The organism is Mesorhizobium sp. M4B.F.Ca.ET.058.02.1.1 (genome assembly GCF_003952505.1).
Lineage (GTDB): Bacteria > Pseudomonadota > Alphaproteobacteria > Rhizobiales > Rhizobiaceae > Mesorhizobium.
On the sequence record NZ_CP034450.1, the window covers coordinates 3,086,206 to 3,143,876 of the forward strand.

The following is a 57,671-nucleotide window of genomic DNA, read 5'->3' on the forward strand; positions in this document are numbered from 1 at the left end:
CGGCAGCAACCGCACAGGGGTTCCCCTTCCCTTCCATCGCCGGCCACGGCTATACTTCACCATCTGCAACGCAATCTGGTGATTGATGCCGCCTGAAAAAAAGGAAGTCCGTCCGTCTAGCCGCGGAGGGCGTACCCGCACGCCTGCCTTCTTGAAGAACCAACGCGGCGTGAAGAGCTGGAAGGAGGCCAGCGCCTGGCTGGAATGGCGCGGCATCGAGGACATCGAATGCATCACGCCTGACCAGGCCGGCGTTGCCCGCGGCAAGATGATGCCGTCGAAGAAATTCACCTCCAACACCTCGCTGGCGCTGCCCTCGGCGGTGTTCATGACAACGATTTCCGGCGGTTATCCCGAGGACGGCAACGGTTTCCACTATCCGGAGGATGACGGCGATCTCAAGTTGATGCCGGACCTTTCGACGCTGACCGTGGTGCCGTGGGAAGAGGACCCGACGGCGGCGGTGATCTGCGACCTCGTCCATCAGGATGGCCGCTCGGTCGAGTTCACGCCGCGCAACGTGTTGAAGCGCGTGCTCGCGGCTTACGCCGATCGCGGGCTGAGGCCAGTTGTGGCGCCCGAGATCGAATTCTACCTGGTGCGCAAGAATCCCGACCCGGACTATCCGCTGACGCCGCCGGTCGGGCGCTCGGGACGGCCGATCGGCGGCGGCGCCGGCTATTCGATCGCCGGCGTCAACGAGTTCGACGAGCTGATCGACGACATCTACCATTTTTCCGAAGGGCAAGGCCTGGAGATCGACACGCTGATCCACGAGGAGGGCGCCGGCCAGCTCGAGATCAATTTGCGCCACGGCGATCCGATCGAGCTCGCCGACCAGGTGTTCATGTTCAAGCGCACCATCCGCGAGGCGGCGCTGAAGCACGAGATTTACGCCACCTTCATGGCCAAGCCCATCCAGGGCCAGCCCGGATCGGCCATGCACATCCACCAATCGATCGTCGACAGGAAGACCGGGAGGAACGTGTTCTCGGCCGAGGACGGCTCGGAGACGGAGGATTTCTTCCACTTCATTGGCGGCATGCAGAAGCATGTGCCGAACGCGCTGGTGATGTTCGCGCCCTATGTCAATTCCTACCGGCGGCTGACGCAGGCGGCATCGGCACCGGTCAACAACAAATGGGGCTACGATAACCGCACCACGGCCTTCCGCGTGCCGCGTTCGGATCCGGCGGCGCGGCGTGTCGAAAACCGCATTCCGTCCTCGGACGCAAACCCCTACCTGGCGCTGGCGGCATCGCTCGCCTGCGGCCTGGTCGGCATGATCAACAAGGTCAAGGCCGAGCCTCCGGTGCTGACCACCGCCAACGCCGATGAGATCGACCTGCCGCGCAGCCTGCTCGAAGCCGTCGACCTGTTCGAAGGCGACGAGGAACTCTGCGCGATCCTCGGCAAGTCGTTCACCGCCACCTATGCGGCGATCAAGCGGGCTGAGTTCGAGACCTTCATGGAAGTGATCAGCCCGTGGGAGCGGGAGTATTTGTTGCTGAATGTTTAGGGGAGTAGGGGTGTAGGGGTGTAGGGGAAATGACCGAGAAAACAGGCTCCTACAAGGAGCTGATCGTCTGGCAGCAAGCGATGGATCTTGCGGTGGCGGTTATGGGGCGACGAAATCCCGGCCCAAGGAGGAGCTCTATGGATTAACCAGCCAAGTGCGCCGAGCCGCCGCCTCGATACCAGCCAACATCGCGGAAGGCCATGGTAGAGAAATCCGGGGGTCCTATCAGCAATTTTTGCGTATCGCTCAAGGCTCACTGAAGGAATTGGAGACACAGATCCTGATAGCCGAGCGTACCGGCATCGCGCCGAAAGTGACGGCGATTTCATTGCTGGAGGGGACCGAAAGTGTGGGGAAGCTTCTCCGCCTTCTGATCCGCAAACTCTCGGCCGACTAGCTTACCTATTCCCCTATTCCCCTATTCCCCTATTCCCCTATCCCCTTATTCCCCTACTCAATCATGCCTTACCAATCACCGATCTCTCCTGGCCGCTCCTGGTACGAAGACACCGCGGGACCTAGACCCGAACACCCAGCCCTTGACGGCGACCGCCAATGCGATGTCGTCATCGTCGGCGGCGGCTTCACCGGCCTGTCGGCGGCGGCGCATCTGGCAAAGGCCGGCAGCAATGTCGTGCTCGCCGAGGCGCATCGGTTTGGCGACGGCGCTTCCGGGCGTAATGGCGGTCAGCTCGGCACCGGTCAGCGCGCCTGGGCCGAGGAGCTGGAGGCGGAATACGGCCTTTCCCGCGCCAAGGCGCTGTTCGACCTCGCCGAGGAGGCCAAGGCGCACCTGCTCGAATTCGCGGCCGTCAACAGGATCGAGATCGACTACATGCCGGGCCAGCTGTCGGTGGCGCACAAGCAGCGCTATGTCGACGACTACAAGGCGCATGCCGAGATCATGGCAAGCCGCTTCGGTTACCCGCACATTTCCTTCATGGACGAGAAGGAGGCGGCCGAGCGGCTGGGCTCGACGCGCTATTTCGGCGGCACGCGCGACACCGGCACTGGCCATATCCACCCGTTGAAGCTGGTGATCGGCACGGCGAAAGCAGCGGCCGAGGCCGGCGCGCAGCTGTTCGAGCGGACACCTGCGACCGGCATCGTCTCCAGCGGCGGCAAGGTGAGGGTCACGACGCCGAAAGGCACGATCACCGCCGACAAATGCCTAATTGGCGTCAATGCCTATGGCGGCACGCCCGAGCCGGTGAGCGCCGCGCACATCATGCCGATCGGCTCCTTCATCGGCGCGACAGTGCCGCTCGGATCGGAAACCACGGTGTTGCCGGGCGGCGAGTCGGTCGACGATTCCCGCTTCGTCGTGCGCTACTTCCGCAAGTCGAAAGACGGCCGGCTTTTGTTCGGCGGGCGCGAGGTCTATGCGGTCAACGATCCGAAGGACATCCACATCCATATCCGCCGGCAGATCGCGGAACTCTATCCGGAGTTGAAGGATGTCGAGATCACGCATGGCTGGGGCGGCTATGTCGGCATCACAGTGCCGCGCAAGCCATTCGTGCGCGAAGTGATGCCCAATGTCATCTCGGTCGGCGGCTATTCCGGCCACGGCGTCATGCTGTCGAACTTCTTCGGCAAGCTCTATGCCGAGACCGTGCTCGGCAACCGCGACCGGCTGAAGCTGATCGAGGATCTAAAGATCCCGCCCTTCCCCGGCGGCCGGCGTTTTCGTGCGCCCTTGCTGTTCCTGGCGCTCAGTTGGTTCGCCCTGCGCGACAGGATCTGACGCTGGGGAAGCACGGCCTGGAACGGAACTTCCGGCCTATCCGCCTGATTCCATTCGGCTGTTCGTGCCGCTGCGACATGTTGCAGAATCCTTAACAAGGGTGCAGAATTCGTTCCAAGGGCGCACTGATGCCACAATCACCGGCAAAAGATGCGGGTTCTGGGCTGTAAGACGGGGACTTTCGCGGGCCCGCCCGCTTGTGTTTTTGGGACCGATGCCGATCACCGCCGGACCTCCGGCACCGATCGAAAGAACGTCGGCCCACCTATTGGAGGTGGTTAGAGTGAACGAGCCCTTCAGTTTCGGCGCGCCGGAACGACGGCGCTTTGCAATGCAGTTTGGCTATGACATGCGGCCGTCGTTCTGGCAGGGCGTGCGGTCGAACTCGCATCTGGTGATTGCCGCCGTCGGCACCGCCGCGCTGCTTGGCGTGGCGGGGATTGCGCTGTGGCTGGCGCTGCCGGGCAGCGACCGGCAAGCGATCGCAAGCCCGGCGCAAAGCGTCCCGACAATCCCGGTCAGGACAACCAAGATCGCGCCCGCCAGCGCGAACGCGACGACGATGGCCACCGCGCCGCAGGCGGCGCGCAAGGCCGACGCGGTGTCGCCCGTGGTGGCCGCCAAGGAAGCCAAGATACCGGCGCTGGCGTCCAACGACCCGCGCTGGACCGCAACAGACACCAAGACCGCGTCCAGCGACCCCGCGCCTGCTCCATCCGATCAGACGGCAAGCCGACAGGCCGAAGAGACCGCCCAGTCATCCGACACGGCATTCGCCGAGCCGGCGGCTCAATCCGACGCAGCCGCATCGCTGTCCAAGGTGGCGGCGCCCGACGCGGCGCCGGCAAAGGACGATCCCGATGGCGCCAAGACCGCCGCCATTCCCGCGCCGGACCCGCAGACGCCGGAAGCGCAGGCATCCGCAGGCGACGATGGCAAGGCAAAGACCCAGCAGGTCAGTGCGGCCAGCACCGGACGTATTCTACGGGCCGTCACCATGCGGGCCGGCCCGAAACAGAAAGCGGCCGCGATGATCACCGTGCCCGCCAAGACCTCGGTGCAAGTCATAAGCTGCAAGAAGTGGTGCCAGATCGTCTATAATGGCAAGCGCGGCTGGATCTACAAGACCTACATCAAGACCGGCGCCTGAGAGCTTCATCGCCGCCGGTCAGCCACAGCAGCCGCCGAAGCCACTGCCATAGTCGGGCTCGCCTGCGTTTTCTGACATGGGCGCGATGTTCCTCGAACGGCACTTCGAACAGGCCGCATCCCTGGCATCAGACCTTTTTCCGCAAACCGGGACCCAGCATTTGACGTCGTGGGTCCAGGCGAGCGCGATCCTCTCCAGGTGAAGGTTGGACGAGCTCTTTAGCAGGATCAATTCGCCCGGTACTGCCGTTCGCTTGATGTGGTCGGAGACTTGCTTGAGCGTTCGCAATTCGACGAACCGGCCGCCGTCGCGGTCGGCCTGGTCGGCGCCCGAGCGATGCGCATTGTCGCCGACATAGATAATCTGGCCAACGACCTCGCGCGCGGCGTTGTAGGCGTCACGGTACTTTCTGGTCGAACCCGCATAATCCGAAATCTGGCCGAGAACGATGCGTTTTCCAGCAACCTTGGCCTTGGCCACCATGTCGATGGCGAGGTTGATCGAATGCCAGGGAGCCTTGGCGGTGTCGACCAGGAAGTGCGGACCGCCATCGGTGACGAGCACCTGGCAGCGATTGATCAAGGGCTGGAACGTCGCCACGCGCGCCGCGACTTTTTCCGGCGGCACCCCAAGCTCCAGCGCGGTGGCGACAGCCGCCGCCGTCGGCAGCCATAGGTACTCGGCCGGAAACAGCGTCTGCAGGTCGAGCGCGCCGCCACGCCAGCGGATCCTGAGGCTCAGGGTTTCGGGATAAGCGGCCTGCGTGTCGGTGACACGATAGTCCGCATCTTCCGCCCGGCCGAAAGTGACGACGCGATGCCTGGTGCCCGAAGCCATGCCGAGCACATGCGGATCGTCGGCGTTGAGCACGGCAAGACCGCCGGGCGGCAGCGCGTCGACCAGGGCGCGCTTTTCCAGGGCGACGTTCTCCAGAGTCCTGAAACTGGCGAAATGTTCGAGGCGGACCATGGTGACGACCGCGACATGCGGCTGGAGCAGTTCCGCCATCGGCCTGATGGTGTCGACGCCATAGGCGCCTGCTTCGAACACGACATAGTCGACCTCGCCCGCTTTCCACATGCGCTTGTAGAGCGTGCTGGCCAGCGCATCGATGGCGTTGGCGAGAACCTGCGTGTAGACCGGGCGATGGCTGGCCAATATATGCCCGAGCAACGCCGCCGCGGTCGACTTGCCGGAACTGCCGGTGACGCCGATGAAGGTCGCCGCGCTTTTCGAACGGGCGCGCCATGCCCTGTAGATCTTGTGGCGGTGCCACAGGCTCTTGCGAATTTTGCGCAATCGGGCTTTCATCGCATGGCCACCCTGCCCCCTCGACAAGCCTTATGCCGTTCCCGGGCGGCTCGTCAAATCCTGGCCGCGCCTACCGCAGGCGTTCAGATGCAGCGGCCGCCATCGACCTCCAGCGCCACGCCGGTGATGAAGGCGGCCTCGTCGGAGGCGAGCCAAAGTGCGGCATTGGCGATGTCAAGCGGCGTCGACAGGCGGCCGAGCGGGATTGAGGCGCGGAACCTCTCGCGGATCTCCGGCGTGTCGGCGCCCATGAATTTCTCCAGCATGCCGGTCTCGCCGGCGACCGGGCAGAGGCAGTTGACGCGGATGTTTTTCGGCGCCAGTTCGACCGCCATCGACTTGGTGGCGGTGATCGCCCAGCCTTTCGAGGCATTGTACCAGGTGAGGCCGGGCCTTGGCCTCAGCCCGGCGGTAGAGGCGGTGGTCAGGATGACGCCGCCGCCCTGGCGCTCCATGATCGGCACCACCGCGCGCGCCGCGTGGTAGATTGCCTTCATGTTGACGGCGGTGATCAGATCGAAGGTCGCTTCGTCGACGTCAAGCAAGTCGCCATTGCGGTGCGTATAGCCGGCATTGTTGACCATGATGTCGATGCGGCCGAAGGCGCTTTTGGCGGCGTAGATCATCTCATCGAATTCGGAGCGCTGCGAGACGTCGGTCTGCGTCCAGATCGCGTTGTCGCCGATCTCGCCGGCCACGCGTTCGGCGCCCCGGGCGTTGAGGTCGGCGACGACGACCCTGGCGCCCTCCTCGGCAAAGCGCCTGGCCATGCCCTCGCCGAAGCCGGACGCGGCGCCGGTGATGATGGCGACCTTGTTTTCCAGACGCATGGTTTTCCCGCCCATTGAGGTCTTCCCGGATTTTCGGAGGCCGCCGCTCGGCTGCCCTGCGAGGACTCCCGCAGCGGCATGCCGCGACGGATTTCTTCCTTAGCTTTCGTCACATTCGCGTTCTATGTTGCAGCCGCGAACGCTGCCGGAAGCCTCGCTTGCCGACAAGCCCCCGGGTAGCGTCAGTGTCAAGGCCACACATGAGACCCAATCGACATCCAGCGATTTGTCCTTACCTGTGACACCATGGCACTGGTAAATTTAAATCGATTAGAATATATCAGCCCCGCACCTGAGCGCGGCGTCTAAAGCGGACAGACCATGACCAGCCAGATCATCCCCGTCGATCCTTTCGACTTCATCATTTTCGGCGGCACCGGCGACCTGTCGGAACGCAAGCTTCTGCCCTCGCTCTATCATCGCCAGCGCGACCATCAGTTTTCCGAACCGACCAGGATCATCGGCACGTCGCGCTCCAAGATGACCGACGCCGAGTTCCAGGCCTTCGCCAAGCAGGCGATCTCGGACCATGTGAAGCCCGCCGACATCGATCCGAAGGAGCTGGAGACGTTCCTCGCCCGGCTCTCCTATGTCCCGGCCGACGCCACCACCGGCGCCGGCTTCGACAAGCTGAAGAAGGCGATCGGCGACAGCGACCGTATCCGCGCCTTCTACCTGGCCGTGGCGCCGGCACTGTTCGGCGACATCTCGCACAAGCTCAAGGAACACAATCTGATCACGCCGAACTCGCGTATCGTGCTGGAGAAGCCGATCGGCCGCGACCTCGCCTCGGCGCGCACGCTCAACGACCTGGTGGGCGACGACTTCCACGAAAGCCAGATCTTCCGTATCGACCACTATCTCGGCAAGGAGACGGTGCAGAACCTGATGGCGTTGCGCTTCGCCAACGCGCTCTACGAGCCGCTGTGGAACTCGGCCAATGTCGACCATGTGCAGATCACGGTCGCGGAAACCGTCGGCCTCGAGGATCGCGTCACTTACTACGACAAGGCCGGCGCGCTGCGCGACATGGTGCAGAACCACATGCTGCAGCTTCTGTGCCTCGTCGCCATGGAGGCGCCGTCGTCGATGGACGCGGATGCCGTGCGCGACGAAAAGCTGAAGGTGCTGCGGGCGCTGAAGCGCATCAACGGCAACGAGGCGCCGAAGCACACGGTGCGCGGCCAGTATCGCGCCGGAGCTTCCGCCGGCGGGCCGGTGAAGGGGTATGTCGAGGAGCTCGGCAAGGACAGCAATACCGAGACCTTCGTCGCCATCAAGGCCGAGATCGCCAACTGGCGCTGGGCCGGCGTCCCGTTCTACCTCAGGACCGGCAAAAGGCTGGCGACCCGCGTCTCGGAAATCGTCATCGAGTTCAAGCCGATCCCGCACTCGATCTTCGGCGACAGCGCCGGGCCGATCTTCGCCAACCAGTTGGTGATCCGGCTGCAGCCGGACGAGGGCGTCAAGCAGTTCATCATGATCAAGGATCCGGGCCCGGGCGGCATGCGGCTGCGCCAGATCCCGCTCGACATGAGTTTCGCGCAATCCTTCGACGGACGCGCGCCCGACGCCTATGAGCGGCTGATCATGGATGTGGTGCGCGGCAACCAGACGCTGTTCATGCGCCGCGACGAAGTCGAGGCGGCGTGGAAATGGATCGACCCGATCCAGAACGCCTGGGAAAACGCCAGACAAGAGGCGCAGGGCTATACGGCCGGCACGTGGGGGCCATCGGCCTCGATCGCGCTGATCGAACGCGATGGGCGGACATGGCACGAGAGCAATTGAGCGGCGCCTATCACTGGAACAGCTTCGCCGATCGCCAGGAACTGGCGGCGGCGCTCGCCGGCCATGTCGCGGCACGGCTGACCAAGGCGGTCACCGAGCGCGGCACGGCCCTGCTTGCCGTCTCGGGCGGCACGACGCCGGCGAAGTTCTTCGCCGCGCTGTCGCGGATCCCTATTGCCTGGGACAAGGTCACGGTGACGCTGGTCGACGAGCGTTTCGTACCGGCCTCCTCGCCGCGCTCGAATGCCAGGCTGGTGGCCGCCAACCTGTTGCAGAACGCCGCGACTGCGGCGCGCTTCGTGCCGCTCTACCATGAAGCGGCAAGCATCGAGGATGCGGCGCTGTCCGACAATGAGGCGCTCAGGTCGCTGCCCTGGCCGCTCGACGCGGTCGTGCTCGGCATGGGCGGCGACGGCCATACCGCCTCGTTCTTTCCCGACGCCGACGATCTTGCGCGATTGCTTGATCCGTCCTCGCAACGGATCGTGCTGCCGGTGCATGCGGCAAGCGCCGGCGAGCCGCGGCTGACGCTGTCGATGGCAAGGATCATCGGCGCCGGCTTCATCGCGCTGCATATCGAGGGCGCGGAAAAGCGCAGCGCCTTCGATAGCGCCATGGGATCAGGCGCGAGAAAGCCCATTCGCGCCGTGATCGAGGCGGCGCCCAGAGCCGTCGAGGTTTTCTGGGCGCCCTGATTTTGACCATACCGAGGGTCCCGGCTGCCGGAAAGTTCAGGGACCCCGCCTGAAAGGACCGTTGCCATGACCGCCAGACGCGACATCGAAGCCATCACCGAGCGCATCCGCCAGCGTTCGAAAGCCGGCCGCGAGGCCTATCTCGGCCGCATCGCCGAGGCCTCGGGCCGCAGCGCCAACCGTGCGGTGCTGTCCTGTGGCAACCTCGCGCACGGTTTTGCCGTGTGCAGCCCGTCCGAGAAGGTCGCGCTCGGCGGCGACCGGGTGCCCAATCTCGGCATCATCACCTCCTACAACGACATGCTGTCGGCGCATCAGCCATTCGAGACCTATCCGGCGCTGATCAAGGAAGCGGCGCGCGAGGCCGGCGGCATCGCGCAGGTGGCCGGCGGCGTGCCGGCGATGTGCGACGGCGTCACGCAAGGCCAGCCCGGCATGGAACTGTCGCTGTTTTCGCGCGACGTGATCGCCATGGCGGCGGCGATCGGGCTGTCGCACAACATGTTCGACGCCGCCGTCTTCCTCGGCGTCTGTGACAAGATCGTGCCGGGGCTGGTGATCGCCGCACTCACCTTCGGCCATTTGCCGGCGGTGTTCGTGCCAGCCGGGCCGATGACATCGGGCCTGCCGAACGACGAGAAGGCCAAGGTCCGCCAGCTCTATGCCGAAGGGAAGGCAGGGCGGGCCGAACTGCTCGAGGCCGAATCCAAGTCCTATCACGGGCCGGGCACCTGCACCTTCTACGGCACCGCCAACTCCAACCAGATGCTGATGGAGATCATGGGCCTGCACACGCCAGGCGCCTCCTTCGTCAATCCCGGCACGCCGCTGCGCGACGCGCTGACCAGGGAAGCGGCGCGGCGCGCGCTGTCGATCACCGCGCTCGGCAATGACTATACGCCGGTCGGCCGCATGATTGACGAGCGCTCGATCGTCAACGGCGTCGTCGGCCTGCATGCGACCGGCGGCTCGACCAACCACACGATCCACCTGATCGCCATGGCCGCCGCCGCCGGCATCGCGCTGACCTGGCAGGACATCTCGGACCTGTCGGAAGCGGTGCCGCTGCTAGCCCGCGTCTATCCGAACGGGCTTGCCGACGTGAACCATTTCCACGCCGCGGGCGGGCTCGGCTTCCTGATCCGCGAACTGCTCGACGAAGGCATTCTGCACGAGGATGTGCAGACGGTGTGGGGCGAAGGCCTACGTCCCTACGCGGTCGAGGCCAGGCTCGGCGCCGATGGCGGCGTGGTGCGCGAGGCCTCGCCGTTGGAAAGCGGCGACGAAAAGGTGCTGGCACCTTTCAAGAAGGCGTTTCAGCCGACCGGCGGCCTGAAGGTGCTTGGCGGCAATCTCGGCCACGCGGTCATCAAGACGTCCGCCGTGAAGCCGGAAAGGCGCGTCATCGAGGCGCCTGCAAAAGTGTTCGACAGCCAGCAAGGGCTGAACGACGCCTTCAAGGCCGGCACGCTCACGGGCGACTTCATCGCCGTCATCCGCTTCCAGGGGCCGAAAGCCAACGGCATGCCGGAGCTGCACAAGCTGACCACCGTGCTCGGCATCCTGCAGGATCGCGGCCAGCGCGTCGCGCTGGTGACCGACGGGCGCATGTCGGGCGCTTCCGGCAAGGTGCCGGCGGCGATTCATGTGACGCCGGAAGCGGTCGAGGACGGCCCGATCGCCAGGATCCATGACGGTGACATAATCCGGCTCGACGCCGATGCCGGCACGCTGGAAGTGCTGGTGCCCGGCGCGGAATTCGCGCTGCGGCGCACGGCGGATGCCGACCTCATCGGCAACGAGTTCGGCTTCGGCCGCGAGTTGTTCGCCGGGTTCCGGCAGCTCGTCGGCCGCGCCGACCACGGCGCCGCCGCGTTCGGCAACGCTTGAGTCGACAATTCCATCCAAGAAAAAGGGGCGGCTCAGCGGCCGCCCCTTTTTCTCCAGGAGACGGAAGCGCTGCCTATTGAACGGTGATCTCGGCGCGTTCGCCGGCCTTCACCGTCACCGGCGTCTCCTTGTCCTGGCCCTGATCGGACGCGTGGCGCACGACGACATAGTCGCCTGCCGGAATGGTCTGCTGCCAGCTGTCGCCATAGCTCAGGCCGAGCGACTTGCGCTTGCCCTCGATGTCCTTCTTCGACGACAACACCTCGATCGAGTAGGCGCCGGGCGCCGACATGGCGAGCACGCCGGCGTCCAGCGTCACCTTGATGTCCTGATTGTCGCCGGCCTTGATGCTGAAGGGCTGCTCGACCACGGCGATATCGAACGTGGTGATCGCGACATAGTCGTCCGGCGGCAGCCAGAACTTGCTGTCCGGCCCGTAAGAGTGCTCGACGCTTTCGCGCGTGCCGTCGATCTTCTTCTTGGCCTTGACGATCTCGAAGCCGATGCCCGAATTGTCGGCCTTGTCGCCGCCCGCCGTATAATAGGCGTTGAGCACGGCATGACCGACGCCGACGACGACATCCTTTTCGACGGTCTGCCCGGCGGCCAGTTGGACGGTCTCGGTCACCGTGCCGGCGCCGATCTGCACCGTCACCTTCTGCTCGCCCGCGGGCACGGTGGCCCTGGCGTCGCCATAATGGGTGGTGCTGCCGCCCGGATAGGCGAAATCGACGCGGGCCTCGCCGCTGATCTCGGCGCCCTGGCTGGCGTGCGGATGGATGACCAGCGTGCCGGCATTCAGCGTGAACAGCGGCTTGTAGACCTGGCCGGCCTCGACCTTGAGCTTCTGCTCGACCTTGGCCTCGTCGGCGCGACCGACGACGATGTAGTCGCCCGGCTCGAGATGGGTCTTGAGCTCGCCGTACTCGGTCATTACCTGATCGCCGCGCGTGCCGTCGGCGTTGGCCTTGTAGATCTCCCAGGCATTGCTGTTGTCGCTGATGTCCGGACCGCCTTCGGCCAGGATGACGCTCGGCATGAAGTTGAATTCCGGCTTGGCCGGTTCCGGAGCCGGCGCTGGGGCCGGAGCAGGTTCGGGGGCGGGTGCCGGGGCCGGCGCCGCCACGGTCTCGACCAGCGCTTCCTGCAGCGCCTTTTCGTCCGAGGCCTGGATGTACTTGCCGCTGGTGTTCTCGGCGAGGCAGGCGATCTGCTTGCCTTCGTCGGCGGTCAGGCCGAAGCCGACGACGTCAGCGGTGAAGTCGACGCCGGAAGCCTCCAGTTCCTTGCCGAGCGCGCAAGGGTCGCCGCCGCAGGTCTCGAGCCCGTCGGTGATGAGGACGACGGTTGCCTTGTCTTCGGTGTATTTCAGCGCCTCGGCCGCCTGCTTGACGGCTGCTGTCAGCGGCGTCTTGCCGACGAACTTCATGCTGTCGGCGGCGGCCGAAATGGCGCTCGCCGAACCCGCCTGCGGCGGCACGATCAGCTCGATGTCCTCGCAACTGCCCTTCTGGCGATGGCCGTAGGCCATGAAGCCTATCTCGTCGTCGGCCGGCACCGACTGCAGCACGGTACGCAGCGATTCGCGGGCGATCTCGAGCTTCGGCCTGCCGTCGATCTGCGCCCACATCGAGCCCGAGGCATCAAGAATGATGATGACCTTGTTGGCGGCAAGGCCAAGCGTGGTCGTCGACAAAAGGAGGATCGCCGTGGCGACGCTCCGTGCCAATCGCATCATGAAACTCTCCTAGGAAACCCCTCTGGTCCGCGGCGGGAAAGGTATTTGACCCGGCCTTGGGACACAAGTCCGCACACGGCCTTGCGCACAGGCACCAGGGACGGCGGCTCATGCTCAGTAGGTGGTGCGGCGCTCTTCCGACGGCGGTCGGCCGAACTGCAGCCGATAGCTCTGCGCGAAATAGGAGTGCGAGGTGAAGCCGGTGGCGATCGCCACGTCGAGGATCGGCATGTTGGTCTGGCGCAGCAGTTCGCGCGCCCGCTCGAGCCTGAGCCTCATGTAGTAACGCCCCGGGGTGACGCTCAAATGGCGCAGGAACAGGCGCTCGACCTGGCGCACCGACAGGCCCGCCGACTTGGCAAGCTGCACCGCCGACAGCGGCTCGTCGAGGTGATCGGCCATCAGCTCGACGATGCGCCTGAGCTTCTCCGACTTGCCGGTGAGGTCGCGTTCCGGGCCGACGCGCTGGCGGTCGCCGGCCGAGCGGATACGCTCGTGCTGGAACTGGTTGGCGACGCCGTTGGCGAGGTTGGAGCCGAAATCCGTGCGCACGATCTCCAGCATCAGGTCGATCGAGGTGGTGCCGCCGGCGCAGGTGTAACGCTTGCGGTCGATCTCGAAGACATTGCCGGTGCAGTTGATGTCCGGGAAACGCTCCATGAAGCCGGCGCGGTTCTCCCAATGGATGGTGCAGCGATAGCCGTCGAGCTGGCCGGCCTCGGCAAGCAGATAGGAGCCGACCGACAGCGCGCCGAGCGCATTGCCCCGCCTGCCCCAGCTGCGCAGCGCCGCCAGCACCTTGCTCTTGCCCGGGAATTCGATGGAGAGGCCGACCGACACGAACAGGATGTCGACCGGCGGCATATCAGCGACGGAATAATCGATCTTCAGCGGGAGGCCGTTCGAGGCCATGACGGCGTCGCCATCCGCCGATATGGTCGTCCAGCCATAGACATCGCGGCCAAGCAAGCGGTTGGCCGAGCGAAAGCAGTCGATCGCCGCGGCCAGCGAGAACATCGAAAACTTGTCGACCAGCAGGAACCCGAACTGACGACCACCCTGAACGGAATCGTTCGCGACCGGCCGTTCGATGGGAATTGAATGGTTCGGCAAGTAGACTGCTTCCCGGTCAGAAGGACGGCCGCTTCAACCCGGCCGCAAGGTAGGCGGAAGCTACAGTGTTCGCCATCAGCATGGCAATGGTCATCGGCCCGACGCCGCCAGGCACCGGCGTGATGGCGCCGGCCGCCTTGGCGGCTTCGGCATAGGCGACGTCGCCGACGAGGCGGCTCTTGCCCTCGCCCTTCTCCGGCGCGGCGATGCGGTTGATGCCGACATCGATGACGGTGGCGCCGGGCTTGACCCAGTCGCCCTTGACCATTTCCGGACGACCGACGGCGGCGACCAGGATGTCGGCGGTGCGGGCAAGCGCCGGCAGGTCCTTGGTGCGGCTGTGGGCGATGGTGACGGTGCAATTGGCGGCAAGCAAAAGGTTGGCCATCGGCTTGCCGACGATGTTGGAGCGGCCGACGACGACGGCGTTGAGGCCGGAGAGGTCCTTGCCGCGCACGCGCTCGATCAGGAGCATCGAGCCGGCCGGCGTGCAGGGCACGAAGGCCGTCTCCAGCTCGCCGGTGCCGAGCTTGCCGACATTGATGAAGTGGAAGCCGTCGACATCCTTCTCCGGCGCGATGGTCTGGATGACCTTGCCGGAATCGATGTGGCCGGGCAGCGGCAACTGCACCAGGATGCCGTGGATCGACGGGTCTGCGTTCAGATCCCCGATGATCTTGAGCAATTCGGCCTCCGAGGTCTCGGCCGGCAGCGTGTGCTGCAGCGAGTGGAAGCCGCATTCCTTGGCGGTGCGAGACTTAGAGGCGACATAGACCTGGCTCGCCGGATCCTCGCCGACGATCACCACGGCGAGGCCGGGCTTCGTCGCGCCCTTGCCCGCCAGTTCCGCGGTCAGCGCCTTGACCTTGCCAACCACGTCTTCGGCGACGCTCTTTCCGTCAATCACTTCGGCCATGAACCACCTTCAACTCTTCCATCAGCGCACGTCGCATCCCTTGGGATTCATGCGACCGCCTTGTCCCATTGTTTCACAGACCCGAAACCCGCGCGGTTCGGGCGATATGCCGAGCGGCATTTTCACGAAAATTCCGACGGGCAATCCCGTCAAAACGCCGTCGCATGCCGTAAACTCGAAACCGGCCGCTTTTATCGGATGGGGCGGGATTTAGAAATAGCGGCGGTTCGAACGGCTTTCGGTGAGCTCGCGCACCGCTTCGCGGAATTCGCGCAGGCTTTCGCGGATTTCGTCGATCTGGCCCTGCTGGTCCTCGGTGTCTTGCACCTGCGGCGACAATTGATCCCGGTACGCCCCCTGCCCGCCGGGCTGCGCCGCTGGCGACGGATTGGCATAGCCAGCCGGCGCTGTCTGTTCGGGCCGTGCCGGCCGAAAACCGGGCTCATCGTCGTAGGCCCGCGCCCGCTGAGCGGGGTACATCGGTTGCCGCCGAGGCGGCTCATCCTGCTGGAATTGAGGCTGCCGATAGGACGCGGGGCGTTCGGTGACCTTGCCGGGATCGGCGGGCTTTTGCCTTTTGCCGGGCATCATCTCGCGCACCGCCGAAAGCAGGGCGCCGACCGGCCCCGAACGTTCGGCCCCGGTGGTCGCGGCGGGCGGCGGCGGAGGCGGCAATGGGGCGCGCGGCTGCGACCGCGGCAGCGGAGCAGGCGGCGGCGCCCGATAGACTTTGTCTTCGACCGCCGGCCTGCGGTCGTCGTTTCCGCGGCGACGCGAGCGCGAGGTCGCGGTTTCGTGCAGGCTCTCATAGGCGCCACGCATGGCGCCGAGCCCGACACCGGAAGCAAAGCCGAGCAGCAGGCCGGCGAGCGCCATCACGGCGCGCGACGGTCCTTTCGCCTCGAGCGGTGCAAACGCCTTGGAGATGACGTTGATGTTGGCGGTGTTGATGTCCTTCTGCTCGCCGGTTTCCTTGGCGCGCAGCAGGAAGGCCTCGTAAACGGAGCGCTTGGCCGCGGCCTCGCGCTCAAGCTCGCGCAGCGAGACAAGCGCGCTGTTGACGTCGCCGCTCTGCACCTTGGCCTGCGCCAGGCGGGAGGCAAGATCCTGCTCCAGCTGGACGGAGCGCTTCAGGTCGACCTGCAGCGAAGAAGCGATGCGCTGCAGTTCGCCGGCGATGCGGTCACGCGCGCCGGCGAGCTGGGCGCTGAGCGCCTGCAGTTCGGGATGGCGCGGGCCGAGCCGGACGGCGGCGCGATCGGCCTCCTGCTTCAGCGCCGCATATTGCGCGCGCAGTTCGCCCATGGTGTTGGAGTTGATCTCTTCCGGCAAGGTGCCGGTGAGGACCGAATTGACGCTGAGCGAACGCGCCGAAGCCGCCCGCGCGTTGAGCTCCAGCGTGCGGGCGCGGGCGACGGAAAGCTGCTCGTTGAGCTTCAGCATCTGGTCGTCGCTGATCAGATGGCCCTGCGCGTCGACGAGGTCGTGCGTGGCCCGGTAATCCTCGACCTTGCGCTCGGCCGCCTCGACGCCCTTGCGCAATTCGTCGAGCCGCGCCGTCAGCTCGTCGGTGGCGCGGCCGGCGGTGTCGGACTGGATCTGGCCGAAGGTCTGCAGGAAGACGTCGGTCATGGTGTTGGCGATGAGGGCCGACTTCTCGCCGTTCTGGGTGGTGGCGCCGATCGAGATGACGAAGGTCTTGCCGCCGCGCTCGACCGACAGGCTCTCGGCCAGATTGCCGACGGCGAGCGCGCGCCGGCGGGCATCGTCGGCGGCGCCGGCATCGTGGCGCGACAGGATCGAGCGGATCATCGACATGACGCCGAGACCGCCGGAACCTTGCCCGTTGAACTCGGGATCGTTGGTGAGATTGAGCTTGTCGACGACCTTGTTGAGGACCGTGCCGGAGGTGAGCACGCGGACCTGGTTCTCGACGATCGCCAGCGTCGCGTCGGAGGCGACCACGTTCTGTGTGAGATCGCGATCGGTGAGCTTGAGGTCGCGCGGATCGACGATGAGTTCGGCCGTGGCCTCGTATTTCTTCGGCGTCGACAAGGCAATTGCGACGCCGAGGGCCGCGCCGAGGATCGTCGTCGAGAGTATCAGCGCCTTCGAGCGGGCAATGCCGCGCACGACCTGCATCGGGTCGATCAGCGGCTTCCACTGCTCGCTGTCGGCATCGTCGACGGCGGGCCGCCGCACGTTCGCAGCATGGCGGGGATCGAGCGCGGCCTGAGGCGCGTGGCCTTGCGAAAGTCCCGCCGGCTCCTCGCGCGCATAGTCGCTTCGCTTGGCCCAGCCGTCCTCGACGTGCGGTTCGTTGGCGATCGGCTGCCGATCGGCCTGATATCGGCCCGGCTCGACGCCGGCGGGCGAGCGCGTCTCGCGCTGCGCGCGTGCGAGACGGTGGCGCTCCGCCGCATCCTCGCGCCATGACTGGTTGGCGCGGTCGCCGATCGCGACCAGAGAGGCGTCATCCTCGCCACGCATGGCCTGACCGAGCGCCAGCAGCGAGCGCTCACGCCTCCAGTCCTCACGGTTGTCCCTGTCGACCATTGTCTTGGAGCTTTACTCTTCGGCGGCTTGGGAGAGGCGGTCGGCCAATCGTTAAGCCACGCTAAACAGGCATAGGAAACAAAAGGTTAATTTCGGCGCCAGAAAGGCGAGTTTTCGCGCCCTGATTGCATGGTTTTCGGGCGCAGTCGAAGCCTCTCCAGAACGGCACGTTAAGCTTTCCGGCCTATGGTCCGGCGGATCTATGACCCATGCCAGCGACATACCGCAGAGGCGGAGCCTCACCCGGATCGGCGCCTTCGTGGCCGCGCGCCGGAAGCTGGTTTTCGATTATTTTTCCGCAATCAGCGGCGCGGGCGGACGGCTGGTGTTCTCGCTCGCCTATTTCATCGCGCTGGCCAACACGCTGTCGATCGCCGAATTCGGCATGTTCGCCACCGCTTCGGCGGCGGGCGTCATGCTGTCTCGCGTCCTCGCTTTCGGCTTCATCTCGGCGCTCTACCGCACCGCCACGATCCGCCCCAACCTGATCGGCACCTTCACCGCCGGCTTCCTGCTGCTCGGCATCGTCTCGCTGCCGGTTCTGGCGGCGGCATCCTACGTCGTCTACCTGATCTTCTTCGCCGGCACCGTGCCGCTGCCGGTGTTCGCCGCGGTCGTCTTCGCCGAGGCGCTGCTGTGGCGGCCGGTCGAGGTGGCGCTGATCGTCAACAACGGGCTCGGCAAGTTCGGCCGGGCCGCCGTGCTGGCGATCCTGGCGACCGCGCTAAGGGCGCTCGGCGCGGTGCTGTTCATGCTGGCGGCGCAGCACAGCGTCGGCGTCTGGTCCTGGTACTACATCGGCGCCAACGCGGCTTCGCTCGCCATCGCCTTCGGCTTCTTCTATCCGCGCCAGCGGCTGCGACTGCGCACCGAGCTTTATCTCAGGCGGCTCGCCGACTCGATCTATGTCGCCGGCGCCGAGGTCCTGTTCTACCTGCAGATGGAGTTCGACAAGCTGCTGGTGCTGTCGATCGGCGGCGCTCATCTCGCCGGCATCTACGCCATCATCATGCGCCTCGTCGACCTGACGGCGATCCCGATCCGCACCTTCTCGATGATGCTGGTGCAACGGATGATGCGGGCACCGGAGCTCTTGTCGCGGCTGGCCGTCAAGAGCGGCATCGAGGGCGGTGTGTTCCTGGTCTCGACGCTGGCGCTCGCCGCGCTCGGCATCGTGCTGCATTTCTTCCCCAACGCGCTGGGCAGGAATGTCGCGGAGGCGGCGCCCCTGGTGGCGCTAGCCATCTGCGTGCCCGGCCTGCGCAATCTGGTCGAATACCAGGCCGAGTTGCTGTTCGCGCGCGGCCAGACAGCCGTCCGGGCGCTCAATCTCGGCCTGCTTGCCGGGCTCAAGGCGGTGCTCCTGATCTATGTGCTGACGACGATCGCCGACACGTCCAACCTGGTGCTGTCGCTCAACGTCGTCTTCCTGCTGCTCTATCTCGCCTCGGCGTTTCTCACTTACTCGGCGATGCGCAGGCCGGCCAAGGCCATCTAATTCTGCTTAGGCTAAGCGAGCCCGATCAGGCGGTGGATGCGGCCGATGTCGGTGCCGATGAAGGACTGCAAGCCGATCGCCACCTGTTCGGGCGCCATGCCGGCAACGAAACGGCGGAAGTCATCGTCCGACAGGGGCTCGCCGGTCCAGTGGACGCGGCAGAATTCTTCCGAACCGTGAAAATGGCCGGCCCCCTCCGACACGTCGTCGACATAGCGGCCGTAGATCATGCATTCGGAGAATTTTCGCGCCGAGCCGAGGACCGCGACCCAGTCGCGGCCATGCACATTCTCGATCCGGCTGCACATCGCCGTGACGGTCTCGCGCCGCCAGGCGATCAGCGTCGAAATGTAATCGTGCACCGTGATCTTGGTCGGATCGATGCCGAGCGCCGCGCCGGCATTACGCGACCAGATGCGATGTTCGTCATGACCATCGTTCGCCAGGACGCCATCGCGCCGGAACAGCCGCACCTTACCGTCACGCCAGAAGGCACTGGCGTCGAACGGCCTGAGAAAGGCGACGTCGGAATCGCAGAAGATCAGCACGTCCTCGCCAGCATGGCCGGCAATGGCGATGCGGCGGAGCTGCTGCGCATGCCAGCCGCGCAGCGGCTGCGTCCTCAGGCTGAGCCAGACGCGGCGGCGAAACAGGGAGAACGGATCGTCGACGACATGCAGCCAGCGCGGCAGGAGATCGCGTTCGTCGACGACGATGCGACGGTGGTTCTCCAGTTGGCGAAACAGCGCCACGTCGCGATGCTCGACCAGTATGTAGTGGCGCGCGAACCCGGAAAGCTGGCGGTCCATCGTCTCGCACAGCAGACGGCAGCGTTCAAAATCCGGCGCATAGCTGGCGGTCACCACCGCGGCCGTCGGCGCCGGCGGCAGCCGCTGGACTTCGGCCGTTGCATCCGGGACGAAGCGGCTGTTCAAGGACGCGCTCCGGCGGCCGAGAATTTCTGCCTGGCGACGCGCCACAGGAACAGCGGGTTGCCGACGACGTAGCGGCGCCAGAGGCGGCCTGGCTCGATCAGCAGCCGGAACAGCCATTCGAGCCTGAGACGGCGCATCCACAGCGGCGCGCGCGGCACCGTGCCGCTCAGGAAATCGAGCAGCGCGCCAACCGCGATCGGCAGCGTGCAGTGACGGGCGTCGATGTGGCGCGCGATCCACAATTCCTGGCGCGGCACGCCCATGGCGACGAGCAGCACATCCGGCCGCAGCGCTGCGATCCTGTCGACGATCACCGGCTCCTCGGCGGCGCAGAAATAGCCGTCGTGGATGACCACGAACCTGTGCTGCACGGCGAGCGCGGCGAGCTTGACCGATGCCGCCTCGGCGTTCACGCGGGTGGCGCCGAGCAGGCCGACGGTCAGCGGCCGCGACGAGGCCTGCAGGAAGGCAGGCACGAAGTCGGTGCCGTTGAGGTTGTCCGGAAACGGCGTGCCGTAGAGCAGCAGCGCCGCCATGTCGACGCCGATGCCGTCGGGCAGGATGAGGAAATCGTCCAGCGCCTCGGCAAAGACCGGATCGGTGCAGGCGATGTTGGCATTGTGGGCGTTGAGGAAGCTGACCTTGGTGAAGCGCCGCTCAGCGACCAGCCGCGTCAGTAGCGCGATCGCGTCGTCCCAGCGGATGGCGAGCACGGGAATGCCGAGGATGGTCTTCAACGTGTCGGACCCGAACGCCTTGCGGGTGGCGTGCATGTTCATGCGAACGCCTCCTGCCTGACCGAACCGAGCTTATCGAGGCCAAGTTTGATCGCGGCATCGAGCGCCTTGACCTGACGGCGATGGAAGGCGCTGCCGTCGACATCCCTGGCATTCGCGGCGGCGGCCTCGAGCGCGGCGGCAAAGGCGATCGGATCGTCGGTGACGACACAATTGTCCGGGCGATGGCCGATGCCGCGCAGCGAGCGGCTGGTGGCGACGGACGGCAAGCCGAGTTCGAAGGTCTCGATGGTCTTGAGCTGCACACCGCTGCCGGCGGTGCTGATCAGCGGGATAACGGCGGCCGCGCGCACGAAGGCCTGCGCGTCAGGCACGCGGCCGACGAATTCGACACCGGGATGGGCGGAGGTGATGCCCGCCGGCATGCCGCCGGCGATCCTGATGCGGAAACCCGGTTTCAGATGCGGCACGACCTTTTGCAGGAACCAGTCGAGCCCGATGCGGTTCGGCTGCCAGGTCCAGGTGCCTATCAGGGCCGCGTCGAAGTCGATGCGCCTCCGGCCGGCCGGCGCCTGGCTGCGGGTGACCAGTGGCAACACCGCCGAGCGGTCGGTGGAGGCGACGCCAAGTGCCGCGCGATCCTCCTCGGCCAGGGTGAAGACGAAACGCGCCTGGCGGCAGAGCCGCTCTTCCATGACCTTGAGCAGCCTCGCCTCCCGGCGAAACAGGAGGCGCTGAAGGAGGCTTGCCGCGGCGGCGGCATTCTCCTCGGCCGAGCGGTGCTCGACATTGTGGGCGACAAAGATGGACGGCCGGTCGCCGAAGAGCGTCTCGAAGGCGCCGGCGAACTGCACTGAGTTCAGCACATAACCGTCAACTGGGCCGGCGCGCCCGATCGCGGCACGGACCTCGGCATCGGAAACGATACGCAGCTTGACCGAGGCGAAGGTGAGGCCGGAGAGCATCGCCTTGGCCACCCAGGCGAGCTTTTGCAGCGGTGCTGCGCTTTCGGTGCGCACGTCGACGGCGCCGAGCACGATGGTGTTGTCAGGGTCGGCCGCCGGCTTTCCCGGCCAATTGAAGCCAACCACGGTGACGCGCACGCCCGCGCGCCGCAACGCGTCTATGATCGCGGCGTTGGCAATCTCATAGCCCGAAGCGAGAGCGCCGTCGGGCACGATCGATGTGGCGAACAGCAGATGCATCTCACCTATCCAGCGCAACCCAGATAGCAAAGCGGGGTGAACCCTTGATTAAGTGAACCAAATGGGCGCCGAGAGTCTCGGTGTCGCGGATTTCGCCGCGAAAGGTGATTAACGAAACGTTATCATCGCAGTGCTATCGAGGGCCAAAATCACCCCTGCGGCTGGAGCGCATGATCCCCTTGCCATCGGACGGTTCGGTATCGATCGCGGGACGCTCCCCTGGGCTTGCCGCCGAGGCGATCGAGGTGGTCGTTACGCTGCCGACCTTCAAGCGCCCGCAGATGCTGCTGGCGACGCTGGCGTCGCTGAAGGCTCAGCGGACCGCGAGACGCTTCGCCGTGATCGTGATGGAGAACGAAGCCGAGGCGCGCGACGGCGCCAAGGCGGCCTTGCCGTCCTTCGAGCGCGGCGAAATGTCGGGTCTGGTCATCATCGCGCATGAGCGCGGCAATTGCAGCGCCTACAACGCCGGCTGGCAGACCGCGATCCTGCATTTTCCCAATTTCCGCCACCTGCTGGTCATCGACGACGACGAGCTCGCCGATCCCGACTGGCTGGAGCGCATGTGCAAGGCGGCCGAGACGCTCGGCGCCGACATAATCGGCGGACCGCAGGTGCCGGTGTTCGCGGAGCCGACGCATACCAGATGGGCGGAGCACCCGGTCTTCGCGCCGCCCTATCGCGAGACGGGCCGCGTGCCTGCGCTCTATTCGTCCGGCAACCTCCTGGTCGGGCGACACGTGCTGACCGCCATGAGCCCACCCTTCCTCGACCTGCGCTTCAACTTCATGGGCGGCGGCGATTCCGATTTCCTCAGCCGAGCGGCCCAGAAAGGCTTCGTGCTCGGCTGGTGCGCCGCAGCCAAGGTGCATGAGACGGTGCCCGCCCGGCGCGTCGAGGCCGACTGGATCCGTGCCCGCAGCCTGCGCAACGGCGTGATCTCGACGCTGGTCGAGAAGAAGAAGCGCGCCGGCACGCCGCTTGCCGGCCTGAAAGTGTTCGCCAAGAGTCTGGCGCTGCTTGCCGCTTCGCCGCTGCGCGGCGCGATCCGGCTGGCGCGGACGGGATCGGTCGCGATCGGCCTCTATCCCATCCATGTCGCCCTCGGCCGCGTGATGGCCGAATTCGGATACGCCAATGAGCAATACCGGCAGCCTGAGAAGAACTGAGCGGGCGCCGCTCAGCGCGGCGTTCACCCGCGAGGGCGTCGCCACCGCGATAGCGGCGCTGCTGTTCACCGTCATCATGGTGTCGTTCCGGCCGTTCCAGCCGGCCGGCGCCGAGTTGACCGGCCAAGGTGGCGACATCGTCAATCAGCTGGGTTTCAGCTCGCTCGGCGCGATCTCGATCTTCTCGCTTATGGCGTTCGCCGACCCGCGGGTGGCGCGCTCGCTCTTCAGCCCGTCCTGGATGCTCATGCTCGGCTTCTTCATGCTATCGGTGGTGCTGGCGACCGATCCGCCCTCGGCGATGCGCGCCGCCTCGTTCACGCTGATCGGCATCCTGACCATGGCAACGATCCTGGCGCTGCCGCGCGACGCGGAAAGCTTCTCCAAGGTCATCATCTTCACCGCCATTGTCGTCATCGGCCTCTCCTATGTCGGCCTGATCGTCTTTCCGCATGAGGCCATGCACACGGCCGACTCGCAGGAACCCGAACATGCTGGGCTCTGGCGCGGCGTCTTCACCCACAAGAACATCGCCGGGCCGATCATGGCCTGCTTCAGCTTCGCCGGGCTCTATCTCTATCGGCGGGGGCAGAAGCTCTGGGGCGCGGGCATCTTCGCCGTCGCCATGATCTTCATGCTGCACACCGGCTCCAAGACGACGGTCGGGCTGGTGCCGTTCTCGATCCTGATCGTGGTGCTGCCGAGCCTGATCGGCATGCGGCTCGGCACGCCGATCCTGTTCGCGCTGGCAATCATCGCCACGGCGGTCGGCACGCTGGGCATTGTCTTCATTCCGCCGGTGAAGCACCTGGCGGCGGTCTATTTTCCCGACCTTACCTATACCGGGCGCACGACGCTGTGGGAGTTCGCCGGCGGCATGCTGGCGAAGAAACCCTGGACCGGCTACGGCTATGAGAGCTTCTGGGGGACACCGCTGCTGCTCAACCAGGACCAGCCCTTCGACCGACCCTGGGACATCCGGACCATTGTGCACGGCCATGACGGCTATCTCGACATCGCCGTGCTGATGGGTATTCCGGCGCTTTGCCTGGCGGTCTACACCTTCCTGATCGCGCCGCTGCGCGACTATATGCGCATCCCGCTGCGCAAGGAGAACATCTATCTCGGCGACTTCTTCATGATGGTGTTGCTGTTCGCGGCGCTGAACGGCTTCCTCGAAAGCTTCTTCTTCCGCCGCGCCGACCCCGTCTGGCTGTTCTTCGTGCTCAGCGTGCTCGGGCTGAGGCAGGTGGCGCTGCGGCCGCTGGCGGTGCGCCGCTCTTCCTGAGCTGGCTTCGACGGGGCTTTCCCGCCACGCCGCAAGCGTCTATGGGAAGGCCGTTCCCGCGGAGGCATCCAAATGACAATCAGGCTTGTTCTCGCCGGCTGCGGCAATATGGGTTTCGCCATGCTCTCGGGCTGGCTGAAATCCGGCAAGCTTGCACCGCAAGCCGTGTTCGTGGTCGAGCCCAATGACGCGTTGCGCAAGCGTGCCGAGGCGCTGGGCTGCGGCGCCGCCGCGGATGCCGCCGGAATTCCGGCCGACGCGGTGCCTTCCCTCGTCGTCATCGCGGTCAAGCCGCAAGTGATCCGCGACGTGACCGCCGCCTACAAGCGTTTCGGCGACGGCCGCACCACCTTCCTCAGCGTCGCCGCCGGCACGCCCGTCGCCACCTTCACCGAAATCCTGGGCGACCGTGCGCCGATCGTGCGCTGCATGCCGAACACGCCGGCCGCCATCGGCAAGGGCATGATGGTGGTGTTCTCCAACCCGCTGGTGTCGGACGACACGAAGCGCTTCGTCGCCGACCTGTTGGCGGCGAGCGGCGAAGTGGCCGAGATCGACGACGAAGGCTTGATGGACGCGGTAACGGCGGTGTCCGGATCAGGCCCGGCCTACATCTTCCATTTCATCGAGGCGCTGACGGCTGCAGCCGAAAAGGCCGGCCTGCCGGCCAGGACCGCCGGCCTGCTCGCCATGCAGACGGTCTATGGCGCCGCCTCGCTCGCCGCCGAAAGCCACGAGGACCCCGGCGTGCTGCGCCAGCAGGTGACCAGCCCGAACGGCACGACGGCCGCCGCGCTTGGCGTGCTGATGGGCGAGGAGCGGCTGACGAGGCTTTTGACCGAAGCGGTGGAAGCGGCGCGGCTGAGGTCGATAGAGCTGGGGAAGTAAACTCGATCAGCCGTACAGCATCTCGTCCTGCTTGCGGCGCAAGGCGTAGAGCCTGGTCGTCTCGTCAGGCGCGGCGTTGTCCGCGGTCAGCAATTCGCCTTTCCTGACCGGCTTCAGAACTTTGCCGCCCTCAAGCAGGCCGACGGGCACGGCGCGGCTGGCGCGGGCATCTGTGACGGTCATCGTCCAGGAGCGGTAGCAGGTCTCGCCGATGGCGTCGAAGGTCTCGCCCGCTGCCAGATCGCGCTTGGCGACGGCGCAGACCTCGGCCACCGGCCTCGGCAGCGGCACCATGTCGGGCCGGCGATGGAGCACGATGCGGGCGGCGGTCAGCGGCACTTCCAGCGAGGTCAGGTGGTAGGGCCGGAAGAAGCTGTAGTAGGGGCCGTGGCCGACATGGAGATCGTCCATGCGCTCGATGACGCGCGGATGCGTCGCCTCGACGATGACGAAGACGCCGGGCGCCACGCCCTTGCCGATCGTATAGTCGACGACGCCCTTCTTCGACAGGATGCCGCCATCGGCCTTCGGGATCAGCACCTTGGCGAGCTCGTCGCGGTCGGCCTTGGGACCATGCATGCCTGGGACATCCGGCACCAGACCGGTGGCGTTGGCTATGGCGCACATCTCGACCATGGTTTTCGAGCCGTCGACGAACTCGACCAGCATGCGCGGGTTCATGTTGCGGCGCAGCGCCTCCTCGCGGTAGTCGTCGGGCACCGCGTCATGGTTGAGCGGATTGTTCTTGCCCTTGCCGGCCGAGACGATGGTGTAGCCTAGCGCCGAGGCGAACTCGATCAGTTCCATGCAGCTCGACGGCTCGTCGCCGGCGCCGACCGAATAGACGACGCCTAGCCGGTCGGCTTGCTGTTTCAGATAGCAGCCGATGGTGACGTCGGCCTCGACATTCATCATCACCAGATGCTTGCCGTGCTCCATGGCCATCAGGTCGAAGTCGGCGGCGACGCCGGGTTTTCCCGTGGCGTCGATGACGACGTCGATCAGCGGATTGGTGACCAGCATTTCGTTCGAGGTGATGGCGATCCTGCCGCTCTCGATCGCCTGGCTGACCTTCGAAGCGGTGTCGGCCTCAGCCGCCATGGCCTCGTCGCCATAGGCGATGCGGATCGCGTCGCGGGCGGTGTGCGGGCGCCGTGTCGAGATGGCCGCGACCGAAATGCCGGGCATCAGCATGCCCTGCGTCACCAGATCGGTGCCCATCTCGCCGGAGCCGATAACGCCGATGCGCACCGGACGGCCTTCGGCGGCCCGTCTGGCGAGATCGCGGGCAAGCCCGGTCAGGGCGACATTGGTCATGCGGAAACGTCCATGCTTTTTTATTTGAAGCGGCAATAGCAGGCAACCGCCCTCCATTGCCAATGAAACCGGCAAAACGGCGGCAATTTCTCTGGGATTTGGAGCAATTAAAGGAAAAGCGCGCAGCGGTTTTCCTTCGGCGCCTTTGACTCTCCAGCCAAGGCAGGAACGAGCGCAGAAACACATAGTTTGAACGCAACCGCACACGCCATACCCATGCGCTCCGCCGCTGCGCGCCGAAGCTGTATCCTTCACCCCCGAACCCGCATGGCGCGTTGTCGCACCGGGGGACACGGCATCATGATGGCTGGCCCAATGGCAAGCCTTTGCACCGGAGGCCGGCTTCGCTGCGAGAAGTATTCAGGCCGCGATTCTGCCGGCGGTTGAACCCTTGCTGCCCACGGTCATATTTTGCTGGAGGCACATTGCCTTGCCGGTGCTGGAAGACCGGCCGACGCCAGCGCGTGATTCTATGTGCGCCGCGTTTTGTACTTCGTTTGCGCGAAGGGTACTTTTGCTCCTTTCACGCCAATTGGCGTTCCTTTCACACCAAATGGCGGGTCAGCGGCCCGTCCTTTCTGTGCCATTTTTGCTACATCCGGCGAAACTAATGGCCGGATTCTCGTTTTTGGCGGGCCCCCAAATGAATAAGCGCTCACACGTTGCGAAATTTTGATAGATAATCGTGGGAGAGCTCCGGTGGCAGGCTTGGGCACTGAGCGCCTAAAAAAACAACACGGGCGCGGGGATACAAAGTCACGGGGTAGAAATGAACAGGACGGGTAATGTCACCGTTGGCTGGCGCATTGCGCTCGCCATGACAGTTTCGATGCTGGCTTGTGGGACTGCTAGCGCACTCACGCTCAAGGAAGCCATAGCGGTCGCGGTCGAATCCAATCCGGAGATCGGCCAGGCGATCCAGAACCGCGAGGCGATCGAATTCGAGCTGCGCCAGGCGAAGGGTCTCTACCTTCCGAGCGTCGATCTGGAAGCATCGGCCGGCGCCCGCCGTCTCGACAATCCATCCCGGCGCGCGCTTTCCATAGAGGATGACGCGCTCTATCCGGCCGAAACCGATCTGACGGTCTCGCAGACGCTCTATGACAGCGGCGCAAGGCGCGCCGAATTGAACCGTCAGGCCTCACGGGTCGACGGCGCGTCGTTCCGGGTGCTGGAGCGGTCCGAATTCATCGGGCTGTCCGTCGTCCAGGACTATCTGGAATACATGCTGCAGGCTCAGATCGTCTCGGAGGCGAAGAAGAACCTCGGCTTCCATCAGTCCATTCTCGGCGACATCCAGCAAGGCATCGCCGGCGGCGCGCTGAACGAGGCCGACCGCCAGCAGGCCGAGGAGCGGCTGTTCGCCGCCAAGGCGCGCATGCAGGAAGCCACCGAGGAACTTGAAGCCGCCAAGATACGGTTCTTCAAGACCGTTGGAAAACCGCTGACCAATGCTTCGCGGCCGGGCGATGTCTCCGCTGCCCTGCCGCGCTCGCTTGACGAGGCGATCGGGCTGGCGCGGCAGAACAATCCGCGCGTGCACATGGCCAACAGCGACATCGACGCCGCCGCATCCCTGGTCGACGCCGCACGGGCGAAATTCGGACCGTCGATCATCGCCGAGGGCGTTGCCCGCGCCGGCACCGACATCGACGGCAATGACGGTGATACCAGCGACCTGCAGGCGCGGGTGGTGCTGCGCTGGAACCTCTATCGGGGCGGCATCGACAAGGCCAACGAGCAGGAACAGATCCGTCGCACCAGCGAACAGCGCCTTGCGCTGCATCAGGTTCTGCGCGAGATCGAGGAAGCGGTCCGCACCTCCTGGGACCGTCGCTTCCGGCAAGCCGACCTGGCAAAGACACTGAAGCAACAGGCCGCCGCCAATGAAAGGCTGGTCGGGTCCTATCGCGAGCAGTTCAAGGTCGGCCAGAGATCGCTGCTCGACGTGCTCGACGCGCAGAACACGCGCTTCAACACGGCGACGCTGGCCGATACCGCGTCCTACGCCTCGCTTTTCGCCCAGTACCGCCTGCTGGCGGCGACGGGAGAGCTGCTGAAGACGATGAACATCGCGCCGGCGAAGCAGTCGACGGCCTATGCGCGAACCGAGTTCGGCGTGCCGGAAACCGCCGATACCGAAACCTATGCGCGGACCCCGTCGGAGCAGAAGAACGATCTGCCGTTCGACATCCTCGCGCCAGTCAGGAAGAAGCAGCCGATGTAAGTCGATCGCTGGTCCTTCGGGGCGGGTCGTGAATCAGCAGCCACATATCCTGTCGCCCAAAGAGGCGTTCAAGGCCTGTTTTTCGGCCGTTGCGGCGTATCTCGGCAGGCCGAGCGCGGAGACCGTGCTGTTTGCCGGGGTCCCGATCGGGGAGTCGCGCATCGAGATCGCCGATATCAGGCACCTGGCCGAGCGCATCGGCCTGGAGGTCAGCGAATTCAACCATCGTGATTTCCTGCGCGGACGCGTCGACCTTCCGGCCATCGTTTTCCGCGTCAGCCAGTTGCCCGTCGCGCTGCTGGCGGAAATCGACAGCGGCGACTACCTCACCGCCCCTCAGGAAAACGGCCGCACTACGATCAGCAAGTCCGAGCTGGCCGAAAGCTATATCAGCGGCGGCGCGTCCTTCTCGATCACCTACGCCAACACCACCGAGGCGATGAAGGTCGGCTCGGCGCCGAAGATCGAGCGCCGGCACTGGCTAACCGGAACGATGGGTGCGTTCTGGCGCACCTATTCGAAGGTCGTGCTGTCGGCGATCTTCATCAACATGCTGGCCATCGCATCGCCGATCTTCACCATGAACGTCTACGACAGGATCCTGCCGAACAAGGCGATCGCGACGCTCTGGGTGCTGGCGCTGGGCATCGGCGCAGTCATCCTGTTCGACCTGCTTTTGAAGACGGCACGCGCCTCGCTCATCGACTATGCCGGGCGCAGGGCGGATCTTAGAATATCCTATCTCCTGTTCGAGAAGGTGCTGAACTCTTCGCTATCGACGCGGCCCGGTTCAACCGGCGAATACGCAAGCCGCGTCACCCAATATGAATTTGTGCGGGAGTTCTTCACCTCCAACACGATCAGCGTCTTCATCGACACCGTCTTCGTCTTCGTCTTCCTGCTGGTCATCTACGCAATCGGCGGCTGGCTGGTGGTCATCCCGGCGCTTGCCTTCGTGATCTCCATCATCGTCGGACTGGTGACGCAGCGCCGCATCGGCAAGCGCGTGGCGGCCTCGATGAACGAGGCCTCGCAGCGCCAGGCGCTGCTGGTCGAATCCATCTCGACGCTGGAAACGATCAAGTCGCTGCGCGCCGAGGCGTACCTGCTGCGCAAATGGGGCGAGCATTCCAAGAACGCTGCCAACACGTCGGAAAAGATCAAGCAGCTTTCGGCCGCCGCCGGCAACATCACCGGATCCATCCAGCAGCTGGTGACCGTCGCCCTGGTCGTGGCCGGCGCCTATGCCTTCTCGGAAGGGTATGTCTCCACCGGGGCAATCATCGGCACGGTCATGCTGGCAAGCCGGGCCGTGGCGCCGCTTGGCCAGATCGCCATCACGCTCTCCCGGTTCCGCCAGGCCATGCTGTCGCTGAGGATCGTCAACTCGATCATGTCGCAGCCGGAGGACAGGCCGGACACGGTGGGTTTCGTCAATCGCCCGATCCGCAACGGCGCGATGGCCTTCAAGAATGTCGGCTTCGTCTATCCCGGCTCCGAAACCGAGGTACTGAGCGGGCTGAATTTCTCGGTCAAGCCTGGCGAGCGTGTCGGCATTATCGGCCGCATTGGATCGGGCAAGACCACGATGGGACGCCTGATCGGCAGGCTTTTCCTGCCGAGCTCGGGGGAGCTGCTGGTCGACGGCATCGATATCCGCCAATACCACCCCTCGGAGGTGCGCGCCGCGGTCGGCATCGTCGCCCAGGCCGGCGACCTGTTTTCGGGCACCATCAAGGAGAACCTTTTGATGGCGGCGCCGGAGGCGAGCGACGAGGCCATCATCGAGGCCGCGAAGGCCGCCGGTGTCGATGAATTCGTCTCCCGTCATCCTCGCGGCTACGACATGAATGTCGGCGAGCGCGGCACCAACCTGTCGGGTGGCCAGAGGCAAGCGGTGGCGATCGCGCGCCTGCTTTTGACCAGACCGAAGATCGTCTTTCTCGACGAGCCGTCGGGGTCGATGGACCTTGCCTCGGAACGGCAGCTGATCAAGCAGCTGAAGGTGGCTTTCGAGCGAAACACGACGCTGATCGTCTCGACCCATCGCTTCAGCATGCTGGAGCTGGCCGACCGCCTCATCGTCATCGATCAGGGCAAGATCGTCGCCGACGGGCCGAAGGAACAAGTCATCCAGGCGCTGCAGAAGTCGAGCGCCTGACTGGGACAGGGTAGATGCTTGCAAGGGAAGATCGTCCGCCGCTTTTCGCGTCGGCCTCGATATACATCATAGCGGCGCTGTTCGTCGCTTTCGTCGGCTGGGCAGCCTTCGCCGAAGTCGACGAGATCGCGCGCGGCGACGGCAAGGTCATACCTGCCTCGAAGACCCAGATCATCCAGGCCAGCGAGGCCGGCGTTGTCCAGGAGATCGCCGTCAAGATCGGCCAGGTCGTCAAGAAGAACGACCTGATCATCCGCCTCGACAATACGGGCAACAGCTCCAGCCTCGGCGAGCAGCAGGCCAAGGCGCGCGCTTTGCAGACGCGCATCGCAAGGCTCAAATACGAGCAAAGCGGCAACATTGCCGGCCCCTTTCCATGCCCGGCCGACATCCAGTCGGTCGCCCCGGAAATCTGCGACAATGAGCAGAGGCTGCTCGTTGCGCGGCGTGGAAACTTCGAGAACAAGCTGTCGGTGCTCAAGTCGCGCCTCGACCAGCGCGAGAAGGAACTGGACGAGGCAACCGCCAATTTCGACCGCCTGTCGAAGAACCTGATCGTCAGCGACCAGGAGGCCAAGCTGGTCGAAGCGATGGTCAAGAAGGGGCTGATGGCCAGGACCGAGCAGCTTCGCGTCGAGCGCGAGCAGACCGAGCTGAACGGCCAGCTCAATCTCGCCGGCGAGACCATAAAGAAGGCCAAGGCGGCGATCACCGAGGCGCAGCTGCAGGTGGATGAGCTCGGCCTGCAGCTGCAGCAGGAGGCCCTGGACGAGCTCACCCAGGCGCTGGCCGAGCTTTCGGTCGTGGAGGAGACCATCCGCGGTGCCACCGACAAGGTGGCGCGCACCGATATCCGCTCGCCGGTGGACGGCATCGTCAACACGCTGGACCTGAACACGCTGGGTGCCTTCGTGCAGCCTGGCGCGGTGGTCGCCGGCATCGTCCCGACCTCGGAAACCCTGCTGGTCGAAGCGCGGGTCTCGCCGCGCGACGTCGCCTTCATCCGGCCGGACCAGGAAGCGCTGATCAAGGTCACGGCCTACGACTTCTCGATCTTCGGCGGCATCGAGGGAAAGGTCTCGAACATCACCGCCGACAGCCTGGTCGATCAGAAGACCGGCGAACCGTACTACCAGGTGCGTGTCGCCACGGAAAAGTCGACACTGGCAAGGGACGGCAAAACCTATTCCATCATTCCAGGCATGATCTGCTCGGTCGACATCAAGACCGGACGAAAGACAATCCTGACCTATCTCTTGAAGCCGATCAACAAGGCACGCGAGGAGGCGATGAGTGAGCGATAGCATCACACCTGCCATCCCCCAGGGCGAGCGGCTGCTCCTGCCGCTGACCGCCGAGGATTTCGGACCGGAATTCCGCGTCGTCGCACGTGGCGGCGTGCGCCGCGGCATCCGCCTCGAGCGCGCCTTCTGGGTGACGCTCAAACAGATGGCCGAAAGCCGCAAGTGCACGATCGGCATGCTGGTCGACGAGATTGCCGAAAGCCACGCCGAACAGGGGAACCTGACCTCGGCGATCAGGGTCGCCTGCATGCGCGGACTGGCGCAGGAGAACCTTGCACTGCGCAAGCTTGCCTCGATCAGGACGATCACCGCGATACTTGTCGCCTGCCCTTCGCCGGCCTTCGCGCTGTCGTCGTCGAAGAAGATCCTTACTTTCAACGCGCCGTTCCAGCAGCTGGTCAAGCGCCAGTTGCCGGCGAGCCCGAATGACGATGCGCGGCACGACCTGAAGCTGGCGCTCGACCTCAACGTGGCCGATATCTTCGCCCGGCTCGAGGCCAATGGCGAAACGCCCGTGAATACCGGTTTCGTCATAGGCGTCGGCGAGCGCCGCTACCGTGGCCAGCTCAACGTGGCGCGCGCGCCGGTGGCCGAGCCGGAATTGCTGATGGCTTTCGTCTTCAGCGGCTGACCCCGGAGGGGCCGGGAAGGTGTTCAGCGCGGGCCCATGCGGGTCGGCGCCACAATCGCGGAGACCATGTCCGGCTCCAGGCCCTCGCCGGGGGCAACCGCGGCAACGCCGCCCTTGATGTCGGCCATCTCGGCGCCGCCGGTCTTGGAGCCATGGATCCAGGCCCGGTCCATGCTGAAGGAATAGAGCGGAACGTAGTCGGGCAGATCGCTGTCACGCCTGACGGCATTGCCGAGACTGTCAAGGATGAAGGCACCGCTGGCGGTACTCACCGACAGCACGGCGTGGAAGAATTTCCGTTTGCGGTCCTGAAGAACGACGAGCGACATGCTCTGCGCCGGAACGCCGGCCTGCAGCAGCGCCGTCATCTTGAGAATGGCGAAATCCTCGCAGTCGCCGGCTCGGCGCTCGAGGATTTCCGAAGGCTTCGCCCAATAGTCCAGCTTGCCATAGACGGCGCTGTCCTTCCGGTAGGCGATCAGGCGGTTGATGCTCGTGTTGATGAAAGCCAGCCTGTCGCTGAACCCCTTGCCCTTGGCGGCGTCGACGATCGCGACGAAGGAGGTGTTCTTGCGTTCGCATGCGCTGCCGGCCGAGCAGTCGACGATCGCCCGGTAGACGGGCGCCCAGCGCGCCGCAACCGGGAAGTTGCGCATCGACAGCGCGACCGAGCCGAACACGCCCGGAATGATCGCGGCCGTCTGGATAGGGTCAATGCCGGCGCCACCCTGCGCCGCTGACGCGGCCTCCGCACGCTCGACCTCGCCGAAGCCATAGGCACCGGAGACCATGCCGATCCTGTATGACGCCGCAGGCTGCCAGGGCTGATATCTGGCCAGCGAAACACCGCCCAGGCTGAGGGGTGCCCGGACCACTTTCGCAAGCGTTCCCGTGAATGCCGAATCACCCGGCGCTGCGCTCGCCGATGACGGTTGCGGCATCCCGCAGAGGCCGATCGCCAGCACGAGAACCTCGAGTCCGGCTTTCCCCAGCAGAGCTTTTTGTGTTTTCATGACGCCCACCTTTGACTGTGGACGCTATCAATCCTGTCTCAAATTATTGGAAATGAAGGTGGATAAGTTTGCAGCAATTCATTTCATCTACTTTATCTAAAATTTTATTCTTATTTATACTTATATTTGCCAAACCCGGCCCGCCGACCCTCACCAAAACGGGTCCGGAAAAGCACTAGTATACCGGGTTATATGGCGAAGGTTTACCATGCGTAAAAAATAGCAAAGTTACTATATCATAATATATGAAACAGATTGAGCGACTGTTGCAAAGACAAGGCCGTCCCTGTCTCTTCCCGGGAAATACCGGAGGGGTTTCCAGCCATGACGACCAACATCGATTCGGACAACGTTTCAGCTTCCTTTGACGAGCGCGCGGTTTCCACTGAACACGCCGGCCTGACACCGGCGCAGGAAATCCAGGTCGCGCAGGCCGCCTCGACAGGGCAAGCCGCGCCGGCGGATCCGGTACCGGTCGATGTCGGCAGCGGCGCACCCGTTCAGCCCGAAGCACCGGCAGCTGCCGCGAACCCGCCGGCAAATGGAGCGCCGGCGGCTGCGGCAAACGCACCGGCGGGCGCGGCGCATGATTATGTGGCCGACGCCAGCAATGTCGTCAGGCTTCCGGCCAATGTCTCGATCGACAACATCAAGGTCGACGGCCACAACCTCGTGCTCGTGCAGCCCGACGGATCTGAGATCGTCATCAAGGACGGCGCGCTCAATGTGCCCACCTTCATCCTCGGCGAAGTCGAGGTGCCGCGCGTTGCCCTGATCGCGGCGCTGGAAGCAAGCCATGTCGACGTTGCCTTCGGCGCCGACGGCTCGATCTCTGCCGGACCCGGAAACGGCTCGCCGAATAGCGCGGGCGGAAACTTCTCCGTCCCTCCCGGCGGCATCGGCGACGGCTTCGACCTGTCGGCCCTGCTGCCGCCGACGGCCCTGCAGTTCGGCCAGCTCGACCGGCGCGAACTCTTCCCATCCATTGTCGACAGGAAGGTTTCGGTGGTGGCGGTGTCGCTGCTTACGCCGGACGAGGCGGCCAGCGAAACCGGCCTCGACGGCGGCCCGTCACAGTCGCCGGGCAGCGACGCGCCAAGCAATTCGGAGACGTCGAGCACCGGAACGATCACCATCGACGCGCCGGACGGGATCGGCTCGATCGTCATCAACGGCGTCACCGTCACGGGCGTCGGGCAGCAGATCCAGGGCCAGTTCGGCTACATCACGATCGTCTCCTTCAATCCGGTCACCGGCGCTATTGAATACAATTACACGGTGACCGAGTCGGTCACCCATCCCGATCACACCAACGGTTACGACCCCAACGATACGGTTCCGGACAATTTCAGCATCACCGTCACGGATTCCGACGGCGATACCGCCAGCACCACCTTTGCGGTCGCCATCATCGATGACGTACCGACGGCGGTTGCCGACACCGATGCGGTGGCAGCGGGTTCGTTCGCGCCGGTCGCCGGCAATGTCATGGACGGCAGCGGATCGGACGGCAACGCGGCGGGCGCCGACACCAAGGGCGCCGACGACGCGACGGTGGTCGGCGTCGCCGCCGGCAACACCAATACCGATGTCGACAATGCCGCCACGCTCAATACGCCCATCCAGGGCGAATATGGCAAGCTGACGCTTCACGCGGACGGCTCCTACACCTATGTGCGCGACGCCGGCACGCCCGGCGGCGTCAACGACGTCTTCACCTACACGATCAAGGACGGCGACGGCGACACCTCGCACACCACGCTGACGATCTCGATCGGCAACTCGACGCCGGAAATCAGCGACCTGACGCCGGAGGCCAATGGCGGCGACGTCATCGTGAATGAAAACGACCTCCTGGCCAGCCGCGGGCCCGACGAGTCGGCCGGTTCCGACACTTCGAAGGAAAGCACGACCCAGGGCGGCACCTTCACCATCAACTCGCCTGACGGCATCGCCTCGCTGGCGATCGACGGCCACACCTTCATCACCAATGGCACATTCACCGGCGGTTCGTTCACGACCGCGCTCGGCAACACGCTGACGGTGACCGGCTATGACGCCGGCACCGGCGTGGTCAGCTACACCTACACGCTTAACGACAACGAGGCGCATGCCACCGCCCAGGACACCAACAGCCTGTTCGAGAACTTCACCGTCACGCTGACCGACGAGGACGGGCAGAGCGCCAACGGCACGCTCTCCGTCAACATCGTCGACGACGTGCCGGCGGCGAGCGCGGAAGCCTCGCAGGACGTCGCTGAAGGCGCGACGGTCACCGGCACACTGGACTTCGTCGCCGGCGCCGACGGCGCGACGGTGACGCATATCGACGGCACGCTGCTGGTCTTCGGCCAGGACGGCTACTCGCAAGCGATCGACATCGGCGACGGCTCCATCAAGGTCAAGGCCGAGGGCAGCTATTCCTTCACCGCCGACAATCCGGTGATCGGCACGGGCGCGGCCTCGGCAACCTACACGGTGACCGACAGCGACGGCGATACGGCAACGGCCGGCATCAGCTTTGCCGTCACCGACGCCAACCATCCGACGACCGGCACGGCCGCGGCCTCGGTCGACGATGACGGGTTGGCCGATGGCAATGCGGCGAGCACGACTGGCGACATTGCGGTGCCGAACACCGATGGCGACAACAACGAAGCGACCTTCTCGGGCACGCTCGGCGGCAGCGTCGGCGGCGACGGCGCCGGCGCCAACGGCTTCTCCTTCGCGGCGCTCAACGGCACGACCGGCACGGTCGGCCAGGAGAACGTTGCCTACAGCTGGGATGCCGGCACCCACACGCTGACGGCGACCACCACCAGCGGCGACCGCATCGGCACGGCGCTGTTCACCGTGCATGTGACGGACCCGGCGACCGGCGCCTATACTGTGGCTCTGCTCGACAACGTGCTGCAGGCGCAGGGCCCGAACGACGAGAACAATGCGAGCGTCGATCTCGGCTATGTCATCACCGATGCCGACGGCTCGACGGCGCCTGGCACGCTGACCATCACCTTCAACGACGACGCACCGACGGCTTCGGCCGAGGGCTCGCAGAACGTTGCCGAAGGCGCGACGCTGACCGGCACGCTGGACTTCGTCGCCGGTGCCGACGGCGCCACGGTGACCCATATCGACGGCACGCTGCTGGTTTTCGGCCAGGACGGCTACTCGCAGGCGATCGACATCGGCGACGGCTCCATCAAGGTCAAGGCCGATGGCAGCTATTCCTTCACCGCCGACAGCCCGGTCAACGGCACGGGCGCGGCTTCGGCGACCTTTACGGTGACCGACGGCGACGGCGATACGGCAACGGCCGGCATCAGCTTTGCCGTCACCGACGCCAACACGCCGACGAGCGGCACGGCCGCGGCCTCGGTCGACGATGACGGGCTTGCCGGCGGCAATGCGGCGAGCACAACGGGCGACATTGCGGTTCCGAACACCGATGGCGACAACAACGAAGCGACCTTCTCGGGCACGCTCGGCGGCAGCCTTGGCGGCGACGGCGCCGGCGCCAACGGCTTCTCGTTCGCGACGCTCAACGGCACGACCGGCACGGTCGGCCAGGAGAACGTCGCCTACAGCTGGGATGCTGGCACCCACACGCTGACGGCGACCACCACCAGCGGCGACCGCATCGGCACGGCGCTGTTCACGGTGCATGTGACGAACCCGGCGACCGGCGCCTATACGGTGACGCTGCTTGACAACGTCATGCATACGGGCGGCCCGAACAACGAAAACAACGCGACCGTCGATCTCGGCTATGTCATCACCGACGCCGACGGCTCGACGGCGCCTGGCACGCTCACCATCACCTTCAACGACGATGCTCCGTCGCTGACGGTCGGCACGGTCAACGAGAGCGCCATCACGCTGGTGACGCAGGACGCCCAGACGATCGGGCCGGCCTCCGACACGGCGAGCGCGAGCTTCGCGGCCGCCTTCCTGGCGGCGGTGACGCCGAGCTATGGCGCCGACGGCGCCGGCTCGACGGTGATCAGCGGCTACACGCTCAACGTCACCAACTCGGCCTCCGGCCTGACCAGCCAGGGTGAAGCGATCACCCTGGCCAAGGTCGGCAACGACATCGTCGGCTCGACCGCCTCGCATGGCGAGATCTTCAGGATCGCCGTCGATGCGAACGGCACCGTGACGCTGACCCAGTCCCAGCAGATCGACCACCTGCCCGAGAGCCTCGACACCACCAACAACAACGCCCACATCGACCTCGGCAGCGGCCTGGTGACGCTGTCGGCGACGGCGACGGTGACCGATGGCGACCACGACCAGGCGACCTCGACGGTGAGCACCGATCTGGGCGGCAACATCGGCTTCGACGACGACGTCCCGTCGCTGACGGTCGGCACGGTCAACGAGAGCGCCATCACGCTGGTGACGCAGGACGCCCAGACGATCGGGCCGGCCTCCGACACGGCGAGCGCGAGCTTCGCGGCCGCCTTCCTGGCGGCGGTGACGCCGAGCTATGGCGCCGACGGCGCCGGCTCGACGGTGATCAGCGGCTACACGCTCAACGTCACCAACTCGGCCTCCGGCCTGACCAGCCAGGGTGAAGCGATCACCCTGGCCAAGGTCGGCAACGACATCGTCGGCTCGACCGCCTCGCATGGCGAGATCTTCAGGATCGCCGTCGATGCGAACGGCACCGTGACGCTGACCCAGTCCCAGCAGATCGACCACCTGCCCGAGAGCCTCGACACCACCAACAACAACGCCCACATCGACCTCGGCAGCGGCCTGGTGACGCTGTCGGCGACGGCGACGGTGACCGATGGCGACCACGACCAGGCGACCTCGACGGTGAGCACCGATCTGGGCGGCAACATCGGCTTCGACGACGACATCCCGTCGCTGACGGTCGGCACGGTCAACGAGAGCGCCATCACGCTGGTGACGCAGGACGCCCAGACGATCGGGCCGGCCTCCGACACGGCGAGCGCGAGCTTCGCGGCCGCCTTCCTGGCGGCGGTGACGCCGAGCTATGGCGCCGACGGCGCCGGCTCGACGGTGATCAGCGGCTACACGCTCAACGTCACCAACTCGGCCTCCGGCCTGACCAGCCAGGGTGAAGCGATCACCCTGGCCAAGGTCGGCAACGACATCGTCGGCTCGACCGCCTCGCATGGCGAGATCTTCAGGATCGCCGTCGATGCGAACGGCACCGTGACGCTGACCCAGTCCCAGCAGATCGACCACCTGCCCGAGAGCCTCGACACCACCAACAACAACGCCCACATCGACCTCGGCAGCGGCCTGGTGACGCTGTCGGCGACGGCGACGGTGACCGATGGCGACCACGACCAGGCGACCTCGACGGTGAGCACCGATCTGGGCGGCAACATCGGCTTCGACGACGACGTCCCGTCGCTGACGGTCGGCACGGTCAACGAGAGCGCCATCACGCTGGTGACGCAGGACGCCCAGACGATCGGGCCGGCCTCCGACACGGCGAGCGCGAGCTTCGCGGCCGCCTTCCTGGCGGCGGTGACGCCGAGCTATGGCGCCGACGGCGCCGGCTCGACGGTGATCAGCGGCTACACGCTCAACGTCACCAACTCGGCCTCCGGCCTGACCAGCCAGGGTGAAGCGATCACCCTGGCCAAGGTCGGCAACGACATCGTCGGCTCGACCGCCTCGCATGGCGAGATCTTCAGGATCGCCGTCGATGCGAACGGCACCGTGACGCTGACCCAGTCCCAGCAGATCGACCACCTGCCCGAGAGCCTCGACACCACCAACAACAACGCCCACATCGACCTCGGCAGCGGCCTGGTGACGCTGTCGGCGACGGCGACGGTGACCGATGGCGACCACGACCAGGCGACCTCGACGGTGAGCACCGATCTGGGCGGCAACATCGGCTTCGACGACGACATCCCGTCGCTGACGGTCGGCACGGTCAACGAGAGCGCCATCACGCTGGTGACGCAGGACGCCCAGACGATCGGGCCGGCCTCCGACACGGCGAGCGCGAGCTTCGCGGCCGCCTTCCTGGCGGCGGTGACGCCGAGCTATGGCGCCGACGGCGCCGGCTCGACGGTGATCAGCGGCTACACGCTCAACGTCACCAACTCGGCCTCCGGCCTGACCAGCCAGGGTGAAGCGATCACCCTGGCCAAGGTCGGCAACGACATCGTCGGCTCGACCGCCTCGCATGGCGAGATCTTCAGGATCGCCGTCGATGCGAACGGCACCGTGACGCTGACCCAGTCCCAGCAGATCGACCACCTGCCCGAGAGCCTCGACACCACCAACAACAACGCCCACATCGACCTCGGCAGCGGCCTGGTGACGCTGTCGGCGACGGCGACGGTGACCGATGGCGACCACGACCAGGCGACCTCGACGGTGAGCACCGATCTGGGCGGCAACATCGGCTTCGACGACGACATCCCGTCGCTGACGGTCGGCACGGTCAACGAGAGCGCCATCACGCTGGTGACGCAGGACGCCCAGACGATCGGGCCGGCCTCCGACACGGCGAGCGCGAGCTTCGCGGCCGCCTTCCTGGCGGCGGTGACGCCGAGCTATGGCGCCGACGGCGCCGGCTCGACGGTGATCAGCGGCTACACGCTCAACGTCACCAACTCGGCCTCCGGCCTGACCAGCCAGGGTGAAGCGATCACCCTGGCCAAGGTCGGCAACGACATCGTCGGCTCGACCGCCTCGCATGGCGAGATCTTCAGGATCGCCGTCGATGCGAACGGCACCGTGACGCTGACCCAGTCCCAGCAGATCGACCACCTGCCCGAGAGCCTCGACACCACCAACAACAACGCCCACATCGACCTCGGCAGCGGCCTGGTGACGCTGTCGGCGACGGCGACGGTGACCGATGGCGACCACGACCAGGCGACCTCGACGGTGAGCACCGATCTGGGCGGCAACATCGGCTTCGACGACGACGTCCCGTCGCTGACGGTCGGCACGGTCAACGAGAGCGCCATCACGCTGGTGACGCAGGACGCCCAGACGATCGGGCCGGCCTCCGACACGGCGAGCGCGAGCTTCGCGGCCGCCTTCCTGGCGGCGGTGACGCCGAGCTATGGCGCCGACGGCGCCGGCTCGACGGTGATCAGCGGCTACACGCTCAACGTCACCAACTCGGCCTCCGGCTTGACCAGCCAGGGTGAAGCGATCACCCTGGCCAAGGTCGGCAACGACATCGTCGGCTCGACCGCCTCGCATGGCGAGATCTTCAGGATCGCCGTCGATGCGAACGGCACCGTGACGCTGACCCAGTCCCAGCAGATCGACCACCTGCCCGAGAGCCTCGACACCACCAACAACAACGCCCACATCGACCTCGGCAGCGGCCTGGTGACGCTGTCGGCGACGGCGACGGTGACCGATGGCGACCACGACCAGGCGACCTCGACGGTGAGCACCGATCTGGGCGGCAACATCGGCTTCGACGACGACATCCCGTCGCTGACGGTCGGCACGGTCAACGAGAGCGCCATCACGCTGGTGACGCAGGACGCCCAGACGATCGGGCCGGCCTCCGACACGGCGAGCGCGAGCTTCGCGGCCGCCTTCCTGGCGGCGGTGACGCCGAGCTATGGCGCCGACGGCGCCGGCTCGACGGTGATCAGCGGCTACACGCTCAACGTCACCAACTCGGCCTCCGGCCTGACCAGCCAGGGTGAAGCGATCACCCTGGCCAAGGTCGGCAACGACATCGTCGGCTCGACCGCCTCGCATGGCGAGATCTTCAGGATCGCCGTCGATGCGAACGGCACCGTGACGCTGACCCAGTCCCAGCAGATCGACCACCTGCCCGAGAGCCTCGACACCACCAACAACAACGCCCACATCGACCTCGGCAGCGGCCTGGTGACGCTGTCGGCGACGGCGACGGTGACCGATGGCGACCACGACCAGGCGACCTCGACGGTGAGCACCGATCTGGGCGGCAACATCGGCTTCGACGACGACGTCCCGACGGTTCTCGACAAGACGGACCTCTATTTCGCCAACAGCGGCACCGTCAGCGGAACCGGCGTGTTCGACTACTCCATCGGAGCTGACAGCCATTCCACGTACAGCAGCCTCAATTCTGACTTTGCCGCCATCACCTTGGCCGGGACCGTGGCCGGGAACGCGATCACCGCGCCGACCGTAACCTGGGCCTCCGAGACCTCGACACAGGCTGTGTTCAACATCAGCTTCAGCTATCTCACGGGCGGAGCGACGACCCAGGAAACGGGCACACTCACCTTCGACAAGGTGGCGGGCACCTACACCGTTGACCTGGCCGATCCGATTTCCGCGGTGACGATCAGCACAGTGAGCAATTCGTCTTCCATCACCGGCTATCAGCCGGGGTCTTCGACGACCGACAACACCCAGCCGGAAGTGGCGGTGGCGCAGGTCAATTCGAACCTGTTCATCCAGTTCACCGGCTACGCGGAACCAGGCAACGGCACCGGAGCCAACAACCTGCAAGCGGGCTCGGTCGACGGCAGCACGCTTACCTTCGTGAACGGAGAACTGATCACCCAGGCCTCGACATACGTGTCCATCTCGGGCACGGCAAACGGCGTTGCCGGCGACACGATGGGCAAGGGAGAAGTCATGGACATGGACTTCTTCACCACGAACCCGACAGGATTTACCGGCCTGACGCCCGATGCCCAGGTGAGCTCGATGTTCCTGAAGTTCGACGGTATCGGGAATACCGAAGACTTCATCGTCATCCTCAAGCTCTACGATCCGACGACCAACGAATACACAACCAAGGCGATGTACGTAGAGAACGCCGACATCTTCAAGGGCCCGGGCTCCGGTCCTGGCGCCTACTCGAGTGTAACCCTCGACAACAATGACGGCCTGTTGATCATCGAATCGAACGACTACAATGCCGCTGGGCAGCATTACGTGCTGGTTGGGGCGCAGATCACCCCGACCGACGAGGGCATCTCCGGCACCGCCATCAACCTCAATGGCGCCATCGGTGCCGGCGGGGCGAGCACCACGACCCAAGACATCAGTTCCGATTCGAATGATCTCGGCTTCAAGATCTCCGATATCGGCCTGGTCAGCACCACGACGACGGCTCAGAACGCCGATCTGACCTTCAACGTCACCCTGAAGGACGCGGACAACGACACGACAACGGCACAGCAACTGGACGTCCACGTCACCAATGGCGTCACCTACACCGGCACGGCGGACGCCGAGACGATGCAGGGCACGGCCAACGGCGACACGCTGAACGGCAACGGCGGCGACGATATCCTGCAAGGGTTTGGCGGCAACGACCTGCTGATTGGCGGCGCTGGCCAGGACACGCTCACCGGTGGCACGGGCGCCGACACGTTCAAGCTTGACCACCTCGACATCAAGGACCTGATCGTCGACTACAGCGGTGTCGGCGGAGAAGGCGACAAGATCGACCTGACCGCCCTGTTCGACACGGCCCCGGGCGGCGGCAACATCGGCAACTTCGTGAACTACGATGCGGGGACCGGCACGCTCAGTGTCGACACCAGCGGTTCGGGAAATCCGGCCAACTTCGTCGAAGTGGCGCAACTCACGAACCACCCGGCGGCCAACACCATCACGCTGCTCTACGACGATGGGACGACCACGCATACGACGACGGCAAATGTGGTCTAGCGGCATGGCGCAACGGGACTTGGCCATGCTATGTATTAGCAACTCGAATATTAGGATTCTGGAGGGGACTTTATCATGAAGCGTTCCGCAAGACTGCTGGTCTCAGCCGCGGCACTGTTGCTGGTCGGATCGGCAGGGCGTGCCGCCGACATCATCGAAGGCCCGGCGGCCGATTACTGCCGCACCGTCGGGACTTCCAACCTGGTGCTGACCGACAACATCGTCGACCTCAAGGCCCAGGTGGTGAAACTGATGGACGAGTCGGTCGCCGTCGCCAAAAGCCCGGAGTGGATCAACTCGTCGCGCCCCGCCTTCGTCTGGGCTTCGGAAGCCAAGGCCTACTGCGGCATGGCCTATGGCTACCTGAAGACGAACTACAAGGACGAAGACACGCTCAACAAATGCGAGTGCTTCCACGATCGCATGGTCGAATACATGCACTGACCGCCAGCACGCCGGCCGGCTGGCGATGACGGAAAAGAGAAAACTGTCGAGGGCGATCGCCGCAGCGGTCGCCCAAGGTTTCTTGCTTGTCGCGGATTCTTGCCGGAAAAGCGTCGGACGCTTTTCCGGAATCTGCATGGCCGGCTTTGTCCTGCTAGGCACGAATGCCGGCGCCTCGGAACGATCCTCCGTCGAACGGATGGCCGACCGGCCGCGACAGACCGGCTGCGCCGCCAGCGGGGCATGGACGCGCGACGCGTTCAAGGCCTATGCGAGCTGCCAGGCATCGATCTACGGGCTGGAGCCGGTGCTGGCGCATGCGGTGATGGAGATCGAAAGCGGCTTCGACCCGCAGGCGCGCGGCGCTGACGGCGAGGTCGGATTGATGCAGGTGATGCCGGCGACGGCGCGCATGCTGGGCTTCCGCGGCTCGCTCGACGAACTCGGCCTGCCCGCCACCAACATCGCGCTTGGCGTCGAATATCTGGCGCTGGCCAACAAGCTGGCCGCGGGCGATCTTTGCACCACCGTGATGAAATACCGCGCCGGACACAATGAGAGCCGCTTCTCCGCGCTTTCGGTGCGCTACTGCGAGCGGGCGCGCGCGATCCTGACCAGGGAAGGACTGCCGGTGACGGGACCCTTGCCGGTGGCGACGTTCGGCTTTTCGGCGCTATCGGGCGCCGACGCCAGCCCCGCCGGCGAGAACCGCACCTGCGTGCGCCGGATCTTCGTGCCGGGACCGCGCTACATGCGGTGCGCCGATTACCGGAGCGCCGGCCAGGCCAGGCGGATCAGGGCGCTGCGGGCGCAGCTGTTCGACGGCTAGCCGGAGCAATTCCAGGAAGCGCCTTTCCACCCGGAATTGCGTCGAAACAAAGAGGTGGAGCGGCGTGATTTTCCGTGAAACGATGAACCGCTCCGGGAGAGGCCGGAATTCAAAGCAGCGCAAGGCGTGCCGCGGGATGGGACCCGGGAACGTTGTCGCCACGACCGGCGGCACACAGGATGGAGCGATCATGAAACTTGGCCGGCGGCTTTCCTGCCCGTGGACACGGGCGATGGCGCTCGCATTTTTGGCTGCCGTTTCGGGCTGCCAGTCGAAAGGCAGCGTCAGCGAGGCGCTCGACCCGGCCGCGGTCGCGTCGCCCGGCACGCCGGCCGACGGCGCCATTGCCGCCGCGCCGCAGGCGGTAACGGCGACGCAGTCGCTCGGCACGGGGCCGGCCAAGATCACCATGCTGTTGCCGCTGTCGGCCCCGGGAAGTGCCGGCGAAGACGGCAGGAAGATGCTCGATGCCGCCAAGCTCGCCATGGCCGACCTCGGCAACAATTTGCTGACGCTGACCGTGGAGGATACGCGCGGAGACCCCGGCAATGCCAAGGACCTGGCGATCAAGGCGATAACGACGGGGTCGAAAGTCGTCATCGGCCCGACCGAACTGCCGGCCGCGCAGCACATCGCCAAGCTGTCGGGCTCGACGCGGCCGCCGGTGCTGGCGCTGGCCGACAATTTTGCCGGCGGCCCCGGTGTCTATGCCGTGCGCCTCAGCGAGGCCGACAGCGCGGCGGCGGGCGCGGCGGCCGTCGCCGCCAAGGGCGCCAAGAAATTCGTCCTGCTGGTGGCGGCGGGCAGCAATGCCGCGGCAATCGAAAAGCGCGTCGCCAACGGCCTCAGCATCTATGGCGCGGCGCTTGCCGTCACCCTGCCCTATGCGCCGGCCGACGGCGGCGCCAAGGCGGTCAACGACATGGGCTCGCTGGTGGAGGCGCCCGATGCGGTGATCGTGGCCAGCGGAGACGCCAGCCCTACACCGCTGCTTGCGGCGCTGAAGGCAAAGGGCATTCCCGGCAAGACGGTCTCGCTCATCGGAACCAACCGCTGGCTGGAGCGGCCGATGGATCCGTCGTTCGAAGGCGCCTATATCGCAACGCTCGACCAGGGCGAGACCGGGCCGATCGCCGACCGTTTCAACGCGACGTTCCACTACCCGGCCGACGTCAACGTCGCCTATGCCTATGACATGGTCGCGCTGACGGCGGGGATTGCGAGCGCCGTCGGGCCGAACGGCTTCAGCAAGCAGGTGCTGGAAAATGCCAGCGGCTTCCGCGGCTCGACCGGCCTGTTCCGCTTCCGCGCCGACGGCTCAAGCCAGCGCACGATGCCGTTCTACCGGGTCGAGAAGGGCGCGCTGAAGCTGGTCGAGAAGTCGACGGCGGGGTTTTGAACACCACTTTGTCAGTTGAGCTGCTGTAGAATTCCGGAGCTGCTGGCCAGCACCCAACGTTCGTATATCTGGAACCCTATCGCGCAGATTGCCGCGAGCGAAATCGGCACACCGAACGGCACCACGCCCTTGCGGTCGAGATGCTGGACATAGAGGCGGAACATACCTGCCGGCAGCATGAAAGGGTTCTTCACGAGCACGGCCGTGATCAGGGCAAACACCAGCAAGAGAAGAGAAAAAACGACGAGACCGCTGCCGCCGATCAAAAAAGGCATAACCGCCATCAGCTTGACGTCGCCAGCGCCGACCTTGCGCAAGGTCCAGAAAGGGAAGAGCACGACAAATAGTAAAAGACCGGCAAGAGCGCTCAGGCCCATATCCCACCATGACCCGGCCGCGACTGACAGCAGTTGCAGGGAGCCCAGGCCCAGGCAAAGCAACAGCAGCACATTCTGATTGGATATCTTCTGCGTCGTGAAGTCGACCCAGGCGATCCTGACGAGCAAAGGAATGGCCAGCGCCTTGAGCAGTAGCGATGCGGCCAGCAACATGCTAGCGCTCGATGTTCTGCACGCTGGAGGACAGGAGCTTCAGGTTGTTGGCAACGGTCGGGTCGTTCGGCGCCAATTCGTAGGCCTTCAGGAAATTGGAGCGCGCATTCTGCAGCTTGCCTCGCAGCAGATAGGAATAGCCGAGATTGTTGTAATATTCGGGCGTCGCGCCAAGCAGCTTGTAGGCGCGGCTGTAGGCAAGATCGGCGAGGTCGAAACGGCGAATGCGGTCGCAGGAGGCGGCAAGACCCAGCCAGGCGACGCCGTCATTGGGCGCCAGGCGCGTGGCCTTGTAGAACAGCGCGCCGGCATTGCCGTAGTTTTCAGAGCGGAACTGCGTCTTGGCCTCGGCGACGGCCTGGTCCGAAGCATAGTAGTCGACATCGCTGACTGTCTTCAGCCCATCGAATGTATCGCCAAAGGACGTGACATCGCCCTTGGAGGGTTCGTTGGTGCGAACAACACCGTCAGTCGGGTCCGTCTGGCAGCCGGCAATCGCCATGATTAACAGGCCGGCTGCGGCCGCATTTCGCCATCTCATATATATATGTCCCCAAGGGTCGCCCCCGAATCACATTAGAATCAAAGCTCACGCATAACTAGAAGAAAATGCCCCTCATGCGGATGATCACCGGCAACATGATGACCATAAGCACCACCGGGAAGATGCATAGCCCCAGTGGGATCATCATCTTGACCGGCAAAGCGTTGGCACGCTCCTCGGCGCGCAGAATTCTCTGGCTGCGCATTTCGTCGCTATAGACGCGCAGCGCGTCGGTCAGGCTGGTGCCGAGTTCTTCCGACTGCCGGAACAGCACTGCCAGGGCCCGTGCCTCGTCGAGGCCGATGCGATCGGCCAGGTCGCGCAATGCCTCGCGTAGCGGCTTGCCGGCGCGCAGTTGCAGATTCATGATCGAAAGCTGGATGCCCAGCCATTTATGGGTTCCGGCCAGTTCGTTGCTGACACGCTCGACCGCTGCCTCCAGGCTCATGCCAGCATCGGCGCAGGTGATCATCATATCCATGAAATCGGGAAACCCGCGACGATATATCTGCATCTGAGCCTTCTCGAATCGATCAAGCGCGATGCTGGGAACGACCAGACAGGCGAGCCCGAACAGACCGGCGCCGGCAAATGCAATAAAGCTGGGCATTTGCGCGGGCAATACTCGGGACAGGAGCGTGTAGGCGACCAGAAAGCCGATCGCGACCGCCGCTATGCGCGTAAGAGTATAGATGAGGGGCGCGCTTGATTGATAGAAGCCGGCCCGAAAGAGCTTCGCCTCAAGGGCATTCGGCTCGCCGCGCTCCTTCTCAACCGTGCGGAAATAGGCGTCGATCGGCTTCTGCGCCGCGATCTTGGCCAGATGTTCCTGCCCGGCAAGCGAACGACGGTCGGCAATTCCCTCCGCCATCAGACTTTGCGCGACCAGCTTTCGCGTCTGCAACGCCGGCAAAAAGACAAGGGCGCCGAACAGGAACAATGCCACCGCCGCCAGGAAGACAGCTAGGGAAACCAGGAAGCTTATGTCCTGCGTATTCGAAAACAGGCTAATGGCTCGCTCCTGTCAGAAGTCGAAGTTGACCATGCGGTACATGATGAAGTCGCCCAGCAGTGCCCAGGCTCCAAAAAGCACAAACACAGGCAGGATGACCGGATTGTTCCAGACAGTGCCGTAATAGGATGGGGCGGCGATCTGTAGGATCAAGAACATGACGACGGGGAAAAAGGAGATGATCCACGCCGACATTCGCCCCTCGGATGAAAGCGCCCTGATCTTGAGGCGCAATTTCTGCCGCTCGCGCAGCACCATTGAAAGATTGTGCAGGATCTCGGTTAGATTGCCGCCCGTCTTGGACTGGATGGAGAGTGATACCGAAAGCAGATGAAGGCCTTCAAATCCCACGCGCTGGGAGAGTTTCCGCACGGCGTTTTCCAGACTGAGCCCGAAGGTGATCTCGTCCGCAACGATGCCGAATTCGGTGCCAAGCGGATCCGGCATCTCACGGGCCACAAGACTGATCGCCACCGGTGCTGGATGGCCGGCGCGCAGCGAGCGCACGATCATGTCGAGCGCATCCGGGAGCTGCCTGGCGAACTTCTGGATGCGCTTGTTGCGGGCGCGCCTGAGCACAAGCAGCGGCAGGACGAGGCCCACCAACAAAAATGTGATCAGCGCCGTGACGATTGAAAAACCGAAAAGTAGTGTCAGCATCAATGCGATAACCAGCCCGGCAAGCAGGAACATTGCAGCGAAAGCCAGTGGATTGCCGGTGATGCCGGATTGCGTGTAGAGCCGGTTCAATGTGACGAAGCCGAAAACAAAGTCACCCGAGTCCGTCAATCCACGTTCTCGCAACAGGCCTTGTAGGGTCTGCTCGGCCGGCGCTTCCTCGGCCAAAAGCTTGAGCCGTCGATTGATTGTGCCGACCCTGACGCGCCGCCCGGCGTAAGACAGATAGAGCGACTCGGCAGCAAGGATCACCGAGGCGGCGGCGAGCACATAGATGAAATAGAGCAGGGTCTGGCCAGTCGGCATCAGAGCGGAACCTGTGGATTGAAGGCGTCCTTTTCAAAGTGAAAGCCGAGCGTCGCCGCCTCCTGGGCAAAACGCGGCCTTACCCCGGTGGCGCGAAAATCACCGATGATCTTGCCTTCCGCAGTCACTTCCCGGCGAACAAAGTGGTAAAGTTCCTGGAGCTGCACGACGTTGCCTTCCATGCCTGTCAATTCCGAAATCGATATCACTCGCCTGCCGCCATCGGAAAGCCGTTGCGTCTGCACAATGATGTCGATCGCCGAAGCGATCTGCGCCCGGATGGATTCGTGGGTCATCGGCATGCCGGCCATGCCGACCATCTGCTCCAGGCGGGATAGCGCATCTCGCGGTGTGTTGGCATGGATGGTGGTCATGGAGCCTTCATGGCCAGTGTTCATCGCTTGCAGCATGTCGAAGGCTTCCTCGCCGCGAACCTCGCCGACGATGATGCGATCGGGCCGCATGCGCAGGGCGTTCTTCACCAGCTCGCGCTGACGAACTTCGCCCTTGCCCTCGACGTTGGGCGGGCGCGTCTCCAGCCGGCCGACATGCGGCTGCTGCAGTTGCAGTTCCGCCGCATCCTCGATGGTGATCAAGCGCTCGGCGGCAGGAATGTAGCTCGAGAGCGCATTAAGCAAGGTTGTCTTACCGCTGCCGGTGCCACCGGAAACCAGGATCGACTTGCGCGCCTGCACTGCGATCCGCAGCATGTCGACCATCGGCGGGCGGATCGAGTTGAACGCGATCAGGCGCTCGAGCGAATAAGGATGCTTGGAGAATTTGCGAATCGAAACGAGCGGACCATCCACTGAGATCGGCCGCACCGCGATATTGACGCGCGATCCGTCGTCGAGGCGGGCGTCGACCATCGGCGCGGATTCATCGACGCGCCTGCCGATTGCCGAGACGATCTTGTTGACGACCCGCAGCAGATGCGCCTCGTCGCGGAAGCGGATCTTGGTTTCCTCGAGCACGCCGCGCCGCTCGATGAAAACGCGATTGTGGGTGTTGATCAGAATGTCGGCGATCGAATCGTCCTTGAGCAAGGGCTCGATCGGCCCCAGCCCCAGCATTTCGTCAGCCGTGTCGCTGGTCAACTGATCAAGCTCGCGCGCGTTCAGCGGAATATTTCGAGCGCGGACGAATTCGCGCACGATCGGCCGTATCTCATCGAGAATCTCGTCCTTGGACGCATTTTCAAGGGCGGTCAAATTGAAGCGGTCGATGAGATGGCGGTGGAGTTCAACCTTGAGCGTCAGAAAATCATTGCCCTGGGTTTCAGCATCCGTCACCGGAACGACCGTCGCCCCATTTGAAACCGCCACTGCGGTCGTCGGCTGGAGCGCCCGCGGCTCATTCGATCCCTTGATGAAGCGGCCTAGCATTTTTAGCCCCCCGCAAACTTTTCCCAAAAGTTTCCCTCAGGTTGGAAACTAAGGGTTAACCACGAGAGGCACAAGCGCGGGGCGCGGGTGGGAGGATCGAATACTTACAACATAGTTAAGACGAGTCCCTAAAAAAATCGTTTTATTTCGCGACTGTGTACCCAGGAGCACAACTCAACTCCCACCTCACGAAACGTTTCGGCTTGCAACGTTCGAATCGCCGCCGCGGACTCCGGTAAGCCCTTACATATAAAGGCTTATGCACATACCCTAATATGATTAGGCTACCACTATGGGTGAGGCGAAATTGTGAATGAATGGTTAAAAGCGCTCAAAAAGCAAATCGAATCAATCCCTTGTCGAAATTGAATTGAGTCCCGATCAGGTATTGGAAGGTTAAGGAACTGTTAATCCCGTTTGACTCTGGTTTTTGGCGGGACTTAGATCAACTCGACGGGGGATGCTTGGGTATGGGGTTCATCCTTAGCTCGTCTCGTCGGGTTCAACCTCCAAAGGGAGAAATTGGCATGAAGAAGCTCATGACGATGGCCCGGCAGTTCCGCGACGACGACAACGGCGCTGCTATGGTCGAATATTCCATCCTGGTCGGCATCATCGCCGCAGCAGCCATTCTCGCGGTTCTCGCGATCGGTGCCTGGGTCACCGGCCGTTTCACCGGCCTCTGCACCAACCTGAACACTGGTCCGGGTACCTGCGACGCCGCCGCCGGCACCGGCAGCTGATCGTCTGTTTAATCCTCAGGCCCGGACTTCGATCCGGGCCTGAGCCTTATCGCGGCGGGCGAATTCCCGCTTTTGGGGCTTGGGGCTGATGCGTGCCAACACTTTGATCATGATTGTTCTCGCCGGCGTGTTCGGCGTTCTGGCGGTTGTGCTTGTCAACATCTGGCTGGCGAACCAGCGCAACGCATTGGCGCAGTCGGACGGAGTTAAGCGCGACACTGTTGTGGTGGCAGCGGTGGCGCTGAAGTTCGGCGACACGCTAACCGCCGAAAAGCTGCGTGAAATCGCCTGGCCCGCAGGCGCGGTCCCGGCCGGCGCTTTCAAGACAACCAAAGAGATCCTGGCCGGCGAAGGTTCGAAGCAGGCATTGCAGGCGATCGGCGCCAACGAGCCCGTTCTCGCCACCAAGATCACCGGCCCCGGCCAGCGCGCCACGCTTTCGGCGGTGCTCGGCGAGGGCATGAAAGCCGTTTCCATCAGGGTCAACGACGTGCTCGGCGTCGCCGGCTTTGTCTTCCCGGGCGACCGCGTCGATATATTGTTGACCCGCACGGTGCGCGCCGATGGCGGCGCAGACAAGAGTTTTGTCGATGTGCTGCTACAGAGCATTAAGGTGCTGGCCATCGACCAGGTTGCTGACGAAAGCAAGGAGAACCCGACGGTGGCGAAAGCCGTGACCGTCGAAGTCAGCACCAAGGACGCGCAGAAGCTGACGCTCGCCGCCGGCGCTGGGCAGTTGTCGCTGGCGCTGCGTCAGGCGGCGGCCAACAAGGGCGAGACGACCGAGCGTGTCACGCTTTCGGATCTGACCGGCGACACGCCGGACGATGTCGCCGCCAGGCAGGCCGAACTTGCCAAGCAGGCGGCGGCGGACGCCGCGGCCGCGGCCGATCGCAAACGCGCCGACGACAAGCTCGCCGGGCTGGCCAAAGCCGTCGAACGGGTGGACAACAAAATCGACGATCTGAGCAAGGTCAAGCCGGCTCCGGCTGTGGCATCTGCGCCGCAAGTGAAGGAAATTGTCAAGGAAGAGGTCAAATACGTGCAGCCGGAACCGCCGGCCCGGGCGACAATCGGTGTATTTCGAGGTATAAAACTCGAAACATACGATGTGCCGCGACAAAAATGACGCCGGCGCATTAGGATCGACACTCCGAATCAGCCGGCAGGGGGTTAGCGTAGATGCGTGTGTACCGGAGACCACTGGCGGCCGCCGCTTTCGCCTTATCCTGCGCATTGCTGTCGCTAAGTCCCGTGGCCCATGCCGCCGACCGCCGCATCGACGTGTCGAACCCGACTATCCATCGTATCTTCGTGCCGGTATCGCAGTCGGTGACGATCCAGGTGAACTCCACCCTGGGCGATATTGTCGTGGGCGACGAGAAGATTGCTGACGCGCAGCCGATGACCGACAAGACGCTCTATGTCATCGGCAAGGGTGTCGGCACCACAACCGTCAACCTGTTTTCCGAAGACAAGCGCTCGCTGGGCACGCTCCAGGTCGAGGTCGGTCAGGATGTCAGTGACATGGCCGCGGCAATCCGCCAGGTCGCGCCTCGCGCGCGCATCGAAATCGGCTCGATCAATGGCAAGATCAGGCTGGCCGGTCATGTCAAGGATGCAGCGACCCTGGCCTCCATCGTGGACGTCGCCCAGCAATATGGCCCCGACGCAATTATCAACTCCGTGACCATCGACGACAGCCAGCAGGTGAATTTGGAAGTGCGCGTGCTGGAGGCCAAGCGCAACGCCGGCCGCGACCTCGGCGTCTCGATCAGGAGCACGAATGGTAGCGGCACGAGCCGTACGGGAACGGGCATTGCGGCCGTCGACGAAGACGACGTGGTGCTGGGACCCGGGAACCTGCTTAGCGGCCTGCTCTCGAACACCAATCCCTTCGCGGCACTAATTACCCGCGTCATCGACAGCAACATCAAGGTCGACCTGATCATCGAAGCGCTCGAGGCCAAGGGCGTGGTGCGCACGCTGGCTGAACCCAACCTCACCACCTTGTCGGGTGAGTCCGCCAGCTTCAACGCAGGCGGCGAAGTCCCCATCCGCAGCATCGGCACTGATGGCAATATCCAGATCGAATACAAGCAATTCGGCGTCAATCTGCTATTCACGCCTGTCGTCATGGATGACAGCAAGATCCATATCAAGCTGGCGCCGGAAGTGAGCGACCTGACCGGCTTTACCACTGCTGGCGACCCGATCTTCACCAACCGCAAACTCGCGACCGTGGTCGAATTGCGCGACGGCCAGAGTTTCGCCGTCGGCGGGCTTCTCTCCAGCAAGACCACCAAGCTGCAGAACCAGGTGCCATGGCTCGGCCAGGTCCCGGTCATCGGCGCGCTGTTCCGCAACTCAAGCAACCAGAAGGAAGAAACCGAGCTGGTTGTCATCGTCACGCCGCATCTCGTACGGCCGACAAAGCCCGGCGAGCAATTGGCGACGCCGTTCGACAAGACGCGGCCGGCCAATGATCCGGAGTTCTTCATCCTCGGCCAACTCGAGGTGAACAAGGACATGATCCGCCAGTATGAAAACGGCGAAGGCGTCACCGGCCCCTATGGCCACATGCTGGATGTGAAATCGAAGGACAAGATGCTCTATGTCAAGAAATAAGCTCTTGCTCGTCGTTCTGTGTACCGGCCTGCTGACAGGTTGCGCCGCGGACTATCTCAACAACTACGACACGGTGACGCTGGCGGCCGGCGATACGCAGAAATTCAATTCGCTTCTGCAGACGGTCGACCCATACAATCCGGCCTCGAACAACACGAAAATCGAAGGCGACGGTGAGCGCGGCGTTGGCGTGATCAGAAGCTACAGAGTTCCGCCGTCACCGGCGCCGACGACGAACATGACGGTCAATGTCGGCACTTCGGGTGTGACCAACGGAGCGAATTGAGCAGAAGGATGCGGTGCGCCGGGCATTCGAGGGGCCTGGCGTGAAGGGGTAAGGGGTAGGGCCATGTTGCGAGGTATTCGCGCGTTCTGGCACGATCAGAGGGGAATAGCGCTGATCCTCGTCAGCGTGATGCTACCGGCGATCGTTGGATTTTCCCTCCTTGCGATCGACGCCAGCCGGGTCAACAATCTGCACAATGATTTGCAGAAGGCGGCGGACGCGTTTGCACTGGCAGGCGCTGCCGAACTGGATGGATCAAGCGGTTCCTGGGCGCGAGCCGAACGCGCCATGGCTACTTTGGTCGATAATGAAAGCAATTTCTCGACAGTTGGGCCGAATGGCAGGTTTACCCTGACTTCCGGTCAACCTGGCGGCACATTGAACTGCAATAACGCCGGCAACATTTCATGGTGTTTCCTGAAAGCGATCCCCGCAGCGGACAGCACTCCGATAACGTCGGCGAACCTTGCAACTTACGTCGCCAGTTCCACGCAGGCCGTCGGAGAGGCGGAAACGCGATTCATTCAAGTGACGGTCGCCCCTACTGGCTTTGCCGCGTTTTTCCCAGCTTCTTTCGTGACGTCGGGCGCTAGCAGCACTTTCAGTGTCGGAGCCGTCGCCGTGGCGGGTTTCACCTCCGGTGTCTGCAATTTCACGCCGGTCTTCATCTGCAACCCCTATGAGATGGATTCGAACGGAACGAACAACGCCGGCAACTACACGCTGCAGCAGGCTGTTTCCAACCCCGCCGTTCATCGTCGGCTGATCGAATTGAGAAAGGTCGGAAATGGCGCGGCGGCCGGTCCAGGTAACTTCGGCTTTCTGGAGCCACCGCCGGGTGTAGGGAATGGTGCACAGGCGCTCGCTCAGACGATCGCGACATCCACCCCGATCGGATGCTACGAATCCGGTAGTGTTTCGACTAAGACCGGCCAGAATGCCGGGCCGGTACAAGACGCGTTCAACGTCCGCTTCGGCATCAAAGCAAACGGCAGCCACTTCAACAGTCCAGAATATGGGCCGGCATCGAATGTTCGGAAGGGCGCTGCCGCGGGCGGCAATGGCAATGGCAATGGCAATGGCGGTGGCGGTGGCAATCAGTGCCCGCAATACAATCAGTTGACGTTCGGCTCGCCCAATATGGGCCTGCCCAGGGACGCCACCACGCCGTATATGAGTGGACGGATGGGCGACGGAAATTGGGACCTCTCCGGCTATTGGAGCACCAACTTCGGCTCCACGTCCCATCCATCGTCGTGGGACACGACCAAGCCAACCCGCTACGAGGTCTACAAGTACGAAATGGCGCAAGGTCTGGTTGGGACGGCTTCGGCCGGAGGCGAAGTCGGAACCCCATCGAACGCCTGTCAGCCGCCGGTTACATCAGTGGATCGTCGTCTTCTCTATGGTGCGATCCTCAACTGCAACGCGCTCGAAGCGGCGGGCAACGACCTGTCGGGTCATAGTACCAATCTGCCGGTCGAGGCTTTCGGCAGCTTCTTTCTCACCGAACCGGTTGCCTCGGCATCGGACGACGCATCGGTGATGGTCGAACTGGTCGACGTAACCGGTGGCGCTGGCCAAGGCACGCTCGACAATTTCCTGCGTGACGAAGCGCAGCTTTACCGGTGATGCGATGGCCAAATGCTTCTTCCATCACCTCGACAGATTTTGGCGCGACAGTCGCGGCACCGCGCTTGTCGAAATGGCCATTATCGGGCCGACTATGATTCTTCTGTCGGCAGGCGTGTTCGAGTTCGGCAACCTGATCCACGACAAGCTGCTGATGGAGGCTGGACTGTCGGACGCGGCCCGCTTCGGGGCACGTTGCAATAGTCAACTTTACACCGATGCAGGCCTTGCCGCGATCAATTGCGCGGATATTGCCACAAACATCGCAGTGTTCGGTAACGTGGCGGGAACTGGCAGCGCGCGCATTAGCGGCTGGCAGAAAGCGAATGTGACTGTGACAATCGCTGCTAGTGGGTCCTGCCAAGACGCCGTGGTTGCCGGTGTCACCAAATACCGGTCCACTACTTCCCAGGTCTGCATAGTCAGGGCGGCCGGCACCTATGCCTATGCTGGCGTCGGGATGCTGTCGCTGGTCGGTGTCAGCCCGATCACTCTGAGCGGCTTCCATGAGGAGCGGTTGATCCGGTTCTGATCATGATCAGGCTTTTCGCAAGATCCGAGGACGGAGCAACGATGGTGGAAATGGCCATCGTCTCGACGCTGCTATTTATGCTCGTCCTTGGCTTCATCGATTTCGGCTACGCTCTTTATCAATGGAACGCGGCGACCAAAGCAGTTCAGGTCGGTGCCAGACTGGCCTCTATTTCCACTCCGATTGCCCCGGAGATTGATACGGCCGGCCCAACCGCCACCCCGGGAGCTCCCGTGGCCGCAGGCTCGTTTGACTATGTCTGCAACGGTGCTACATCGACCTGCAATTGCACAGGCGCATATTGCGTCGTTGGAGTTTGGTCTGCCTCAAATTTCAACACGATCTATGCTGGTGATGACGGACAATGTGGGCCTGTAGCCGGCAGTCGTCCCGGAATGTGCGACTTCGATCCCTTGCTGCAACCAGCTAATGTGGTCGTCCGTTATACCGCTACCGGGCTTGGCTACCAGACACGGGCGGCCGGCCCGGTGCCGACAATCTCTGTCAGCCTGCAGAACATGACCTACCAGTTCTTCTTCCTGGGCGGACTGCTCGGGTTCGGAAATATGACCATGCCCTCCATGCTCAGCACGGTCACGGGCGAAGATTTGAAGAGTACCTCGCCATGAACGCTATCAACACCAAGGTCCTTCCGACCAGACGCAAGCAGGTCGCCCTGTTCTCGTCCGATCCGCAGTTCAAGCGCGATGTCGCGACCAGGCTCGATGCGCTGGCGATCTATGACGTGCAGGTCTCGGAGACAGCCGACTTCCTCAAGGGGCCGCCTGCGGATACCCGGCCGGGTATCGTCATCCTCGACCTTGGCAATGGCGAGCTGCTCGGCCAGCCGGGCATCGTCGAGGCGCGCTCCAAATGGGCGTCGGTGCCGCTGATCGCGATTTCCGATGAGTTGGCGTCGGAGCAGACGCGCGTGCTCGTGCGCATGAACGCTTCGGACTGGCTGCACAAGCCGCTCGATGCCAAGGAGCTGCTCAACGCCGTCACCTTCCACGACACCGGCAACCAGGGCACCAAGAGCCGCATCATCACCTTCATCGCCGCCAGCGGCGGCGCCGGCGCCACCACGCTCGCGCTATCGGCGGCGGAATACCTGGCGGGCAAGTCGACCGAGCGCGCGGCCTCGACCTGCCTGGTCGATCTCGATTTCCAAAGCGCCAATTGCGGCGCCTATCTCAACCAGTTCAACCAGTTCGACCTTTCGGGCATCATCGGCCAGCCGGAGCGCCTCGATGTCGAATTGATGGACGTGATCAAGCTGTCGCGCCCGTCGGGGCTCACGCTCTACTCCTTCGAGCGGCCGCAGCTGCCCTTTGAGCCGCATGGCGCCGATTTCGTTTTCCGGCTGCTCGACCTCGTCGCCTACCGGTTCGACGACATCGTCATCGACCTGCCTAACATCGAGACGCC

Annotated in this window: 42 protein-coding genes and 1 pseudogene (1 of these 43 running past the window's edge); 27 read left to right on the forward strand and 16 right to left on the reverse strand. The window is 64.3% G+C overall.

The genetic code is table 11. The features are described from left to right. The first annotated feature begins 85 nt into the window (after positions 1-85). From EJ073_RS15265 to EJ073_RS15280, 4 genes and pseudogenes are all read left to right on the forward strand, one after another. Positions 86-1,519, forward strand: a complete 1,434-nt coding sequence (locus tag EJ073_RS15265; RefSeq protein ID WP_126056460.1) for a glutamine synthetase family protein — start codon at positions 86-88, stop codon at positions 1,517-1,519. Between the two features lie 29 nt (positions 1,520-1,548). After that, positions 1,549-1,916: pseudogene (locus EJ073_RS15270) on the forward strand (four helix bundle protein). 63 nt (positions 1,917-1,979) lie between these two features. Then, positions 1,980-3,266: an FAD-binding oxidoreductase gene (locus tag EJ073_RS15275; RefSeq protein ID WP_126056461.1), complete on the forward strand. Its 1,287-nt coding sequence runs from the start codon at positions 1,980-1,982 to the stop codon at positions 3,264-3,266. Positions 3,267-3,549: 283 nt separating this feature from the next. Then, positions 3,550-4,416, forward strand: a complete 867-nt coding sequence (locus tag EJ073_RS15280) for an SH3 domain-containing protein (protein WP_126056462.1) — start codon at positions 3,550-3,552, stop codon at positions 4,414-4,416. 18 nt (positions 4,417-4,434) lie between these two features. Here EJ073_RS15280 and EJ073_RS15285 read toward each other — a convergent pair whose 3' ends face one another. Beyond that, positions 4,435-5,715, reverse strand: a complete 1,281-nt coding sequence (locus EJ073_RS15285) for a Mur ligase family protein (RefSeq protein ID WP_245455635.1) — start codon at positions 5,713-5,715, stop codon at positions 4,435-4,437. A 95-nt stretch (positions 5,716-5,810) separates the two neighbouring features. Beyond that, complete coding sequence (locus EJ073_RS15290) at positions 5,811-6,557, reverse strand: SDR family oxidoreductase (protein ID WP_126059239.1); 747 nt, start codon at positions 6,555-6,557, stop codon at positions 5,811-5,813. A 321-nt stretch (positions 6,558-6,878) separates the two neighbouring features. Here EJ073_RS15290 and zwf point away from each other — a divergent pair, with 321 nt between their 5' ends. The 3 genes from zwf (at position 6,879) to edd (ending at position 10,933) form a co-directional block, all read left to right on the forward strand. After that, entirely contained in the window at positions 6,879-8,348 is a 1,470-nt protein-coding gene (gene zwf, locus EJ073_RS15295) for a glucose-6-phosphate dehydrogenase (RefSeq protein WP_126056463.1), read from the forward strand. Continuing rightward, positions 8,330-9,043: a 6-phosphogluconolactonase gene (pgl, locus tag EJ073_RS15300; protein WP_126056464.1), complete on the forward strand. Its 714-nt coding sequence runs from the start codon at positions 8,330-8,332 to the stop codon at positions 9,041-9,043. Before zwf ends, pgl begins: the two co-directional genes overlap by 19 nt. Positions 9,044-9,109: 66 nt before the next feature. Next, positions 9,110-10,933: a phosphogluconate dehydratase gene (gene edd / locus EJ073_RS15305; RefSeq protein ID WP_126056465.1), complete on the forward strand. Its 1,824-nt coding sequence runs from the start codon at positions 9,110-9,112 to the stop codon at positions 10,931-10,933. A gap of 73 nt (positions 10,934-11,006) precedes the next feature. Here edd and EJ073_RS15310 read toward each other — a convergent pair whose 3' ends face one another. The 4 genes from EJ073_RS15310 to EJ073_RS15325 form a co-directional block, all read right to left on the reverse strand. Beyond that, a complete protein-coding gene (locus tag EJ073_RS15310; RefSeq protein ID WP_126056466.1) occupies positions 11,007-12,671 on the reverse strand; it encodes a VWA domain-containing protein in 1,665 nt (554 codons plus the stop codon). A gap of 114 nt (positions 12,672-12,785) precedes the next feature. After that, entirely contained in the window at positions 12,786-13,784 is a 999-nt protein-coding gene (locus tag EJ073_RS15315; RefSeq protein ID WP_126056467.1) for a GlxA family transcriptional regulator, read from the reverse strand. A 16-nt stretch (positions 13,785-13,800) separates the two neighbouring features. Further along, entirely contained in the window at positions 13,801-14,700 is a 900-nt protein-coding gene (folD, locus tag EJ073_RS15320; protein ID WP_126056468.1) for a bifunctional methylenetetrahydrofolate dehydrogenase/methenyltetrahydrofolate cyclohydrolase FolD, read from the reverse strand. Positions 14,701-14,910: 210 nt separating this feature from the next. After that, complete coding sequence (locus EJ073_RS15325; RefSeq protein WP_126056469.1) at positions 14,911-17,256, reverse strand: GumC family protein; 2,346 nt, start codon at positions 17,254-17,256, stop codon at positions 14,911-14,913. Positions 17,257-17,458: 202 nt separating this feature from the next. Between EJ073_RS15325 and EJ073_RS15330 the strand changes: the two genes are divergently transcribed. Continuing rightward, positions 17,459-18,754 carry a lipopolysaccharide biosynthesis protein gene (locus tag EJ073_RS15330; RefSeq protein WP_126056470.1) on the forward strand — a complete coding sequence of 432 codons (1,296 nt, stop codon included), beginning with the start codon at positions 17,459-17,461 and terminating at the stop codon, positions 18,752-18,754. Between the two features lie 11 nt (positions 18,755-18,765). Here EJ073_RS15330 and EJ073_RS15335 read toward each other — a convergent pair whose 3' ends face one another. The 3 genes from EJ073_RS15335 to EJ073_RS15345 are packed head-to-tail and all read right to left on the reverse strand — an operon-like array spanning position 18,766 to position 21,631. Then, a complete protein-coding gene (locus tag EJ073_RS15335; RefSeq protein ID WP_126056471.1) occupies positions 18,766-19,689 on the reverse strand; it encodes a DUF6492 family protein in 924 nt (307 codons plus the stop codon). Further along, entirely contained in the window at positions 19,686-20,468 is a 783-nt protein-coding gene (locus EJ073_RS15340) for a WecB/TagA/CpsF family glycosyltransferase (RefSeq protein ID WP_126056472.1), read from the reverse strand. The genes EJ073_RS15335 and EJ073_RS15340 overlap by 4 nt, the downstream gene beginning before the upstream one ends. Continuing rightward, positions 20,465-21,631, reverse strand: a complete 1,167-nt coding sequence (locus EJ073_RS15345) for a glycosyltransferase family 4 protein (protein WP_126056473.1) — start codon at positions 21,629-21,631, stop codon at positions 20,465-20,467. Before EJ073_RS15345 ends, EJ073_RS15340 begins: the two co-directional genes overlap by 4 nt. 170 nt (positions 21,632-21,801) lie before the next feature. On the opposite strand from EJ073_RS15345, the gene EJ073_RS15350 reads away from it, so the two are divergent. The 3 genes from EJ073_RS15350 to proC all read left to right on the forward strand — a co-directional run bounded on the left by EJ073_RS15350 (position 21,802) and on the right by proC (position 24,976). After that, complete coding sequence (locus EJ073_RS15350) at positions 21,802-22,800, forward strand: glycosyltransferase (protein WP_126056474.1); 999 nt, start codon at positions 21,802-21,804, stop codon at positions 22,798-22,800. Next, positions 22,769-24,088 carry an O-antigen ligase gene (locus EJ073_RS15355; protein WP_126056475.1) on the forward strand — a complete coding sequence of 440 codons (1,320 nt, stop codon included), beginning with the start codon at positions 22,769-22,771 and terminating at the stop codon, positions 24,086-24,088. Before EJ073_RS15350 ends, EJ073_RS15355 begins: the two co-directional genes overlap by 32 nt. A gap of 72 nt (positions 24,089-24,160) precedes the next feature. Next, a complete protein-coding gene (gene proC / locus EJ073_RS15360; protein ID WP_126056476.1) occupies positions 24,161-24,976 on the forward strand; it encodes a pyrroline-5-carboxylate reductase in 816 nt (271 codons plus the stop codon). A 6-nt stretch (positions 24,977-24,982) separates the two neighbouring features. On the opposite strand, the gene EJ073_RS15365 is transcribed toward proC, so the two are convergent. Then, positions 24,983-26,293: an NAD(P)H-dependent oxidoreductase gene (locus EJ073_RS15365; protein ID WP_126056477.1), complete on the reverse strand. Its 1,311-nt coding sequence runs from the start codon at positions 26,291-26,293 to the stop codon at positions 24,983-24,985. A 769-nt stretch (positions 26,294-27,062) separates the two neighbouring features. Between EJ073_RS15365 and EJ073_RS15370 the strand changes: the two genes are divergently transcribed. From EJ073_RS15370 to EJ073_RS15385, 4 genes are read left to right on the forward strand one after another with little or no spacing between them, the layout of a single operon-like run. Next, positions 27,063-28,520, forward strand: a complete 1,458-nt coding sequence (locus EJ073_RS15370) for a TolC family outer membrane protein (protein ID WP_126056478.1) — start codon at positions 27,063-27,065, stop codon at positions 28,518-28,520. Between the two features lie 28 nt (positions 28,521-28,548). Next, positions 28,549-30,681, forward strand: a complete 2,133-nt coding sequence (locus EJ073_RS15375) for a type I secretion system permease/ATPase (RefSeq protein WP_126056479.1) — start codon at positions 28,549-28,551, stop codon at positions 30,679-30,681. A gap of 14 nt (positions 30,682-30,695) precedes the next feature. Beyond that, positions 30,696-31,985 carry an HlyD family type I secretion periplasmic adaptor subunit gene (locus tag EJ073_RS15380; RefSeq protein ID WP_126056480.1) on the forward strand — a complete coding sequence of 430 codons (1,290 nt, stop codon included), beginning with the start codon at positions 30,696-30,698 and terminating at the stop codon, positions 31,983-31,985. Continuing rightward, the gene (locus EJ073_RS15385; RefSeq protein ID WP_126056481.1) at positions 31,975-32,616 is read left to right on the forward strand and encodes a ribbon-helix-helix domain-containing protein; all 642 of its coding nucleotides are present in this window, start codon (positions 31,975-31,977) and stop codon (positions 32,614-32,616) included. Before EJ073_RS15380 ends, EJ073_RS15385 begins: the two co-directional genes overlap by 11 nt. A 23-nt stretch (positions 32,617-32,639) precedes the next feature. Here the strand turns inward: EJ073_RS15385 and EJ073_RS15390 are convergent, their stop codons facing one another. Further along, positions 32,640-33,629, reverse strand: a complete 990-nt coding sequence (locus EJ073_RS15390) for a transglutaminase-like cysteine peptidase (protein ID WP_126056482.1) — start codon at positions 33,627-33,629, stop codon at positions 32,640-32,642. Between the two features lie 324 nt (positions 33,630-33,953). Between EJ073_RS15390 and EJ073_RS15395 the strand changes: the two genes are divergently transcribed. The 4 genes from EJ073_RS15395 to EJ073_RS15410 all read left to right on the forward strand — a co-directional run bounded on the left by EJ073_RS15395 (position 33,954) and on the right by EJ073_RS15410 (position 45,946). Next, positions 33,954-43,274 carry a DUF5801 repeats-in-toxin domain-containing protein gene (locus EJ073_RS15395; protein WP_126056483.1) on the forward strand — a complete coding sequence of 3,107 codons (9,321 nt, stop codon included), beginning with the start codon at positions 33,954-33,956 and terminating at the stop codon, positions 43,272-43,274. 75 nt (positions 43,275-43,349) lie between these two features. Beyond that, positions 43,350-43,718, forward strand: coding sequence for a hypothetical protein (locus tag EJ073_RS15400; protein WP_126056484.1), 369 nt, complete (start codon positions 43,350-43,352; stop codon positions 43,716-43,718). A gap of 136 nt (positions 43,719-43,854) precedes the next feature. Beyond that, positions 43,855-44,547 carry a transglycosylase SLT domain-containing protein gene (locus EJ073_RS15405; protein ID WP_126056485.1) on the forward strand — a complete coding sequence of 231 codons (693 nt, stop codon included), beginning with the start codon at positions 43,855-43,857 and terminating at the stop codon, positions 44,545-44,547. A 190-nt stretch (positions 44,548-44,737) separates the two neighbouring features. After that, positions 44,738-45,946 carry an ABC transporter substrate-binding protein gene (locus EJ073_RS15410; protein WP_126056486.1) on the forward strand — a complete coding sequence of 403 codons (1,209 nt, stop codon included), beginning with the start codon at positions 44,738-44,740 and terminating at the stop codon, positions 45,944-45,946. Between the two features lie 11 nt (positions 45,947-45,957). Here EJ073_RS15410 and EJ073_RS15415 read toward each other — a convergent pair whose 3' ends face one another. Genes EJ073_RS15415 through EJ073_RS15435 form a run of 5 tightly spaced genes read right to left on the reverse strand, consistent with a single transcriptional unit; the run spans position 45,958 to position 50,422 of the window. After that, positions 45,958-46,497, reverse strand: coding sequence for a prepilin peptidase (locus tag EJ073_RS15415; RefSeq protein ID WP_126056487.1), 540 nt, complete (start codon positions 46,495-46,497; stop codon positions 45,958-45,960). A 1-nt stretch (position 46,498) separates the two neighbouring features. Further along, positions 46,499-47,038 (reverse strand): tetratricopeptide repeat protein, encoded by a 540-nt coding sequence (locus tag EJ073_RS15420; protein ID WP_126056488.1) that lies wholly within the window; start codon positions 47,036-47,038, stop codon positions 46,499-46,501. Between the two features lie 58 nt (positions 47,039-47,096). Then, positions 47,097-48,047, reverse strand: coding sequence for a type II secretion system F family protein (locus EJ073_RS15425; protein WP_126056489.1), 951 nt, complete (start codon positions 48,045-48,047; stop codon positions 47,097-47,099). 18 nt (positions 48,048-48,065) lie between these two features. Further along, on the reverse strand, positions 48,066-49,001 hold the full coding sequence (locus EJ073_RS15430; protein WP_245455637.1) for a type II secretion system F family protein: 936 nt from the start codon (positions 48,999-49,001) through the stop codon (positions 48,066-48,068). A gap of 35 nt (positions 49,002-49,036) precedes the next feature. Continuing rightward, positions 49,037-50,422 carry a CpaF family protein gene (locus EJ073_RS15435; protein WP_126056491.1) on the reverse strand — a complete coding sequence of 462 codons (1,386 nt, stop codon included), beginning with the start codon at positions 50,420-50,422 and terminating at the stop codon, positions 49,037-49,039. Positions 50,423-50,949: 527 nt separating this feature from the next. On the opposite strand from EJ073_RS15435, the gene EJ073_RS15440 reads away from it, so the two are divergent. From EJ073_RS15440 to EJ073_RS15475, 8 genes are all read left to right on the forward strand, one after another. Continuing rightward, the gene (locus EJ073_RS15440) at positions 50,950-51,165 is read left to right on the forward strand and encodes a Flp family type IVb pilin (RefSeq protein ID WP_126056492.1); all 216 of its coding nucleotides are present in this window, start codon (positions 50,950-50,952) and stop codon (positions 51,163-51,165) included. An 88-nt stretch (positions 51,166-51,253) separates the two neighbouring features. Beyond that, positions 51,254-52,294, forward strand: a complete 1,041-nt coding sequence (gene cpaB / locus EJ073_RS15445) for a Flp pilus assembly protein CpaB (protein ID WP_126056493.1) — start codon at positions 51,254-51,256, stop codon at positions 52,292-52,294. 53 nt (positions 52,295-52,347) lie between these two features. Next, entirely contained in the window at positions 52,348-53,793 is a 1,446-nt protein-coding gene (locus EJ073_RS15450) for a type II and III secretion system protein family protein (RefSeq protein WP_126056494.1), read from the forward strand. 4 nt (positions 53,794-53,797) lie between these two features. Beyond that, a complete protein-coding gene (locus tag EJ073_RS15455; RefSeq protein ID WP_245455639.1) occupies positions 53,798-54,079 on the forward strand; it encodes a hypothetical protein in 282 nt (93 codons plus the stop codon). A gap of 63 nt (positions 54,080-54,142) precedes the next feature. Then, positions 54,143-55,711, forward strand: a complete 1,569-nt coding sequence (locus tag EJ073_RS15460) for a pilus assembly protein TadG-related protein (RefSeq protein WP_126056496.1) — start codon at positions 54,143-54,145, stop codon at positions 55,709-55,711. Next, on the forward strand, positions 55,650-56,243 hold the full coding sequence (locus EJ073_RS15465) for a TadE/TadG family type IV pilus assembly protein (protein ID WP_245455641.1): 594 nt from the start codon (positions 55,650-55,652) through the stop codon (positions 56,241-56,243). Before EJ073_RS15460 ends, EJ073_RS15465 begins: the two co-directional genes overlap by 62 nt. A gap of 2 nt (positions 56,244-56,245) precedes the next feature. After that, positions 56,246-56,872, forward strand: a complete 627-nt coding sequence (locus EJ073_RS15470) for a TadE/TadG family type IV pilus assembly protein (RefSeq protein ID WP_126056497.1) — start codon at positions 56,246-56,248, stop codon at positions 56,870-56,872. After that, positions 56,869-57,671, forward strand: the 5' portion of a protein-coding gene (locus EJ073_RS15475; RefSeq protein WP_126056498.1) for an AAA family ATPase. Its footprint extends 361 nt past the window's final position; 803 of the gene's 1,164 nt are visible here — the first part of the coding sequence; its start codon is at positions 56,869-56,871; the stop codon falls past the right edge of the window. The genes EJ073_RS15470 and EJ073_RS15475 overlap by 4 nt, the downstream gene beginning before the upstream one ends.

Coding starts and splice junctions, on each gene's coding strand:
- EJ073_RS15265 (WP_126056460.1), top strand. CDS start 86: ATGCCGCCTGAAAAAAAGGAAGTCCGTCCGTCTAGCCGCGGAGGGCGT.
- EJ073_RS15275 (WP_126056461.1), top strand. CDS start 1,980: ATGCCTTACCAATCACCGATCTCTCCTGGCCGCTCCTGGTACGAAGAC.
- EJ073_RS15290 (WP_126059239.1), bottom strand. CDS start 6,557: ATGCGTCTGGAAAACAAGGTCGCCATCATCACCGGCGCCGCGTCCGGC.
- zwf (WP_126056463.1), top strand. CDS start 6,879: ATGACCAGCCAGATCATCCCCGTCGATCCTTTCGACTTCATCATTTTC.
- pgl (WP_126056464.1), top strand. CDS start 8,330: ATGGCACGAGAGCAATTGAGCGGCGCCTATCACTGGAACAGCTTCGCC.
- edd (WP_126056465.1), top strand. CDS start 9,110: ATGACCGCCAGACGCGACATCGAAGCCATCACCGAGCGCATCCGCCAG.
- EJ073_RS15310 (WP_126056466.1), bottom strand. CDS start 12,671: ATGATGCGATTGGCACGGAGCGTCGCCACGGCGATCCTCCTTTTGTCG.
- folD (WP_126056468.1), bottom strand. CDS start 14,700: ATGGCCGAAGTGATTGACGGAAAGAGCGTCGCCGAAGACGTGGTTGGC.
- EJ073_RS15325 (WP_126056469.1), bottom strand. CDS start 17,256: ATGGTCGACAGGGACAACCGTGAGGACTGGAGGCGTGAGCGCTCGCTG.
- EJ073_RS15330 (WP_126056470.1), top strand. CDS start 17,459: ATGACCCATGCCAGCGACATACCGCAGAGGCGGAGCCTCACCCGGATC.
- EJ073_RS15340 (WP_126056472.1), bottom strand. CDS start 20,468: ATGAACATGCACGCCACCCGCAAGGCGTTCGGGTCCGACACGTTGAAG.
- EJ073_RS15345 (WP_126056473.1), bottom strand. CDS start 21,631: ATGCATCTGCTGTTCGCCACATCGATCGTGCCCGACGGCGCTCTCGCT.
- EJ073_RS15350 (WP_126056474.1), top strand. CDS start 21,802: ATGATCCCCTTGCCATCGGACGGTTCGGTATCGATCGCGGGACGCTCC.
- EJ073_RS15355 (WP_126056475.1), top strand. CDS start 22,769: ATGAGCAATACCGGCAGCCTGAGAAGAACTGAGCGGGCGCCGCTCAGC.
- proC (WP_126056476.1), top strand. CDS start 24,161: ATGACAATCAGGCTTGTTCTCGCCGGCTGCGGCAATATGGGTTTCGCC.
- EJ073_RS15365 (WP_126056477.1), bottom strand. CDS start 26,293: ATGACCAATGTCGCCCTGACCGGGCTTGCCCGCGATCTCGCCAGACGG.
- EJ073_RS15370 (WP_126056478.1), top strand. CDS start 27,063: ATGAACAGGACGGGTAATGTCACCGTTGGCTGGCGCATTGCGCTCGCC.
- EJ073_RS15380 (WP_126056480.1), top strand. CDS start 30,696: ATGCTTGCAAGGGAAGATCGTCCGCCGCTTTTCGCGTCGGCCTCGATA.
- EJ073_RS15390 (WP_126056482.1), bottom strand. CDS start 33,629: ATGAAAACACAAAAAGCTCTGCTGGGGAAAGCCGGACTCGAGGTTCTC.
- EJ073_RS15395 (WP_126056483.1), top strand. CDS start 33,954: ATGACGACCAACATCGATTCGGACAACGTTTCAGCTTCCTTTGACGAG.
- EJ073_RS15400 (WP_126056484.1), top strand. CDS start 43,350: ATGAAGCGTTCCGCAAGACTGCTGGTCTCAGCCGCGGCACTGTTGCTG.
- EJ073_RS15405 (WP_126056485.1), top strand. CDS start 43,855: ATGGCCGGCTTTGTCCTGCTAGGCACGAATGCCGGCGCCTCGGAACGA.
- EJ073_RS15410 (WP_126056486.1), top strand. CDS start 44,738: ATGAAACTTGGCCGGCGGCTTTCCTGCCCGTGGACACGGGCGATGGCG.
- EJ073_RS15415 (WP_126056487.1), bottom strand. CDS start 46,497: ATGTTGCTGGCCGCATCGCTACTGCTCAAGGCGCTGGCCATTCCTTTG.
- EJ073_RS15420 (WP_126056488.1), bottom strand. CDS start 47,038: ATGAGATGGCGAAATGCGGCCGCAGCCGGCCTGTTAATCATGGCGATT.
- EJ073_RS15435 (WP_126056491.1), bottom strand. CDS start 50,422: ATGCTAGGCCGCTTCATCAAGGGATCGAATGAGCCGCGGGCGCTCCAG.
- EJ073_RS15440 (WP_126056492.1), top strand. CDS start 50,950: ATGAAGAAGCTCATGACGATGGCCCGGCAGTTCCGCGACGACGACAAC.
- cpaB (WP_126056493.1), top strand. CDS start 51,254: ATGCGTGCCAACACTTTGATCATGATTGTTCTCGCCGGCGTGTTCGGC.
- EJ073_RS15450 (WP_126056494.1), top strand. CDS start 52,348: ATGCGTGTGTACCGGAGACCACTGGCGGCCGCCGCTTTCGCCTTATCC.
- EJ073_RS15460 (WP_126056496.1), top strand. CDS start 54,143: ATGTTGCGAGGTATTCGCGCGTTCTGGCACGATCAGAGGGGAATAGCG.
- EJ073_RS15470 (WP_126056497.1), top strand. CDS start 56,246: ATGATCAGGCTTTTCGCAAGATCCGAGGACGGAGCAACGATGGTGGAA.